The sequence below is a fragment of the Pseudoduganella lutea genome (assembly GCF_004209755.1).
GTDB lineage: Bacteria > Pseudomonadota > Gammaproteobacteria > Burkholderiales > Burkholderiaceae_D > Rugamonas > Rugamonas lutea.
The window spans coordinates 5336176-5393846 of record NZ_CP035913.1; the positions used below are offsets into that span (position 1 = coordinate 5336176).

Here is a 57671-nt window from a genome sequence, read left to right on the forward strand (position 1 = left end):
GCTGCCACCGATGCTGGTGTGGACGATCAGCCGCAATGTCTGGTTGGTGAACGTTTCCAGCGTCTTTGGTGCCGCATCGGCCGGTGCGGTACCCCATGTGCCGGCCCAATCCTGATTGGAGCCTGGTGCGCCATGGGCAAACGGCATGCCCGCCAGTGCCGCCAGCGCCAGGGTGGCGGCCAGCAGCTTGCGCCGTGCGGGCGCGAACGTCGTCTTCAAAATGGTCTCCTCGTTCGTTGTGGTCCCGCGGTGTCGGGGACAGGCGACACTGTAAGCAGCGCCGCCGCGGCGCGCAAGGGGCGCATGGCGTTGTTCAAAGCACACAGCATCGTCAACTTTTGCATGCAAATTTGCCATAACGGCTCAACTACGTGAGTGATTGGCCGCGCATCGCCTCAGCAAAATGATCTCGCCCTAAGATCGAACCGACTCCGGCAAACGGAGCGTGACATCAAAACGAGGAGACGGTATGAAGTCCATGAAGCACATGGGGCATCGTGCGCTGCCGGCCGCGCGATTGACAAGCCTGGCGCTCGCGATCGCCACGCTGGCAGCGCAGGCGGCCGCACAGGAACAGGTACAGAACCAAGCACCGCGGCCGGCGGTGCAGAACGAAGCACCACAGCCGGCGGTGCAGAACGTGGCACCGCAGCCGGCAGTGCAGACCCAGCCTGCGCCGCAGCCGGCACAGGACCCGAACGTGGTCGTCGTGACCGGGTTCCGGGCCAGCCTGAACAGCGCGCTGAACACCAAGAAGAATTCAGACGGCATCGTCGACGTGATCAAGGCCGAGGATATCGCCAAGTTCCCGGACGCGAACCTGGCCGAATCGCTGCAGCGCGTGCCCGGCGTGGCGCTGGCGCGCGGCGACGGCGGCGAGGGCAAGCAGATCACGGTGCGCGGCCTGAACGCGGGCTTTACGCGTGTGCGCATCAACGGCATCGAAGGCGTGGCCGCCACCGGCTCGTCGGACATCAACGGCAGCACGAACCGCGGCCGCGGCTTCGACTTTTCCGTGTTCGCCTCGGAGCTGTTCAACAGCCTGGAGGTGCGGAAAACGTCCGAGGCAGCCGTCGAGGAAGGCTCGCTGGGTGCCACCGTCGACCTGCGCACGGGCCGGCCGTTCGACTTCAAGGGCCGCACCGTCAGCGTGGGCGTGCAGGAGCACTACAACGACCTGTCGAAGAAAACACAGCCGCGCGTGACCGCCTTGCTGTCCGACCGCTGGGAAACGCCGTACGGCAAGGTCGGCGCGCTCGTCTCCGGCGCCTGGTCGAAGCGGCGCGCGCTGGAAGAGGGCTATGAGGCGGTCGACCTGCTGTCGGCCAATGCCGACGGCGGCTTCTGCTCGCCGGCCGGCGTTGCGCCGCAGAACCCCGCGACCAATGCGGTGAAGGGCATCGACGCGGCCAACTGCGGCTTCGGCGAGCCGCGCACGTCGAATCTCGCAGCGTGGAACGACGTGATGGGTCGCACGGACAACAACGGCGGCACGATCGCCAGCCCGGCGGCCGGTTCCGGGGCATTCCACCCGCGCATTCCGCGCTACCGCCGCTCGATGACGGACTACGAACGCACGGGCCTCACGGGCGCGCTGCAGTGGAAACCTTCGGCCGACACGGACGTCAACCTCGACCTCATGTACGGCAAGTTCGAGAACCGCCGCTACGACAACTATATTTCCGCGATCTCGTTCGGCCGCACGCTGCAGACGGCGAACGGCAAGCCGCAGACGTCGATCGTGGAATCGCACTTCGACGGGAACGGCAGCTGGGACTACGGCAAGTTCAACGGCGTGGACGTGCGCAGCGAAGGCCTGCTCGACGTGTACACGACCACGTTCAAGCAATACGTGTTCTCGGGCGGCCACCGCTTCAGCGACCGCTTCAAGGTCAACTTCCTGCACGGCACGTCGAATTCGGAACTCGATGAACCGATGCGCGCTACCGTGCAGTTCGACTCGCCAAACGTGGATGGCTTCTCGTACGACTTCCGCAACGACCGCAACGTGCCGGCGCTGAACTTCGGCATCGACGTGTCGAACCCGAACAACTTCACGTTCGGCCCGCAGGAGGCGGACGGCACGCTGCACGGCCAGTTCGTGGGCCGCTACCTGAACACCCGCAACAAGCTCAAGACCACGGAACTCAATGGTGCGTTCGAACTGAACGACAACCTGACACTGCGCGGCGGCTACTCGAACCGCAAGAACACGTGGAGCAACGTGGAAATCGGCTCGGGCGGCAACGGCCTGGCCTTGCCCGCCGGCGTGACAGTGGCCGATATCTCGCAACAGGTATCCGGCTTTGGCAAGGGCCTCGGCGCCAACGTGCCGTCGTCGTGGGCGGCGGTCGATCTCGACAAGCTGCGCGCCATCTACGACATCGAGTGCCATTGCGACGCGGTGCCCGGTTCGCAATACGCCTACCTGACGCAGGCCAACCGCGCCGTCGAGGAAAAGATCGATGCGCTGTACGGCATGGTCGACTTCAACTATGACCTGTTCGGCATCGGCTGGCGCGGCAACGTGGGTGTGCGCGGCGCGGAAACGAAGGCCACGTCGATGGCGCTCATCAACGTCAATGGCCGGCTGCAGCCGAACATCGTCACGAAAAAATACCGCGACTGGCTGCCGGCGTTCAACCTGACGGCCCAGCTGCCGCAGGACGTGTACCTGCGCTTCTCCGCCGGCAAGACGCTGTCGCGGCCGGAATACGTGGACCTGGCGCCGTCGGCCACCGTGTCGGGCCAGTCGGGCACCGTGGGCATCGGCAACGGCGACCTCGATCCGATCCGCGCGAAGACCTACGACCTGCAGGCCGAGTGGTATTACGCCAAGAACGCGATGGTGTCGCTGGGCGTGTTCCGCAAGGAGATCGACAGCTTCATCCAGACCGTGTCCGAGCGCGCCGTGTACAACACGCTGGGCCTGCCGAACGACCTGCTGGTCTTCAACGGCTGCTCGATCACGGGCGGCACGCCGGGCTGCCCCACGTCGCCGACCGATTCGGTGGTGGTGAGCCGCAAGGTCAACACGCCGGGCGGACCATTGAACGGCCTGGAGTTCAACCTGCAGGCGCCGTTCACCTTCCTGCCCGGCGTGTGGAAGAACTTCGGCATGCTGGCCAACTACACGCACGTGAAGTCGAAGATCACGTACATCACGCGGGTCGACAATCCACGGACCGAGGCCAACGAGCAGTTGAGCGTGCGGGCCAACTTCACGGGCCTGTCGCCGCGCGCGCACAACCTGACGTTCTTCTATGAGGACGAGAAGTTCTCGGCGCGGGTGTCGAAGGCGCACCGTTCGTCGTACCTGCTGGCCGTGCTGGGCGACGTGCAGGGCCACGATTTCACGATCGTCGACGGCTCCACCAATATCGACGCGAGCATCTCCTACCAGCTGACGCCGAACCTGCGCATCTCGCTCGAAGGCCAGAACCTGACCGACGAACCGCTGCGCTACGGCCGCGACACGCAGCGCAACGACACGCTGCTGTACGTGCACTCCGGCCGTTCGGCCGTGCTGGGCCTGAGCTACAAGTTCTGATTCCGCAGTAACACCGGACCCGCAGCCGCGGGTTCGGCGCATTCGCCAGTGTCTTGAATCGGTAATGAACATTCAAGGCACGAGACATCAACGCAAAAGAGGATGAGACATGCAAAGACCGCAACCGAAGTTGATAGCGCTTGCAGCACTGGCTGTGTGTGCGATGGCCGCCCACGCCAATGCCCAGCAGGCCACGGGTGACGCGGGGCAGCCGGGCGTGCAGGCGGCAGGATTGGCCCCGACATCGGCCGCAGCGCCGGCCGCAGCAGAGGCCACGCCGCAGGCGCCCGCGCAATCGAGCGGCCAGTCCGGCGGGCAGGGCGCCACGGGTTCCTCGGCCCAGCCGGCCAGCCAGGGGAGCGGCGCGGAAGCCAACACCGTCGTCGTCACCGGCTTCCGGGCGAGCCTGAACAGCGCGCTGAACACGAAGAAGAACGCCGACGGCATCATCGACGTCATCAAGGCCGAGGACATCTCGAAGTTCCCCGACGCGAACCTGGCCGAGTCGCTGCAGCGCGTGCCCGGCGTGGCACTGGAACGGGGCGACGGCGGCGAGGGCAAGCAGATCACCGTGCGCGGCCTGAACTCGGGCTTTACCCGCGTGCGCATCAACGGCATCGAAGGCGTGGCCGCCACCGGCGCCTCGGACATCAACGGCAGCACAAACCGCGGCCGCGGCTTCGACTTTTCCGTGTTCGCCTCGGAGCTGTTCAACAGCCTGTCCGTACGCAAGACCGCCGAGGCGGCCGTGGAAGAAGGCTCGCTGGGCGCCACCGTCGACCTGCGCACCGGCCGGCCCTTCGATTTCAAGGGCCGCACGATCAGCTTCGGCCTGCAGGAGTCCTACCGCGAGATGGGCAAGAAAACCCAGCCGCGCGTGACGGGCCTGATCTCCGACCGGTGGGAAACGCCGTATGGCCGCTTCGGTGCGCTCATTTCCGGCGCCTGGTCGAAGCGGCGCGCGCAGGAAGAAGGCTACGAGGCCGTCAGCATCGTGGCCGCCAACACCGACGGCGGCTTCTGCTCGCCGGTCGGCGTGAGCCCGCAGACACCGCCGAACGACCCCGTGAAAGGCGTGACGGCCACCTCGTGCGGCCCAGGCGCCGATCGCCTCACCGACGCCACGGCCTACAACGAGGTGTTCGGCCGCCGCGACGACTACGGTGGCCTGCTGGCCAATCCCGCCGCCGGCAACGGCGCGTTCCACCCGCGCATTCCCCGCTTCCGCCGTTCGATGACGGACTACGAACGCCTGGGTCTGACGGGCGCGCTGCAATGGAAACCGAACGCCGATACGGACGTCAACCTGGACCTCATGTACGGCAAGTTCGACAATATCCGCTACGATAACTACATCTCGGCGATCTCGTTCGGCCGGACGATGGCGCAGGCCAACGGCAAACCGCAGACGTCGATCGTGGATGCGGAGTTCAACGAGAACGGCCGCTGGATGTACGGCAAGTTCAACGACGTCGACATCCGCACCGAGGGCCTGGTCGACGTGTACAAGACCATCTTCAAGCAGCACGTGTTCACGGTGGGCCACCGCTTCAGCGATACGCTGCGGGGCAACTTCATGCACGGCGTGTCCGACTCGGAGCTGAACGAGCCGATGCGCGCCACCGTGCAGTTCGACGCGCCGAACGTGGACGGCTTCTCGTTCGACTTCCGCCAGAACCGCGATGTGCCGATCCTGAACTTCGGCATCGACGTGGCCAACCCCGACAATTTCACGTTCGGGCCGCAGGAAGCCAACGGCACGCTGCGCGGCCAGTTCGTGGGCCGCTACCTGAACACCACGAACCGCCTGCAGACCACGCAGGCCGATGTGGAGTGGGAAGTCAACGACCGCATCACGCTCAAGACCGGCGTCTCGGCGCGCAAGAACCGCTGGACCAACCTGGAGCTGGGCTCGGGCGGCAACGGCCTGACACTGCCGGCGGGCACCACGGTGGGTGACTACACCCAGCAGATCACGGGCTTCGGCAAGAACCTGGGCGGCACCGGCGTGCCGACGTCGTGGGCCACGGTGGACCTGGACAAGTTCCGCTCGGCCTGGGATATCGAGTGCCACTGCGCCGCGGTGCCGGGTTCCGAATACAACTACCTGACGCAATCGAACCGCTGGGTAGAGGAAAAGATCAACGCCGTCTTCGCCAGCGTGGACTTCAACTACGACGTGGGCCCGGTCACCTTCCGCGGCAACCTGGGCGTGCGCGGCGCCGAGACGAAGCTGAACTCAATGGCGCTCATCAACGTGAACGGCCAGCTGACGCCGAACTACGGCTACAAGAAATACCGCGACTGGCTGCCCGCGCTGAACCTGACGGCGATCCTGCCGAACGACATCTTCCTGCGCTTCTCGGCCGGCAAGGTGATGTCGCGGCCCGACTACGTGGGCCTGACGCCTTCGGTGTCCGTCAACACCACCGGCCAATCCGTCTCGATCGGCAATCCGAACCTGGATCCGATCCGCGCCAACACGTTCGACCTGCAGGGCGAGTGGTATTACGCAAAGAACGCGATGGTGGGCCTCGGCGTCTTCCGCAAGGACATGAAGTCGTTCATCCAGGGCGTGTCGCAGCTGGAGACCTACTCATCGCTGGGTATCCCGAACGACCTGCTGCAGACGCCGACCGGCTGCTCGATCACCGGCGGCACGCCGGCCTGCCCGACGACACCGGATACGCTCGTGACGGTCAGCCGCCAGGTCAACACCAGCGGCGGTCCGCTGAACGGCGCCGAGTTCTCGTGGCAGACGCCTTTCTCGTTCCTGCCTGGCGCCTGGTCGAACTTCGGCATGATGGCCAACGTGACGCGCGTGAAGTCCAAGATCAAGTACCTGACGCGCCTCGACAACCCGCGCACGGCGGGCAACGAGGAGCTGTTCATGATCACGAACTTCACCGGCCTGTCGCCGCGCGCAAACAACCTGACCATCTACTACGACGACGAGAAGTTCAGCGCCCGCGTCTCGCGTGCCAACCGTTCCAGCTACTACCGGGGCATCCGCGGCAACGTGGACGGCCACGACTACCTGGTCGCGGACGGCACCACCACGTATGACATGAGCACGTCGTACCAGGTCACGCCGAACCTGCGCATCTCGCTCGAGGCGCAGAACCTGTCGAACGAACCGACCCGCTACTACAACGACACCCAACGGCAGGACACGCTGCTGTTCGTGAAATCGGGCCGCACTGTCGTGCTGGGGGCGAGCTACAAGTTCTGATGATGTAAAGGGCCGGCGGCTTCTCGCAATACCGCCGGCCCGAGAGAACCGGTGTCTGACACCATTTCCGGATGAATCTCCCGGAAATGGTGTCAGACACCGGTGTTTCCACGCGCGCAGTTAGCGTTCAAAGCCTTCGCCACGCGGGCTGACGATCTCCGAAAGCTTCGCACCCAGCCCTGGCACGGACCCCGCCGCCAGCCCGAACGTGTTCTCCAGCAGGTGCACCAAGGCAGCGGGCGTCGCGAGTTCCTTCCGCGTCGCCGTGCCATCCACGGCGTAGAACGAATACCGCGCGTTGTGCAGCACATGCCGGCCGTTTGCGACCGTGCGCACGGCGATCAGGTCGCGCGTGAAATGCGAGGCGGGGTGGGTGGAGACATACCAGTTCGACATCTCGAAGTCCACCGGATACGCGGGCCGCGACTCGAACGCGTACAGCGGCGCCCAGCCGTCGCCGGCGTCCGTCTCCAGCAGGAAGCTGTCACCCGCGTCGCCTTCGGGCACGAGCCGGTACACGCCGTGCGGCGTGGATTGCGCCTCGCCCGGAACGAGCCGCAGCGGCGCGGTGGGCGTCGCCTTGCCGAAGCCCGTGTCGGACAGCCACCGTTCGCCTTCCACTTCCACCAGCAGCAGCATGTGCGTGCGTGGCGTGACGACGCCCGGTGCCGCGTTGACGCGCACGCGGGCCAGCAATGGCGTGGTGCGGTAGCCCAAAGTGTCGAGGGCGTGGCGGTACAGCAGGTTGTGCTCGAAGCAGTAGCCACCGCGGCGATGCGTGAACTTGTCCAGCAGGGCAGGGATGTCGAGGGGGACCGTCAGTCCGGCCAGCGGATTCAGGTTCTCGAACGGAATGGCCATGATGTGGCCGAGCTGGAGGCGCGCAAGCCCGGCGAGCGAGGGGCCGCCGGGGGCGGGCTGGCCGACCAGGTCGAAGTAGGCGTCGATGGAGGTATTGGGGGCGGCGCTCACTGGAGTCTCCCGAAAACGATCACGGGAGCAGTGTAACCCCGGCCCGCCCGGGCCGCACGAAGCCCTCACGCGAACAGCGGTTATGCATTGATGACAATTCAATACATCTCTGTCCGCAGCGTCATTGCATAATCCGGCCACCCGAATCTTGCGAAAGGAAATGACGTGCGAACCGTGATTCTATTGGCCCTCTGCGCCACCCTGGCCGCCTGCGCGGCGCGCTCCACCGTGAAGCTCTCCGACCCGCAAGCGACGAAACTGGCGCCGCACGTGGGCCAGGTTTGCATGCTGCGTTCACCCTTGCCGGCCGGCGTGAAACACAAGGTTGTCGGCAACATCAACAGTTCGAAGCAGACCTACGGCAGCGTCAACGAACTGCTGCCATTGATGGCGGCGGATGCGCGCGCGATCGGCGCGGATACCGTGATCAACCTGAATACGGGGCAGAAGATGGGCGCCTGGGCCTGGGCGCGGCCAGTGGGCACGGGCGTTGCCGTGAAACTGGAGGACAAGTCGTTCAATTGCGCCGGCGCCGGCGGCGAATTGCGCTGAGAGCGCTGCCTGCGCGTGTGGTGCCGGCGTCGCATTGACCAATTAGGTGTTGCTTTAAGGAATTTTCGGCGTTAGCATCGGGTCATGGCCATCTCCACAACCAGCGCGCTCGCATCCGGCGTCTACTCCCCCACGACGACAACGGTCGCCCGCACCAGCAATCCCATGCTGGCCGCCAGGGCGGCCAGCCTGTCGTCGACGGCCGGCATCGTTGCCACGCTGGGCGGATCGTCGACCGCGCAGGTCTATTCCCCGGCCGGCATGTTGAACACCCTGGTCAATGCCGGCACCGCGTCGGCAACGACCGGCGGCGGCGCGACAGGCACCGGCAACAGTGCCGGCGCCCTGGCCAACAGCGACAGTTGGGCATCGATCCTGAAGGCCAACCCGTCCGCCGCGGCGTTCGTCATCGGCGCTTCCTACACCAGCGGCATCATCGACACGTTCGCCTAGCGATCCACTAGCGCTGGCGATCAGGCCTGCATCGCGTAGCGCTCGAGCCAGTGCGCGTACGGCGCCGGCAGCACCCACGACGGGCGATCCAGCCCCAGGTCCTTCGCCGCGCGGTACGGATAGTGCGGATCGGCCAGCAGCGCACGGCCCACCATCACCAGGTCCATCTGGCCATCGGCGACGACGCGGTTGGCGATCGTGGGCGAATCGATGCCCCACGACGCGGCCACCGGCAAGCCCGCTTCGCGGCGCACGCGTTCGGCGATCGGCGCCAGGAACGCCGGGCCCCACGGGATGGCCGTCTTCGGGATCGTGAAGCCGACCGACACGTTCAGCAGATCCAGGCCGCCGGCCTTCATCTTCTGCGTCAGGGCGATCGATTCCAGCAACGTTTCCTCGTCGCGGCCATCGTATTCGATGACGCCGAAGCGGGCCGTCAGCGGCAGGTTTTCCGGCCACACCTCGCGCACCGCGGCCAGCGTTTCAAGCAGGAAGCGGCCGCGATTGTCGGCATTGCCGCCGTAGATGTCGTCGCGCTGGTTCGAGTGGGCCGAGAAGAAGCTTTGCGCCAGGTAGCCGTGGGCAAAGTGCAGCTCGAGCCATTCGAAGCCCGCTTCGCGGGCGCGGCGCGCGGCCTGCACGAAATCGGCTTTCACCCGTTCGATGTCGGCGAGCGTCATCGCCTGCGGCACTTTCGGCAGGTTGGCGCCGAAGGCGATCGCCGACGGGGCGATCGTCTGCCATCCGCGCGGGTCGCCGTCGACGATATGGTCATCGCCTTCCCAGGGGCGGTTGGCGCTGGCCTTGCGGCCCGCGTGGGCGATCTGGATGCCAGGCACGGCGCCGCCGGCCTTGATCGCTGCGGCGATGCGGGCCATGCCTTCGGCCTGGCCGTCTTCCCACAGGCCCGTGCAGCCCGGCGTGATGCGGCCTTCCGGCGACACGGCGGTGGCTTCGACGATCACCAGGCCGGCACCGCCGCGCGCGATGCTCGTGTAGTGGGCCAGGTGCCAGTCGTTGGTGTAGCCGTCGACGGCGCTGTACTGGCACATCGGCGGCACGGCGATGCGGTTGCGCAGCGTGACGTCTTTGAGAGCGAATTCGGTAAAGAGTGCGGACATGGGTTTTCAGGAAGATAGGGAGGCTGCACTGTAAGCGGCTGCCCGCATCATGTAAACTGATGGCTCCTTATGTATCCCATTAGAGTTGCTTATGCATCCGCCGCAATGGCTGCAATCGTTCACCGCGCTGGCCCACACCGGCAGTTTCACCCGGGCCGCGGAACGGCTGGGGCTCACGCAGGCCGCCGTGAGCCAGCACGTGCGCCAGCTGGAAGACCGGCTGGGGCCCCTGCTGATCCGCCGGCCGCGCGCCATCGAACTGACACCGGCGGGCACCGCGCTGCTGCAGTACTGCGCCGAGATCGAGGAAGCGGACCGCCGCCTGGCCGTGCGCATCGCCGACGAGGAGGCGTGCTGCGGCGACGTGGGCCTGGTCACGCCGGGCAGCCTGGGGCTGTTCCTGTATCCGCTGCTGCTCGACTTCCAGCTGGCGCATCCCGGCCTGGCGATCCGCCACCGCTTCGCGCCCGACCGGGAAACGCTGGCCCAGGTGCTGGACAAGCGCTATGACCTCGGCATCGTCGCGCTGAAGCCGGACGATGCCCGGCTGGCCGCCACGCCGTTCGCCGAGGAGGCGCTGGAACTGGTGGTGCCGGCCGCCAGCGAGGTGCGCGGCTGGCAGGACCTGCAGGCGCTGGGCTTCATCGATCACCCGGAAGGGCACGCGATGGCGACGCGCCTGCTGAGCCGCGCATTCCCGGGCAATCCGGGCATTGCCACCGTGCCGGCGCGGGGCTTTTCCAACCAGGTCGGCCTGCTGCTGGAACCCGTCGCGCGCGGGCTCGGATTCACCGTCATTCCGACGCATGCGCGACGGGTCTTCGCGCGGCCCGATGCGATCCGCGTCATCGACATGGCCACGCCCGTCGTCGATACACTGTGGCTGATCCATCGCGCCGAATGGCCGCTGCCGGCGCGCGCGCGGCGCGTGGCCGACTACCTGCACGAACACATTTCAAAGAGGACCATCCGATGACCGAATACCTGGACTTCGCCCGCGAACTGGCCGATGCTGCCGCCGCCGCGGCCATGCCGCACTTCCGCACCCGCATCGCAGTGGAAAACAAGGAGCAGGGCGCCTACGACCCCGTCACCATCGCCGACCGGGCTGCCGAGCGGGCGATGCGCGACATGATCCATGCGCGCTACCCGGAACACGGCATCGTCGGCGAGGAGGAGGGCATCCACCAGGGCAGCAGCCCGTATCACTGGGTGCTCGATCCCGTCGACGGCACGCGCTCGTTCATCTGCGGCCTGCCGCTGTGGGGCACCTTGATCGCGCTGAACGATGGCAGGCGGCCCGTGGCCGGCGCGATGTACCAGCCTTTCACGCGAGAGTTCTATGCCGGCACGCCGGACGGTTCGTGGCTGAACGGCGAGCGCCTGCGCACGCGCCCCTGCGCGGACCTGGCCCAGGCCCGCGTGATGACGACGGCGCCGGAACTGTTCCGCGTGCCGGCACAGCGCGCCGCCTGGGATGCGCTGGCCGCCGACGCCCAGCTGGTGCGCTTCGGCGCCGACTGCTACGCCTACTGCATGCTCGCCGCCGGCCATATCGACGCCGTCGTCGAGGCGGGGCTGAAACCTTTCGACATCCAGGCGCTGATCCCGATCATCGAGGGCGCCGGCGGCATCGTCACGTCGTGGGACGGCGGCGACGCCCAGCACGGCGGCACCATCCTCGCCTGCGGCGACCCCGCGCTGCACGCGCACCTGGTCGAGCGCCTGCGCAGTGTTGCTAATTGAAAACATTTCCTAGAATCGGGGTCAGACCCCGGTTTTTGGAAATTTTGTTAAACAACAAAATGCGTCAAGGGGCTTGCAAACGTTGTCAAGAAACGCAATGATGTGCGGTCATTTTCACAATTGCGGCAGGAGCATGCCGTGATCAAAATGCAAAGCTATCGTTCGTTGCGCCGAGACTACACAAAAACAGGGCGCATGCCAGGGAGCATGGGGAGACCAGGAATATGCTGAGAACGCATCGCATTGCGCTGCTTTTCAATGCAAACAAGATTTTCGACCGCGAAGTCATCACCGGCATTGCCGGCTACCTGGCCAGCACGCGCACCGCGTGGGACCTGTTCCTGGAAGAGGACTTCCGGCTGCGCCTGACCGGCATCGACGGCTGGCAGGGCGACGGCATCATTGCGGACTTCGACGATCCGCTGGTGGCCAGCGCGCTCGCGGCCACGCGCGTGCCCCTGGTCGCCGTCGGCGGCTCGTACGAGAACCCGGCGAACTACCCGGCCGGGGTGCCCTACGTGGCCACCGACAACTTCAAGCTGATCAAGCTGGCCTACGACCACCTGATCGAGGCGGGCCTGCGCAACATCGCCTGTTTCAGCCTGCCCGAGGCGCAGGAAAACCGCTGGGCGCAGGAGCGCGAGAAGGCTTACTGCAAGCTGCTGTTGCGCGACAAGCTGCAGCCCGAGGTCTACCGCGGCCACGCCACCAGCGCCCAGCACTGGAGCGAGGCCGTCGAGCAGCAGATCGCCTGGCTGCACAGCCTTCCCAAGCCGGTCGGCATCATCGCCGTGACCGATGCGCGGGCGCGCCAGCTGATGCAGGCGTGCGCGCTGGCCGGCATCGAAGTGCCCGAGCAGGTGGCTGTGATCGGCATCGACAACGATCCGCTGGCGCGCATGCTGACGCGCATTCCGATGAGTTCCGTGATCCAGGGTGCGCAGGAAATGGGCCGCACGGCGGCCCACCTGCTTGACCAGATGCTGCATGGCGTGCGCCTGCCCGACACGCGCATCCTCGTGCCGCCGGCCGGCATCAACGTGCTCGCGTCCAGCAAGCACGAGGCGGGCAAGCATCCGCACGTGATGCGGGCGCGCCATTTCATCCGCCAGTATGCATGCCAGGGCATCAAGACCGACCAGGTGGCCGAATACGTGGGCATCTCCCGTTCGTCGCTGGAAGCGCACTTCCGCGCGGAGCTGGGGCGCAGCGTGCATGACGAGATCCTGCGCCTGCGCCTGGAGGCGGCCACCGGCTTCCTGGCCCGCGGCACCTGCAACCTGGCCGACGTGGCGGTGCGCTGCGGCTTCACGTCGAGCCAGTACATGCACTCGGTGTTCAAGCGCGAACTGGGCTGCACCCCGCGCGCCTGGCAGGAACGCCAGCGCAGCGCCGAAGCGGCGAGCGACGTGCCAGGATGAACATCATGCCTCCCATCGCCGCCTCCGCCGCCACGGCCCAGCAGTTCACGCTGACCAATGCGTGGGGCATGCGCGTGACGATCAGCGAGCGCGGCGCCGCGCTCGTGTCGTGGCAGGCGCCAGACCGCTATGGTCGCATGGCCGACATCCTGCTCGGTTATCCCGAGAACGAATACCTGCGCCACCACCGGCATGCCTGGTTCGGCGCGATCATCGGCCGCTGGGCCAACCGCATCGCGCGCGGCCGCTTCAAGCTCGATGGCCGCGTGGTGCAGGCGGACGTCAACGACCGCGGCAACCTGCTGCATGGCGGCGACGCCGGCTTCCACACCGCCCACTGGGATGGCGAGATGGCCCATGGCGGACTGGCGCTGTCGTACGTGTCGCCGGACGGGCAGGGCGGCTTTCCCGGCACGCTGGCCGTGCAGGTGTTCTACCAGCTCGACGACGACGGCAGCCTGACGATCGAGTACCAGGCCACCTGCGACGCGCCCACGCCGGTGAATCTGACGTCGCACCCGTGCTTCAACCTGAACGGCGGCACCGCCGACGTCGGGGACCACATGCTGCGCATCGATGCCGATCACTACCTGGCCATCGATGAACTGGGCATTCCCGTCGGCCGCGTCGAAGTGGCCGGCACGCCGTTCGATTTCCGCCAGCCGGCCGCGATCGGGCCGCGCATGCGCTGGCCCGACCCGCAGATCCGCATTGCCGGCGGCTTCGATCACTGCTACTGCCTGCCGTCCGACCCGCGCGAGCCGGGCCGGCTGCGCAACGTGGCGCGCGTGTTCGACCCCGGTTCCGGGCGCCAGCTGGACGTGGCCACCACCGAGGCGGGCCTGCAGTTCTACAGCGGCAATGGCCTGACGGGTGTGCGCGGCCGCCATGGTGTGACATATTCGCGACACGACGGCTTTTGCCTGGAAGCGGGCGCCTATCCCGACCAGCTCAATGGCAAGGGCGCCGCGGCCGTGATCCTGCGGCCCGGCCAGGTCTATCGCCAGACCACCGTGTACAAGGTGTCGCTGCAAACGTGAAATATTGTTTGGCCGGCTGGTGAATTTCGTAATTGATGTGCGCAACCGTCCACGTCCAGAATGCTGGCAGAACCATAATGACGAGACGCCATGCGCCATACCCTTTCGCCGCTGTTGCTGGCTACCCTGCTGGCGGGCGCCTCCGCACATGCGGCGGCGGCCGGGGCGGCAACGCCTGACCAGCTCACGCTCTTCAAGAACCGCCCGGGCGCCGGCTTGCAGGTCACGATCGCGGATCCGGATAATGCCGTGCCGCTCGCCGGCAAGAGCACCGTCGTGCCGACATCGGGAAAACAGCCCGAAGCCGTCGTGCGTGGCGCGACCGGCAAGGTGGCGGGCCGCGATGCCCTCACGCTGGCCTGGCAAAAAACCTGGTATGCGAGCCTGCGCGTTGAACGTCCACATGGACACGCGCCCGTAGACCTGCGTCCCTATCTCGACAAGGGCATCGTTGCCTTCGACCTGAACGTCGTCGAGATGGCAAAGGGCGGCATCGACTTCAAGCTCGATTGCGGCAAGGATTGCGAGCGCAAGGTGCCGTATGTGCTGCCGGGCCGCGCCGCCGCGGGCCAGGGCTGGAAAAACGTGTCGTTCGCGGTGAGCTGCTTTGTCCGCGATGGCGATTTTTTTGAAACGGTCATGAAACCGTTTTCAGTGGAAGCGACGGGGCAGGGCGAAGTGGCCATCGCCAACGTGCGCATCCTGAAAACGGGCACGCCGAACACGTCGTGCCCCGACTACAAAACCCGCTCCGTCACGCCCGAACCCCTGAACGAATCGTGGGCCATCGACTGGTGGATGCCGCGGCACGAGGAGAAGGTCAAGGACAACGCCCAGCGCCGCGCCAGCGGCACGCTGCCGCAACTGGTCTTCATCGGCGATTCGATCAGCGAAGGCTGGGCCAAGGAAGGCAAGGAAGAATTCGCGCGCCGCTACGCCCGCTACCACCCGATCAACCTGGGCTTCGGCGGCGACCGCACGGAAAACATCCTGTGGCGCGTGCAGCATGGCGAAGTCGATGGCCTCGACCCGAAAGTGGTCGTGCTGATGGCCGGCACCAACAACACGGGCAGCCGGCAGGAAGACCCGGCGACGACGGCGGCCGGCCTGCGCCGCGTCATCGACGAGCTGCAGGGCCGCCTGCCGAACGCGAAGATCCTGCTGCTGGGCGTGTTCCCGCGCGATGCGGCGGACAGCGCATCGCGCCGCATCAACAGCGCCATCAACGCGCGCATCGCGACATTCGCCGACAACCGCCGCGTATTCTTCGCCGACATCGGCAGCGCATTCCTCGACGAACAGGGCACGCTGTCGAAGGACATCATGCCCGACCTGCTGCACCCGAACGCGCGCGGCTATGAAATCTGGGGCAAGGCCATGGACCCGGTCCTGCAGCCCCTGCTGACCGGCTACCGGTGGGATAGCGTGGCCATCGGCGGCGGCGGTTTCGTCCCGGCCGTGATTCCAACCACGGAGAAGGGCGTCGTGTATGCGCGCACCGACGTCGGCGGCGCATACCGGTGGACGAACGACCGCTGGATGCCGCTGCTGGACTGGGTGTCGGAAGACCAGACCGGCCTGCTGGGCGTGGATTCGCTGGCGGTCGATCCGCGCGATCCTTCGAAGGTCTACCTGCTGGCCGGCATCGCGTACCACAATGGCGGGCGCTCGGCGATCCTGCGCTCGCGCGACTACGGCAAGACGTTCGCGATCACCGACGTGACCGCGCAGTTCAAGACCCACGGCAATGGCGCGGGCCGCAACAACGGCGAGCGCCTGGCCGTCGATCCCGGCGCCGGCAACGTGCTGTACGTGGGCACGCGCGCCAATGGCCTGTTCTGGAGCAGCGATTTCGGCGCCACGTGGCAACGGCTGCCGGGCCTGGACGTGACGGGCACGCCGAACGGCGCCGGCATTGCCTTCGTTATCGCCGATCCCGCCAGCGTCAAGGATGGCGGCACGGCCCAGCGGCTGTTCGTCGGCGTGTCGCGCGCCGGCACGAATCTCTTCCGCAGCGACGACGGCGGCGCCACCTTCACCCCGATGGATGCCACGCCGGATGGGCTGATGCCGCAACGCGCCGCACTCGACGGCGCCGGCCACCTTTACGTAACGTTCGCCAATGGCGCCGGGCCGCACCCGCGCGGCGACGAAAAGATGGACCAGGGCGCCATCCGCAAGTATGGCATCGCACCGGGCTCCGGACAGGACGTCACGCCAAAGGGACCGCGCGCCGCGTATTCCGGCATCAGCGTGGACCGCAACGACCCGCGCCGTCTCATCGCATCGACCATCAGCCTGTACGCGCCGCAGAGCAGGGAGAAGGGTGCCGCGAAGGGCGACCGCTTCTACCTGTCCACCGATGGCGGCGCCACGTGGACCGACCTCGTTGCCCGTGGCTTCGCCATGGACGGTGCCGGCGTGCCATGGGTGAAGGGCCATGCAATCCACTGGGCCAGCACGATCGCCTTCGATCCGTTCGATCCGAAGGCCGCCTGGGTCACGTCCGGTAACGGCGTCTTCAGGACGTCGAACCTGGAGGCGGCACCCACCGTGTGGCGCTTCGACGTGAAGGGGCTGGAAGAAACGGTGCCGCTGGGCCTTGTCAGCCGCCCGGGCGCGCCGCTGGTGTCGACGATCGGCGATTACGACGGATTCGTCCACGCAGACCTGAAACAGTATGGCCGCATCCACGAACCGCAGATGGGCACCACGTTCGGCCTCGCCTACGCCGCGCAGCAGCCGCAGGTGCTGGCGCGCGTCGGCAAATCGGTCTACGTGACGCGCGATGGCGGCGCCACGTGGCGCAAGGCCCGTGCAATCAACGGCACCAAGGGCCAGCTGGCGCTGTCGGCCGATGGCAAGACCCTGCTGCATGCGCCGGAAAGATCGCGTGTGACTTTCGTTTCGACAGACGATGGCGATTCGTGGACGGCCGCCAAAGGCATTGAAGGCGCGCGCCCCGTGGCCGACCCGGTCAATGCGAACCGCTTCTACGCCTACCAGGACGGCGCCTTCCTCGCCAGCCACGATGGCGGCCGCACGTTCGCCGTGAAAGCGCAGCTGCCAAAGGGCGGTTCCGATGTCGTGCGCGCCGCGCCCGGCCGCGGCGGGGACGTGTGGGTGGCGCTGAGAAATGGCGGCCTGGCGCGTTCAACGGATGCCGGCGCCACGTTCGGGATGCTGGGCGGCGTCACGTACGCGGGCGCGGTCGGCTTCGGCAAGGCCGAGCGCGACGGTGCCTACCCGGCCGTGTATATCTGGGGCACGGTCGATGGCCAGCGCGGTATCTGGCGCTCGCTCGACGAGGGCCGCAACTGGGTGCGCATCAATGACGACGCGCACCAGTACGGTGGCCCCGGCGACGGCCGCTTCATCGTCGGCGACATGAATGTGTTCGGCCGCGTCTACATGAGTACCGCCGGCCGCGGCATCGTTTATGGAGAGATCGCCCCATGATGCGGTTCGTCATCACCACTGTATTGTTCACGGCCGCCGCCGCCCAGGCTGCGCCGGACCTGACGCTGCGCTACGACCGGCCCGCCACGGACAACGCCGACGGCTGGGAGCGCGAGGCGCTGCCGGTCGGGAATGGCCGCATCGGCGCCATGGTGTTCGGCCAGCCGGGCCGCGAGCACCTGCAATTCAATGACATCACGTTGTGGACGGGCGACGCAAGTTCGATGGGCGCGTTCCAGCCGTTCGGCGACCTGTATGTCGACCTGCCGGGCCACGCCAACGCCACGGATTATTCGCGCACGCTGGACCTGGCGCGCGGCCTGCACACCGTCACGTACGTGCACAACGGCGTGCGCTACAAGCGCGAGACGATCGCCAGCCACCCGGCGGACGTGATCGTGCTGCGCCTGTCCGCCGACAAGCCTGGCGCCCACACGGGCGTGGTGCGGCTGACCGACCAGCATGGCGCGCACGTCAATGCCTGGGGCAACCGCATCCACGCCACCGGCTCGCTGGCCGGCTTCGTGGTGCCGCGCGAGCGGGGCAACCAGTGGACGCCAGCCCAGCAGCCGCTGACCGGCAACCAGATGGATTACGCCGCCCAGGTGCAGGTGATCAACGAAGGCGGCAAGGTCACGATGGAAGGCGACACCGTGCGCTTCGAGAACGTCGACGCGCTGACGCTGGTGCTGGGCGCCGGCACCAGCTATGTGCGCGACGGCAGCGTGAACTTCCAGGGCGCACACCCGCTGGCGCGCGTCACCGCGCAAGTGGACCGCGCGGCCGCACGTCCATGGTCCGCTTTGCAGGTCGAACAGGAAAACGATTTCAAGAGTTTGTTCGGCCGCCTGGACCTCGACGTGGGCCGCGCCGGCGACGACCGCCGCGCGCTGACGACGGACCGCCGCCTGGCCGCGTACACGCAGCACGGCAACGACCCGGAACTGGAAGCGCAAGTGTTCCAGTATGGCCGTTACCTGCTGATCGGCAGCTCGCGCGGCCCGCTGCCGGCGAACCTGCAGGGCCTGTGGAACAACAGCCTCACGCCGCCGTGGAACGCCGACTACCACACGAACATCAACATCCAGATGAATTACTGGCCGGCGGAAACGGCCAACCTGTCCGAGCTGGCGCAGCCGCTGTTCGGCTTCGTCGAATCGATGGTGCCGTCGTACCGCCGCCTCGTGGCCGAAAGCGCCGCAAATCCATCGCGCGACGTGGAGGATGGGCAAGTCGTTGAAACCTTCCTGCGCAAGGACGGCAAGCCGGTGCGCGGCTGGACCGTGCGCACGGAAACCAACCCGTTCGGCCACATGCGGTGGAAGTGGAACAAGACGGCCAACGCCTGGTACGCGCAGCACTTCTGGGAACACTACGCGTTCACGCGCAACAAAGTTTTCCTGCAAGAGGTGGCCTACCCGCTGATGAAGGAAGTGAGCCAGTTCTGGCTCGACTACCTGAAGGCGCTGCCCGACGGCACGCTGGTGGCGCCGAACGGCTGGTCGCCCGAACACGGCCCGGTGGAAGATGGCGTGACCTACGACCAGCAGATCGTGTGGGACCTGTTCCAGAACACGGTGGAAGCGGCGACCGAACTGAAGACGGATGCGGCGTTTGCCCGCCAGGTGGCCGCCGCGCGCGACCGCCTGGCCGCGCCAAAGGTGGGCAGCTGGGGCCAGTTGCTGGAATGGCGGGAAGAAAAGAAGGACCCGATCCTCGACACCCGGAACGACAACCACCGCCACGTGTCGCACCTGTTCGGCGTGTTCCCCGGCAGGCAGATCACCCCGGCCCGCACGCCGGTGCTGGCCGAAGCGGCCCGCGTATCGCTGGCGGCGCGCGGCGACGCCGGCACCGGCTGGTCGATGGCCTGGAAGGCCGCGTTCTGGGCCCGCTTGGGCGACGGCGACAAAGCCCATACAATGCTGCGCGGCGTGATCGCCACCCCTGGCGCACGGGCGCAAGAGCACAAGCCGGGCACTGAGGAAAACACGGCCGGCGGCATGTATCCGAACCTGCTGGACGCGCACCCGCCGTTCCAGATCGACGGCAATTTCGGCACCACCGCGGCCATCTGCGAAATGCTGCTGCAGTCGCACGACGGCGTGCTGCACCTGCTGCCGGCATTGCCCGCGGCGTGGAAAAACGGTTCGGTCGCGGGCCTGCGCGCGCGCGGCGGATATGAAGTGGACATGACGTGGCGCGACGGGCAGGTGACGTCGGCGACCGTCAAGGCGAAACCGGGCAACGGGACCGGCACCGTGCGCGTGCGCACGGGTGCGAAGACCGTGATTTTGAAACTGAAACAAGGTGAGGCAAGGGCGCTCGACGCGCAACTGCGCTGACGACGCCCGCCACCGCCCTGTCGGTGGCCCGGACAATATTATTTTCAAGGAGATGCAGGTGAATCAATTCAAGCTCAACGCAATGGCGCTGGCAGCGGCGCAGATCGCGTTCATGGCCGGCGCGGCCCATGCGCAGACCGCCGATACCGGCACGGGCGCCAATACGGCGACGGTCGTCGTCACTGGCCAGCGCGCCTCGCTGGAAAACGCCCAGAAGATCAAGCAGAACTCGGACGAGATCGTCGATTCGATCGTGGCCGCCGATATCGGCAAGCTGCCCGACAAATCGGTCACCGAGGTACTGCAGCGCGTGGTCGGCGTGACGATCGACCGCACGATGTCGCGTTCCGACCCGGAACACTATTCCGTCGAAGGTTCCGGTGTGTCGATCCGAGGCCTGTCATGGGTGCGCTCGGAACTGAATGGCCGCGATTCGTTCTCGGCCAACGGTGGCCGTTCGCTGAACTTCGAGGACGTGCCGCCGGAACTGATGGCCGGCGTGGATATCTACAAGAACCCGTCCGCCGAGCAGATCGAAGGCGGCATCGGGGGCCTGGTCAACCTGCGCACGGCGCTGCCGTTCGACTTCAAGGGCCGCAAGGTCGCACTGTCGGCCTCCACTACCTACTCGGAACTGAAGGGTGGCAAATGGTCGCCTTCCGCATCGATCCTGTTGTCCGACCGCTGGAAGACGGGTCTGGGCGAGTTCGGCGTGCTGGTCGACTTCGCGCACTCCGAGAGCGGCACCCGCACCGACGGGTTCCAGGTCGAGCCGTACTACCCGCGCGACAATATCGTTGCAGGGCGCACCGTGTGGATTCCGAAGGGCGCGCAATGGCGCACGCTGAACTTCAACCGCGAACGCCAGGGCCTGTACGGCGCGCTGCAGTGGAAGAAGGATGCCAACCTGCGTTCGCACGTCACGTTCTTCAAGTCGAAGTACGACATGCAGTGGGACGAGAATGCGATCTTCGCCGCTTCGAATCCGTATAACTTCCAGGTCAGCCCGGACGCGACGTGGGGCGCCAATGGCCAGTTCCTGACCGGCACGTTCGCCTCGCCGGCCGACGGCGGCATCGACTATGGCGCCGACACGCGCGTGGCGAGCCGCAAATCCGACACCACCGACATTTCCTGGAACGTGGAATGGCGCGTGGGCGACAGCTGGACGTTTACGTCCGATCTGCAGCGCATCAAGGCCAAGAGCAACGGCTTCGATTCCACCGTGGCCACCGCGGTAAAAATGCCGACGCAGACCCTGGACCTGACCGGCGACCGGCCGAACCTGATCTTCAACGATGCCCAGCGCGCGCACCTGGCCAACGCGGGCAACTACTACTGGAACTTCACGCAGGAACACCTGGACCAGAGCGAGTCCGAGTCGAAGGCACTGAAGCTGGACGCCAAGTACACGTTCGAGAACCCGGTGCTGCGCGACCTGCGCTTCGGCGTGCGCTTCACGAAGCGCGACGCCACCACCGAGCTGTCGAACCCCGACTACCACTGGGCGGCTGTCACGGCGCCGTGGATGGGCACGTCGATCAGCAAGCTGGCCTACCTGTCGGACCCGCGCTTCGGCGGCAATACCTACCTGGGCACGTTCGACAACTTCTTCAACGGCAAGGCCAGCGTGCCGTCCGTCGTGTTCCCGAACGTGTCGGTGGCCACCGGCTTCCCGCAAAGCTACGCAGCGCTGCACGAGTACTACCAGATCCTGTGCCGCGAGGCGGCCGCGAATGCGGGCACGGCGCCGAACTGCTCGCCATGGACACCCGCTGCGTTCGGCGGCAATCCGTCGGGCATCAACGAGCAGTCGGAAAAGACCAAGGCCTTCTATACACAGCTGCGCTTCGGCTGGGATGACCTGAAGATGCCGATCGACGGCAACGTGGGCGTGCGCTACGTGAAGACGGAGATGGATGCGAACGGCTACACGGTGTTCAACAACACCAGCGCCGTGGTCAATCCGCCGCAGACGCTCACCGGCGTGCCGATTCCAAACATCCCCGCCTACTCGGCCGGCAGGGACTACCAGAACTCGTACAGCAACGTGCTGCCGAGCCTGAACCTGCGCCTGAAGGCACGAGACGACCTGCAATTCCGCTTCGCGCTGGCCCGTGCCATCTCGCGGCCGGACTTCTCGCAGCTGCAGGGCTACACGACCCTGTCGCAATCGACGGACACGACGACGACCATCTTCCCCGACCGTCCGTCCAACACGAACGTGAACAGCGTGTCGCAGACGGGCGAAGGCAAGGGCAACCCGATGCTCAAGCCGATCAAGTCCGACCAGCTGGACCTGACGGGCGAATGGTACTTCGGCAAATCGAGCTCGATCACGCTGGCCATGTTCCACAAGCGGCTGAAGGACATCATCGTCAACCAGACGTACCAGTACGCGCTGCCGGACGTGAATGGCCGCATGTACAACTTCAACGTCACCGCGCCGGTGAATGGCGCGTCTGGCCGGGCCACCGGTTTCGAGGTCGCCTACCAGCAGTACTTCGACAAGCTGCCGGGCGCCTGGGCCGGCATCGGCGTGCAGGCCAACTACACTTACGTGGACAGCAACACGAAGCTGTCGACCAGCACGTTCACCGCCTACTGCAGCGGTGGCAATAACGTGGCGAACGTCAACCTGAACCAGAACGGCTGCGACACCAACGGCCAGTCCTTCGGCGACCTGCCGCTGCAATACCTGTCGAAAAACGCCTACAACCTGGCGCTGCTGTACGACTACGGCAAGTGGTCGGCGCGCGCGGCATGGAGCTGGCGCTCGAAGAACCTGCAGGGCGTGAACGTGAACGGCACGCGCGGCGGCGACGGTACGGACACCAATCCGAACAGCGCCACCCCGGGCGCCACCAACATCGGCTGGGCACTGCCGACGTGGGCGGACGACTACGGCCAGCTCGATGCTTCCGTGTCCTACCAGTTCAACGAGCGCATGCAGATCGTCGTCGATGGTTCGAACCTGACCGACTCGAAGTACAAGCAGCTGATGCAGCAGGGGATCGGCATGATGGGCCGCGCATGGTTCGTCTCCGGCCCACGCTATTCCGCGAAACTGAACTACTCGTTCTGATAGGGAGTCGATGAAAACCGCCAAGCAGATTTTCTTGAAGAGCTTGCTGGCCGGTGCGTGCGCGATGGCGATGGCGGCTTCGGCCACCATTGCCGGCGAACTGCCGCGCGTCGTGTCGAAGGATGGCCGCCACGCGCTGATGGTCGATGGCGCGCCATACCTGATCCTGGGTGCGCAGGCGCACAACTCCAGCAACTACCCGAAGGCGTTGCCGCAGGTGTGGGCCGCGGTTGCCGACGCGCAGGCCAATACGCTGGAAATCCCGATCGCGTGGGAGCAGGTCGAACCTGTCGAGGGCAAGTTCGATTTCAGCTTCGTCGACACGCTCGTGAAGGAAGCGCGCGACAAGGACGTGCGCCTGGTGCTGCTGTGGTTCGGCACCTGGAAGAACACCGCGCCGGCCTACCTGCCGGAGTGGGTCAAGTTCGACAACAAGCGCTTCCCGCGCATGGTGGACGAGAAGGGCAAGAGCAGCTACAGCCATTCGCCCCATGCCGTTGAAACGCTGAAGGCCGACAAGCGCGCGTTCGTGGAGTTCATGAAGCACCTGAAGGCCATCGATGGCGACCGGCAGACCGTCATCATGGTGCAGGTGCAGAATGAAGTGGGCACCTACGGCCTGGTGCGCGACCACAGCCCGGCCGCGCAGAAGGCGTTCAACGCGCCGGTCCCGGCCGCCGTGCTGGCGAAGCAGAAGTCCCCTCGCAGTTCGTCAAACACCTTGGGTAAGCGCTCTGGCACATGGAAGGAAGTCTACGGCGATTACGCGGACCAGTACTTCCATACGTGGGCCGTGGCGAACTACATCGAGGAGATCGCCAAGGCCGGCCGCGCCGTCTACGACCTGCCGATGTTCGTCAACAACGCGCTGCGCGATCCGGTGGAACCGCTGGCGCCATGGAAGGGCAACTTCGCCAGCGGCGGCCCGACCTACGACGTGCTGGGCATCTACGAAGGCGCCGCGCCGCACATCGACGTGGCCGGCCCGGACATCTACCTGCACGAATCCGACAAGATCGCAAAAACGCTGGAGCAGTTCCACACGAAGGACAATCCGCTGTTCGTGCCGGAAATCGGCAACTCGGAAGACTTCGCACGGGTGGCCTACGCCGTGTTCGGCCAGGGCGGCATCGGCTTCGCGCCGTTCGGCATCGATTATTTCGCGTTCTCCAACTACCCGCTGGGCTCGAAGGCGACCGACAAGACGATGACCGAGCCGTTCGGCAAGGTGTACGGCGCGTTCCGGCCGATGATGCGCGAGTGGGCGAAGTGGGGCTTTGAAGGCCGCACCCGCGGCGTGTTCGAACATGACGACCGCAAGCCGCAGGATATCGCGCTGAACGGCTGGAAGGCGACGGTCAGCTTCCGCCAGCGACAGTTCGGCGACTCGATGGAAAAGAACGATCCGGTCGAAGGCACGGAAAAGCCGAACGGTGGCCTGGCCATCGCGCAGATCGCCGACAACGAGTTCATCGTCGTCGCGCAGAACGCGCGCATCAAGTTCGACCCGGCCGGCCGCAATGCCGGCAAGCCGTCGATGTATGCGCGCGTGGAGGAGGGGCAGTATGCGAATGGCAAGTGGGTGATGGAACGCGTGTGGAACGGCGACCAGACCGACTATGGCCTGAACTTCGGCGTCAAGCCTTTCGTACTCAAAATCAAACTGGGGACCTATCAATGATCAAATCGAATATCAAAGCAGTGAGCCTGGCATGCCTGATGGTGGCGGCGGGCGCGCCGGCATGGGCCGGCACGTTCCAGCAGACTTCCACCGGCGTGACGATCGCGCCGGACAATGGCGCAGCGAAAGAGATCCGCCTGCAGGTCATGGCCGACAATATCGTCCACGTCGTGAAAGTCGACCAGGCCGGCAAGGAGCTGACGCCATCGCTGATGACGATCGCCAAGCCGTGCGCCTGCACGTTCGATGTGAAGAAAAGCGGCGACAGCGTTTCCCTGAGCACGAAGAAGCTGGTGGCCACCGTGTCGCTGAAGGATGGCCGCGTGCAGTTCGCCGACAAGGGCGGCGCCGTCTTCCTGAAGCAGGATGCCGAGGACATGCAGCCGGTCTCCGTGGGCGGCAAGCCATACTTCGCCGTGAAGCAGGGCTTCAACTACGGCACGAAGGATGCGTTCTACGGCACCGGCCAGCACCAGAACAACCAGATGAACCTGAACGGCGAGGACGTCGATCTCCTGCAGCACAATATGGACATCGCCATCCCGCTGGTGGTCTCCGACAAGAACTACGGCATCCTGTGGGACAACAACGGCATCACCCGCTTCGGCGATGCCCGTCCCTATGGCCCGATCGGCCGCGACCTGAAGCTGACGGACGCCGCCGGCAAGGAAGGCGCGCTGACCGCCCGCTACTACATCGGCGGCAAGCTGGCGCTGGAGCGCCGCGAAGACAAGATCAATTACCAGTACCTGAAGGACGTCGCCGAGTTCTGGCCGAAGGAACTCAAGCCGCTGAAGGAACTGAAGGACGTCAAGGTCGTCTGGGAAGGCAAGCTCGCGAGCGACAAGCCGGGCGTGCACAAGATGAAGCTGTACTCGTCCGACTATGCCACGCTGACCGTGGATGGCAAGCAGGTGATGGATGTGTGGCGCCAGGGCTGGAACCCGTGGTACCACAACTTCGAGGTGAACTTCGGCGCCAACAAGCCCGTGGACTTCAAGCTGGAGTGGAAGCCGGAAGGCGGCATGATCTACGTGGCGCACAACAATCCGCTGCCGAAAGCCGAGCGCCACTCGCTGCAGTTCTCGTCCGAGATCGCCGAAGGCCTGAACTACTACGTGATCCGCGGCACCAGCATCGACAACGTGATCGGCGGCTACCGCGTGCTGACGGGTACCCAGCCGCTGATGCCGAAGTGGGCCTATGGCTTCTGGCAGTCGCGCCAGCGCTACGAGACGCAGGAACAGCTGCTCGATACCGTGAAGACCTACCGCCAGAACGGCTGGCCGCTCGACAACATCGTACAGGACTGGTTCTACTGGCCGGAAAACGGCTGGGGCTCGCACGACTGGGATCCGAAGCGCTTCCCCGACCCGAAGGGCATGGTGGACCAGGTGCACAAGATGAACGCGCGCATCATGCTGTCCGTGTGGGGCAAGTTCTATGAGAACACCGACAACTACCAGGAGCTGAAGGCCAAGGGCCATATGTGGACCAAGAACGTCGAGGATGGCGCGCTGGACTGGGTTGGCCCGGGCTACAAGAACAGCCATTACTCGCCGTACACGCAGGAAGCGCGCGACATCTACTATCGCCAGATGAAGACCAAGCTGGTGGACCTGGGCTTCGACGCCTGGTGGCTCGACAACACCGAGCCGGATGTGCTGTCGAACACGCGCCTGGAGGACTTCAAGAAGCTGATCGGCCCGACCGTCTACGGTCCCGGCGAGATCACGTTCAACTCCTACAGCCTGCTGCAGACGCAGGCCCTGTATGACGGCCTGAAACGCGACCAGCCAAATAAACGGCAGTTCATCCTGTCGCGCTCCGGCTTTGCCGGCGTGCAGCGCAACTACGTGGCCACGTGGAGCGGCGACACGGTGGGCCGCTGGAACAACCTGTATGACCAGATCTCGGCCGGCGTGAGCTCGTCGATGTCCGGCGTGCCGAACTGGACGCACGATATCGGCGGCTATGCGCAGGAAACCCGCTTCCAGAGCGGCGAGCTGGGTTCGGCGCAGGAGAACCGTGGCATCGGCGGCGTGGAAATCAAGCCGGAAGACCTGAAGGAATGGCGCGAGCTGAACCTGCGCTGGTGGCAGTTCGGCGCGTTCACGCCGCTGTTCCGCTCGCACGGCGAAGTGGTCAAGCGCGAAATCCAGAACATTGCGCCGGAAGGCTCGCCGATGCGCGATTCGATGGTGTGGTACCTGAAGCTGCGCTACCGCCTGATGCCTTACATCTATGCGACCGCTTCGAGCACGTACTTCAACGAAGGCTCGATCATGCGCGGTCTGGTGATGGACTTCCCGACCGACCCCGGTTCGAAGGACGTAAAGGACGAGTTCCTGTTCGGCCACGCCTTCCTGGTGGCGCCGGTCTCCGAGTATGGTGCCCGCGTGCGCAAGGTCTACCTGCCGAAGGGTGCCCAGTGGTATGACTACCATACCGGCGAGCGCCTGCAGGGTGGCCGCACGGTCACGGCCGCCGCGCCGGAAACGCGCATGCCGCTGTTCGTGAAAGCCGGTTCGATCGTGCCGATGGGCCCTGTCACGCAGTATGTGGACGAGAAGCCGGATGCGCCGGTCACGCTGAAGGTGTACACGGGCGCGAATGGCCAGTTCAGCTTCTACGAGGACGATGGCGTGAGCGAGGATTACCAGCGCGGCAAGTACTCGCGCATCCCGCTGTCGTGGGACGAGAAGAAGGGCACGCTGACGATCGGCCAGCGCGCCGGCGATGGCTACGAAGGCATGATCGCGAAGCGCACGTTCCGCGTGCATTTCGTCAAGCCGGGCGTTTCCAGCTCGGAGACGTTCGACGCTGCCGACAAGGAAGTGACGTATGAAGGCAAACCAGTGACGGTGAAACTGTAATGGCGGTGATGAACAAAGTACTGGCCGTCGCCCTGGCGGCGGCATTTGCAACGAATCTGGCAACTACTGCGCATGCTGCGCCGGATGCCGACAAGCGCGCCCAGGACACCGTGGCGCAGATGACGCAGGCGGAGAAGATGCTGCTCGTCTTCGGCTACTTCGGTGCCGAATTCGCCGGCGTCAAGCCGCCGAAGGATGCGATTCCGTACACGGCCGGCTATGTGCCGGGCGTGCCGCGGCTGAACATCCCGCCGCAGTGGCAGACCGACGCGGGCCTGGGCGTGGCGACGCAGCCGTCGCCCGCGCCGCGGGAACGGACGGCGCTGCCGTCCGGCATGGCCACGGCGTCCAGCTGGAACACGAAGCTGGCGTACGAAGCCGGTGCGATGATCGGCCGCGAGGCGCGGCTGTCCGGGCACAACGTGATCCTGGGCGGCGCCGTGAACCTGCAGCGCGATCCGCGCAACGGCCGCAATTTTGAATATGCGGGCGAGGATCCGCTGCTGGCCGGCATCATCACGGGCGAGCAGATCCGCGGCAACCAGTCGAACAATATCGTCGGCACGATCAAGCACTTCGCGTTCAACGACCAGGAAACCAACCGCAACACGATCGACGTGAAGATCGACGAGCAGGCCGGCCAGATGTCCGACCTGCTGGCGATGCGCATCGCGATCGAGCGCGGCGATCCGGGCTCGGTGATGTGCGCGTACAACCTGGTTAACGGCGTGTATGCGTGCGAAAGCGACTGGCTGCTCAACAAGGTGCTGAAGAAGGACTGGGGCTACAAGGGCTTTGTGATGTCCGACTGGGGTGCCACGCACTCGACCACGCAGGCCGCCAATGGTGGCCTCGACCAGCAGTCCGGCTGGCCGTTCGACAAGTCGATGTACTTCGGCCCCGCGCTGAAGGAAGCCGTCGACAATGGCCACGTGCCGAAGGAGCGGCTGGACGACATGGCGAAACGCATCCTGCGCGCCATGTATGCCAACAACCTGATGGATGCGCCGCAGCCGAAGGTCGAACCTGAAAAGATCGACTTCGCGGCCCACGCGAAGGTGACGCGGCAGGTGGCGGAAGAGGGCAGCGTGCTGCTCAAGAACGCCGGCAACGTGCTGCCTTTGACCGCTGATGTGAAGTCGATCGTCATCATCGGCGGTCATGCCGACAAGGCGGTGATCTCGGGCGGCGGCGCGGCGCAGGTGCACCCGCACGGTGGCAGCGCGGTGAAAGGCGAGGGGCCGAAGGGCTTCCCGGGGCCGATCATCTGGCTGCCGTCGTCGCCGATGAAGGCGCTGCAGGCGCGCACGAAGGCACGCGTCACCTACGTCGACGGCAAGGATGCCGCCGCCGCCGCGAAGGCCGCCGCCGGTGCCGACGTGGCGATCGTGTTCGCGACCCAGTGGGCGGCCGAAAGCCTCGACGCGCCATCGATGGCCCTGCCTGACAACCAGGATGCGCTGATTGCCGCCGTGGCCGGTGCCAACAAGCGCACCGTCGTCGTGCTGGAGACGGGCAACCCTGTCACAATGCCGTGGCTGGACAACGTGGGCGCCGTGCTGGCCGCATGGTTCCCCGGCTCCGCCGGCGGCGAAGCGATCGCGCGCCTGCTGACGGGCGAAGTCAATCCGTCCGGCCGCCTGGCCGCCACGTTCCCCGCCTCGGAAGCCCAGCTGCCGCGGCCGAAGATCGACGGCGACCCGACCAGCCGCGATGGCCGCTTCACCACCGACTACAACATCGAAGGCGCGGCCGTCGGCTACAAGTGGTTCGAGAAGACCGGCAAGAAGCCGCTGTTCGCGTTCGGCCACGGCCTGTCGTACACCACGTACGAATACCGCGACCTGAAGGCCCGCAACGATGGCGGCAAGGTGGTGCTGTCGTTCACCGTCGCCAACACCGGCAAGCGCGCCGGCCAGGCCGTGCCGCAGGTGTACGTGGGCCCGGCCCCCGCTTCCGCCAAGGCCGCCGGCTGGGAAGCCCCGCGCCGCCTGGCCGGCTGGGACAAGGTGGCACTGCAGCCGGGTGAAAGCAAAGCCGTCAGCGTGACGGTCGACCCGCGCATGCTGGCCGTGTGGGAACCGAAAACCCGCGACTGGCAGCGCCGCCCCGGCACGTACGAGTTCACCCTCGGCGGCGCCTCCGACGCCATCACCTCCCGCACCACGCTAGCCTTGCCGAAGTAAAATATTTCCGAATACCGGGGTCAGACCCCGGTTTCAGGAAATTAGTTGCCCAGAACCGGGGTCAGACCCCGATTCTGGGCAATTTTGTTAACGGCGGGGGGACTTCGACTGCCGGCGTATATAAAACTTTCCTCAAAACGGGGTCTGACCCCGGTTTTGGGAAATATTCTGGAGGGGACATGAAACTTGCTATAACGGCTTTGCTCGCGCTGGCATCGGCACCGGCGCTGGCGGCGCAGTTCGATGTGCTGGTGTTCTCGCGCACGGCGGGGTGGCATCACGAGTCGATCCACGAGGGCGTGGCGGCGCTGCGCGAGATGGGGCGCCTGCATGATTTCAACGTGTTCTGGACGGAGGATGCCAAGCGCGTCTTCAACGACAAGGAGCTGGCGAAGTACAAGGCTGTGGTGTTCCTGTCGACGACGGGCGATGTGCTGGACGAAGGGCAGCAACAGGCATTCGAGCGCTACATGCGCGCCGGTGGCGGCTATGTGGGCGTGCACGCGGCGGCGGATACGGAGCATGGCTGGCCGTGGTACCGCCGGCTCGTTGGCCACATGTTCGTCGCCCACCCGGCCGTGCAGTCGGCGGTGCTGAAGGTGGAGGATGCGAACTTTCCCGGCATGGAGCGCTTCGCGCCGCGCACGCTGGTGACGGAGGAGTGGTACGAGTACGGTGCTGCGGAATCGAAGGGGCTGCGCTACCTGCTGTCCGTCGACGAAACCACGTACCGGCCGGAGAGCGGCAAGGGCACGGGAATGGGCGCGTTCCACCCGATCAGCTGGTACCAGCAATACGACGGCGGCCGCGCCTTCTACACGGCGCTGGGCCACCTGCCGGCAACCTACGCCGATCCGGTTTTCAGGCACCACCTGTATGGCGGCATCTACTGGGCCGCCACGGGGCGGGGGTTCCAGGCGCGGTGACCTCCAGGGCCAGGCCTGCATGCCTGACCCGTTGCGCAGGCGCGGAGCAGTGCTCCGCGAAACCCCTGCTCAACCCCAGACCTGATACGCCATCCCATCCTGCATCACGCCGATCAGCTGGTCGTAGTTCTCCTGGCTTTCGCTGAACGATGCCAGCACGCCGGCGACCGAGTCCTTGCCGGTGTTCAGGATGTCCAGCCAGTACTGCATGCCCGAGGGATCGGGCACGCGGTTCAGCACGTGCTCGTAGAAGCCGGTGATGATCGCCGTGGTGCCGGGGTTGTTGCCGTAAATGGCGCGGAACTCGTTCGAGGTGACGAACGACGCGGCCACGTCGTGCAGGCTGGCGCCGGCATCCAGCCGCGCGATATAGTAGCCAAGACCCGCTTCGTCCGGCGCGCGGTCGAAGGCGGCCTGGTACAGCCGGTAGGCTTCGCCGGCGGTGCCGTCGGTGTCGAATGCCAGCGCCACGTCGACGAATTCCAGCCGTTCCACGTTGACGAGCGTGTCCGCGCCGTCCAGCCCCACGTCATCGGTGACGAACAGGCGGTGGCCGGCGACGGTCACGTCGTAGTCGTCCAGCCGGCCCTCGTACCAGCCCGTATCGGTGCCGCTGCCGCCGTCGAGCAGGTCGCTGCCGCCGGCACCCTCCAGCAAGTCCCAGCCGCCATTGCCGTACAGCGCATCGTTGGCGGACGTACCCGTGATGTCGTCGGCCTTTTCCGTGCCCTGGCCGATCGCCAGCGGAATCGTGTCGAGGTCTTCCAGCACCGCCACTTCGACGCCGCTGCGCGGCGGCGCCGCCTGGTTCCACGACGCATCCACGTAATAGGTGCCCGAGTAGGGCGCGATGAAGCTCAGGCCATCCTGGCCGGTGGCGCCCCAGCCGTCATCCTCGGCGATCGGGTAGCCATCCTCGTCGAAGAGCACCAGGTTGTCGGGATCGAACCAGCTTTCCGACGTGACCGTGTACAGCGCGCCGGCCACCGCCGTGAAGCTGAACACCGGATAGGCATGGGCGTCCGGCGCGGCGCTGGCGAACAGCGCCTGGTTGTCATAGCCGTCGCCGGCGTTGCGCGGTGCGAAGCCGAGGTGGTCTGCCCCGGCCATGTCGCCGGTGCTCAGTAGTGGAATGTACGGCAGTGTCTCGTAGGTGGCCATTGCAATCTCCCATGTGTTGGCAACAGCATAATCCGGACGCCGCTTTCGCGGGCGGCCGGATTACACTTTGTTGCAATGAGCGGGAGAACCGACACTCAGGCCATGCGATTACGCCAGGTCGAAATGCCCGTGGCCGTGTCCGTGGCGGCCGATCAGCTGCACGTCGATGTCGTCGGCCGCGCGCCACACGGGTTCCTCGGCGCGGGCCACCGACGTGAGCATGGCTTCCCCGCCCGGCAGCGCAAGGACACCGGCGGTGGCGGAAGGCGCGGTCATCGTCACCGCACCGCTGGACAGCGTCACCGTCGCGTCCGTGAAGCGCAGCAGTTCGATGTTCGTCAGCGTGTCGCTGCCTTCCGCACCCGACACGTTCCACGTGCCCGTGCCGGTGCGGACGACAGTGTAGCCGCTGCGCGCGCCGTTGTAGAACGCTGTATCGGTGCCTGCGCCGCCATTGAGCACATCGTTGCCGCCCGCGCCTTCCAGGATATCGTTGGCGCTGCCGCCGGCCAGCGAATTGGCCGTGCCCGTGCCGGCCAGCCAGCGCGCGCCGGTGGTCGAGTTGACACCGAGGTTGCCGGCCAGGCCATCGCCGCCGTACAGCCACTTCAGCGCGGCGATGTCGTTTTCGCTGAACGTCGAATGGATGCCGCCGCTGTGCGTGTACGACATCAGCGTGTGCGACGTGTTGTTCGTCGTCGACGGCAGCTTGATCGTGCCTTCGAACGGGTGTTTCAGGCCGAGCATGTGGCCCAGTTCGTGCAGCAGCGTTTCATAGCCCTGCGTACCCGGCGTGAGGTTGGCGTTCATGCCGGCCCACTCGGCGTTGTCGAGATAGACATACGAGGCAGCGGTGAACTTCGTGACCACATTGCTGCTGTTGTACGAATAACCGATGCGGTTGCTGTCCAGCCCCGTGGTGCCGGAACCGGCCAGGTTCGCGTTTGCGAAGTGCACCTGCGCCAAGTTGGCGTCCGCCGTTTCCACGAAATTGATGCCGGTAAGCTTGGCGACGTATGCCATGGCGCCGCGCGTGGCGGCCACCTGCGATGCCGAAAACGCCAGCGGAGCGCTCAGCAGCGAAGGATTGCCCGACTCCAGGTTGCTGGCGACGGAGAACGAGTAGTACAGGGTATTGGTGCCGGGAGTGACATAGTTCCAGTTCGGCAGGTTGCCGAGCAGTGCGTCGATGTGGTTCTGGCCGGAGAGGGTGGTGCTGGTAGCTTGTGCAACGGTTGCCATGGATTCGAGGAGCCCTGTGAAACGAATGGAAGGGCTCCAGTATTGGCAGCGCGCACGGCCGGGTCAACCGTGCGCGCGGTGAGTGTGCACTCCTGTCCAGAAGGTCTATTCAGCCTTTCATGCCTGATCGACCACGAGCCGGTCGCCGACATAAACGCGGTAGCGGCGGATGCGCCCCGTTACCCCGTCCGGTCCCTGGCGCGGCGTGTAGCGCAGGCCGGCCACGTCGAACGGCGCGCCCAGGTCGAGCACAAGCCGGTGCGGCGGCTGCGCCACGGTCTTGCTGTAGGCCGAATGCCAGAAGTCCGTGTTCTGGCCATTGATCGCGTTCAGCGCCGTGCCGTCCTCCTTCGATGCTTCTTCGCTGCTGGCATAGGCGATCGCCCACAGCGTCTGGTTCAGCGTCTTGCCGTCCTTGCCCAGCAAGGCCAGTTCGGCGATCGCGGCAAAGGGCTTGCCGTCGAACGCGTCGAGCGCCTCGATGCACAGCTGGCGGCCACGCGCGGCCTGCGCGAACGGCACGTCCTGCGTGGCGCCGCCGGGCTGGAAGCGGCCCTCGTGGACGGGTTTTACGCCCTGCAGCGCCAGGCGCGCCGTGCTGGGCGGGCGCGCCAGGTCGCGCTCCGGGCGCAGCCGGTCGAGCACGGGTTTTGCCACGCCGGCAATGCGGTTGTCCTGCGGGCCGGTCAGGTCGAGCACCACGATGTCGTTGCGGCCCGCCTTGATCCACGGGCCGGGCAGGTACATCGTCTGCGTGGGGCCGATGCTCCAGTAGCGGCCCAGGCAGCGGCCATTGATCCACACGATGCCCTGGCCCCACGTCGTCATGTCCAGGAAGGTGTCGGCGGCGGCGGCGGCGTCGAAGCTGCCGCGCCAGAATGCCGGGCCCTTCGTCTTGCCGGGCTTGAATTCCAGCGGCGGCAGCACGCCGTCCGCATCGAAGTCGATGGCGCGGATCTCCCAGTTTTCCAGCGCCACCGGCTCCTTGCCCTTTACCCGCAGGGTGACGGGGCCGTGCAGGCCCTTGCGGTCGTGGATTTCCACGCCGAAGTTGACCCGCGCGATCGTGTACAGCAGGATTTCCAGCGTGGTGGTCGTTGTGCGCGCCGGCAGGTCGACGCGGAAGCGGCGGTAGCGCGTGTCCATCGTGCCCACCTGCCTGCCGTCGATATACACCCACGCCAGGTCGCGCACCTTGGCCGCCTCCAGCGTCGCCGCCGGGCCGGCCGGCAGGGTGACGCGGTAGGCGATCACGCCGCGGCTGATGTCGTACTGCTCGATCGGTTTCGGCGTGACGTCGCGGATCACGCGCGACGGCAGGTTCGCGAAGACGGGCGCGGTCTCGGCCAGCGTGAAGGCGGGAATCGTCATGACCGGCATGTGCGCGGGCGGGCGCGGCAGCGTTTCGTCCGGCGCCAGGTGCTTGCCGATGCCGGCACGGTAGGCGTCGAACTTCTCGCCCACCCAGCCGGCCTCGCTGATCGGCGCGTCGTAGTCGTAGCTCGTGGTGTCGGGCCGGAACGGCCGGTCGCAGCCGCCCCACAGCCCGAACGACGTGCCGCCGTGCGCCATGTAGAGACTGAACGAGCCGTTGGCCGCCAGCATCGCCTCGATATCGGCCACCGCCTTGGCCGGGCTGCCGGTGCGGTGCGGCGCTCCCCACGTGTCGAACCAGCCCGAGTAGTATTCGCCGCACATCAGCGGGCCTTTCTGCACCTTGGCCAGTTCGGCGAAGCCGCGCTGCGGATCGCTGCCGAAGTTCGCCACCGAGAACAGTTCGGCGATGTGCGTCTTGGCCACCGCGTTGGTGGGGTTGCACTGGAACAGCGGCACATCGAAGCCGCCGTCCAGCAGCGCCTTGCGCATGACGCGCATGTATTCCAGGTCTTCGCCGAAGAAGCCGTATTCGTTCTCGACCTGCACCATCAGGATCGGGCCGCCTTGCGTGACCTGCTGCGGGCCCAGCACGCGGCCCACTTCGCGCATCCAGCGCCGCACCGGCTGCACGAAATTCTCGTCGCGGGTGCGCAAGAATGCATCGCCGGGGCTCTTCAGCAGCCACCATGGCAGGCCGCCCATTTCCCATTCGGCGCAGGCGTAGGGTCCGGGGCGCAGGATCACCCACAGGCCCTCGGCCTGGGCCAGCCGGCAGAATTCGGCGGCGTCGCGCTGGCCGCTCCAGTCATAGCGGCCTTCGCGCCACTCGTGGTAGTTCCAGAACAGGTAGGCGCACACGGCGTTCAGGCCCATCGCCTTGATCGCCTTCAGCCGGTGGATCCAGTATTCGCGCGGCACGCGGGCGAAGTGGACTTCGCCGCAGCGGATCTGCAGCGGCTTCCCGTCCAGCAGGAAGTCATTGTCGCCGATGGCGAAGCGGTGGGCGGAGGACGACGGCGTGGCGGCGAGCGCGGGCAGCATGGTGCTGCCGACGGCGGCCGCGGTGCCGAGCAGTACGCGCCGGCGGGAGGGCTGGTTGGTCATGAGTCTCTGGTTGTTGTTGGATGAAGGGTGCGCAGGCGCGCCAGGCAAACGAGGCACAGCGCCGAGAACACGGCGCCGCAGCCCAGGGTGAGGCGGTAATCATGGCCGGACAGGTCCAGCAGCGGCCCCTGCACGATGCCGACGAGGATCGCAATGGCAACGACGACGAAATCCTTGGTCGCGTTGAACTGCAGGAAGCGCTCGCGCGGGAACAGCGCCATCGGCATCGACGCGGCGGCCGTCCACCATGCGCCGGAAACGATCACATGGCACAGGTAGACGGCCTGGAAACTGGCCGCGTCGTCGACCACCAGCGTGCCCGTCGCGGCCACGGCGCAGTAGGCCGCCATGACGACGGCGCACATGGGCATCGCGCCGCATCGGTCGACCAGCCAGCCGATGGCGAACGCCGAGCCGATCGACACGGCATAGCCGATCGCCGTGAGCATGCCCAGCGTGGCCTTCGGTACCGCGATGGCGTGCGCGAAGAACTGGTAGAACGTGTTGAACGGGTTGAACGTGATGGCGGCGCAGACGAACATGGCGATCGCCCACAGGTTCGGGCGGGCCAGGAACCCGTCCGGCAGGCCACGGCGCAGGGTGCCCGATGCCGACGCCGCGGGCGGCGCGGTCGCTGCCGGCGGCAATGGCGCCGCGGGCTCGCGCAGGCCCACGCACATCGCCGCGATGCAGCCGCCGAACAGCCCGCCGGTGGCGACGAGGATCCCGGTCAAATGATGATCGGTCAGCGCGAAGATCCAGCGGTGGAACACGATGCCGGCACCCAGCCCGACGATGCGGAACAGCGCATAGAAGCGCCCCAGCCAGCCGAACGGCACCACGTCGTTGACGAGCCCCGTGAACAGGGACAGGGCGCACAGCGCCGCGCAGTCGAAGAATGTCCAGAACACGCCGAACGCGGCGAGCCGGCAAACCTGCGCGCCCGGGGACAGGTCGCCGAGCAGGGCATCGGCCGTCGCGCCCAGCGCCGGCGAATACGCCAGGCCCACGAGCGCGGCGCAGCCCGCCGGTGCCGCCACCAGCAGGTAAGGGCGGCGCCGGCCCCAGCGGCCCCGGTGCCGGTCCGAATGCCAGCCCACCAGCGGCACGACGAACATCGCCAGCAGCGCAGGGACCGTGGACAGCAGCAGCGACGTGGCCGTGTCCGATGCGCCGGCCACGCGCAGCAGTTCCAGGCCGGAGGGCAGCGCCGCGCGGTCGCGCATGGCGAGACCCAGGTCGCCCAGCAGCAGCCAGCCCAGCATGCCGGCCAGCGCGGCCAGGCCCGCGCCGGCTTTCACCACGGGTGTCGTGCCCGCCGCACCGCCATCACGCTCCCCGGCCGTGGCAGCCGGAGAGGGCAGGGCGGAGACGGCGGGACCGATCATTTTCCGGCGACGGGCCCGGTCGACTGGCGGATCACCAGTTCCATCGCGAAGGCTACCTTCGCGGGCGGTACGGTACCGCCCTGGGCCAGCGTGACCACGTCGCCCACCGCGCGCGCGGCCAGTTCCTTGAGCGGCTGGCGCATCGTCGTCAGCGGCGGGAACACGTGGCTGGACAGGGGGATGTCGTCGAAGCCGATCACGGAAATATCGGCCGGCACCTTCAGGCCGCGGCTGTGGATCGCGTCGATCGCGCCATACGCCATCTCGTCGTTCGCGGCAAAGATCGCCGTCGGCGGCCGCTTCAGGGCCAGCAGCTGCTGTGCGGCGGCATTGCCGGCGGCCTGGTTGAACGCGCCGCCGACGACGAGCGCCGGATCGACGCGAATGCCGGCCGTGCGCAGCGCATCCTTGTAGCCTTTCTCGCGTTCGGCGCTCTGGCCGGTGGCCGTCGTGCCGGCCAGGAAAGCGATGCGGCGGTGGCCCAGCCCGAGCAGGTGCTCGACGGCCATCCGCGCGGCGTTGCGGTTGTCCAGCGCCACGATCGGCAGGTCCACCGGGCGCGCATCGTAGTTCACGAGCACACAGGGCATGCGGTGCTGCGCCAGCACGTCCAGGTAGCCGTCCGCGCCGCTCGGCATCACCAGCAGCAGGCCGTCGCACAGCTTGCTCAGCATGTCCACGGTGCCGGCACGCGCAGGGCTGTCGAAGCTTTCGGCGTTGAACAGCAGGATGTCGTAGCCGCGTGCCCGCGCTTCCGCGCTGATTTCACGCGTGATTTCGTGCAGCACGAGCGAGCCATAGTTGTTGACGAACACGCCGATCAGGTTGCTCTTGTCGCCGCGCATGCGCCGCGCCAGCATGTCCGGCGTGTAGTTCAGCTGCGCGGCCGCTTCCATGATGCGGGCGCGCGCCGACTCGGACACGTAGCCCACGCCACGGATCGCCCGCGATGCGGTGATCGGCGACACGCCGGCGATCTTGGCGACTTCACTGAGCTTGCTGGACTTGCGCATGGCTGGACGGGATATCCGTGCTGTTCGGGAGGCCCGACTGTACCAGAGCAGGCCCGGTTCGGGCGGGAATGTGGTCACGTTACCACACCGACCAAATTCCTTGTGCAAACTTTATTCAATCAAGTCAACGGCTTATGCGCAAACGGGTAAAGCGCTCAATTTGATGAGCGATTTCTCGCAAACGGCCTGTGGTAACGTGACCATAACTCGTGGCATCGAGATAACCATATCAAATCGGAGACGGAGATGAACAAGAAGCTTCTCGCCACCCTGCTGCCGCTGGCACTGGCCGCGGCCTACGGCACCCATGCCAGTGCACAGGAGGCAAGCGCTGGCGATGCAGGTACGCCGCAGGCGTCGGCACAACCGCAGGCCGCCGCGCCGGCGCCTGGCACATCGGGACAGTCGACCACGGCCGGCACGGCCGGTGCCGGTTCTGCTGCCAACCCGGCCGCAAGCTCGCCTGCCAGCCAGGAACCGGTCAGCACCGTCGTCGTGACGGGCTTCCGTTCCAGCCTGCAGAAGGCGCTGAACCTGAAACAGCAGGCGATCGGCGTGCGCGATTCGATCGTGGCGGAAGACATCGGCAAGTTCCCCGAAGCGAACGTGGCCGAATCGCTGCAGCGCGTGCCGGGCGTGATCCTGAACCGCGACGAAAGCTCGGGCGAAGGCCAGCGCATCTCGATCCGCGGGCTGCCCACCGAATACTCCGTCACCACGCTGAACGGCGCTCCGGTCAACACCACGTCGACAAGCACGATCGGCAGCGCCGCGCGCGGCTTCAACTACGACGTGTTCGCCTCCGAACTGTTCGGCCGCATCGACTTCTACAAGTCGCCGCTGGCCGAGCTGACCGAGGGTGGCCTGGGCGGCATCGTCGACCTGCAGACGCCGCGCCCGTTCGACAATCCGAAGCGCCAGGTGCGCTATGGGCTCACGGCCGGCTACAACACGATGTCCGAGCGTTTCAACCCGGCCGGCTTCGCGCTGTATTCGAACACCTGGGGCAACTGGGGCTTCCTGGTCGGCGGTTCGCATTCGGGCAGCAAGAACAACCGCTCCGGCTTCGAAGCCACGGGCGGCTACAACAGCTCGGCCAACGGCAGCCGCACCCCCGTGCGCGGCAACTTCGCCGTGGCGCTCGACTACGATTCGCCGCTGGCCAACCTGGGCGGCTACACGCGCGACCAGATCGACAACGCGCTGCTGCCGCGCATCTACCGCTTCTACGGCTCGCAGAACGACCGCAAACGCGACGGCCTGGTCTCGTCGCTGCAATACAAGGACGGCGGCTTGAACGTCAGCTTCGATACGCTGTACTCGAAGCTGAAGAACGAGCGCGACGAGATGTATTTCGGCATCCTGGTGCGCAACAGCCGCACCACGAATCGCAATGCGCCGGCCGGCCAGAACGGCAACAACGGCTTCATTCCACTCAATGTCAGCATCGATCCGGAATCGAACCTGCTGGAAGGCACGTTCGGCAACACGTCGTACAGCAGCGGCGTCACCTACGCCAACGACGAAACGGAATTCGGCTACGGCGCTCTGAACCTGTCGTACAAGGCCAGCGACAAGCTGACGTTTACCGCCCAGGCCAGCGCCAACAACAGCAGCGCGCTGTCGTACCAGAGCACGCTGTCCGGCCAGATCTTCGGCATCACGTCCACGATCGGCTACGGCGACGACCACGTGTACCCGTCGATGTCGTCGCCGACCAGCTACACGGACCCGAACAACTTCCAGGGCTTCCAGATCGGCACCGGCTGGACCAAGGAATTCGACAAGGGCCGCCAGGCCCGCGCTTCGGCCGAGTACGCGTACGAGCTGCCGGGCGGCTGGACCGGCAAGATGAAGAGCGGCTTCTCGTTCGTGGAGACCACGAAGGGCATCGACAAGCGCAACGGCACTTCGCTGGCCACCGCGCGCCTGAACCAGCTGGGCAACGCGGGCCTGCGCGCCGGCATGACGTCGAACCTGCCGATCTCGAACCTTGACATGGGCGGCGGCTGGCCGAGCGCCTGGGGCACGTTCGACCGCGGCTACACGTTCGGCACGTTCAACCCGCTGGAATACAACCCGAACTCCGCGTTCACCCCGGCGCAGAGCTTCACGGCGCAGGAAAAGGTCAGCACGGCGTTCGTGCAGTCCGACTTCCGCGGCGAAGTGTTCGGCCGCGAGCTGCGCTTCAACGCCGGCGTGCGCTACTCGGAAACGAAGACGTACATCGACAACTTCAAGCAGGCCGGCGCGAACAACGCCTATATCCCGAACGAGGAAGAGGGCAAGTACAGCAACGTGCTGCCGGCCGTCAGCGCCGCGTTCGACGTGACGGACACCTTGATGTGGCGCGCATCGTGGGGCAAGACGATCTCGCGCGCATCGCTGGGCATCATCGCCGCGCAGACCGTGGTCCCGAACCCGTTCGACAACACGGCCACCGCCGGCAACCCGAACCTGAAGCCGCAGCAGTCGAAGAACTTCGATACGAGCCTGGAGTGGTACTTCAAGCCGGGCAGCCTGCTGTCCGCCGGCTACTTCCGCAAGGTGCTGACGGATGCCACCGTGTCGTCCACGCAGAACGTGACCTTCGGTTCGCTGGGCCTGCCGGATACGGCGCTGGGCGCGATCTTCTACGATGCCAACGGCCGCGTCGACCCGAACCTGCCGATGACCTTGCGCACGTACTCGAACGCCGGCAAGCAGGTACTGAAGGGCTTCGAGCTGGCTTACCAGCAGGCGTTCGACTTCCTGCCCGATCCGTTCAAGGGCTTTGGCGCGCTGGCCAGCTTCACGCACATCGATCCGTTCAACAGCCAGCGCTGGATCACGAATGCGGGCCGCGAGATCGAGGTCAACTCGGTGCCGAAGTTCGCCTACAGCACCACCGGCTACTATGAGAAGGGTCCGCTGGCGGTGCGCCTGTCGTGGAACTACAAGGGCCGTTCGCTGCATGGCGACAATCCGCGCAACAACGGCGATGACCTGATCCGCTGGCGCGCCGCCCGCGGCTACCTGGACGGCAACATCAGCTACAAGATCAGCGACAAGCTGGAACTGCGGCTCGATGCGCTGAACCTGTCCAACACGCTGGCGTACGACTACTTCGAGGATGCTACCGGCATGTACGGCAGCGGCAAGAAGACCCGGATGGACTACGCCAAGTACGACGGCCGCACGATCAAGATCGGCATCCGCGGTTCGCTCTGATGCGGGGAACGTACCGAGGTACTGTGCTGGCGGCGATGCTTGGTGCCGTGCTGCTGGCCGGCTGCGCAGGCGGCGGCCAGCCCGGCGGCGGCCAGTCCGGTGCGAACGTCACGGTCGTCGACGTGGCGCCGGGCTGGGCGGACAATTCCGTCAACGCCGTGATCTTCCGGCGCCATGCGCTCGTCAGCGACCGCGAATGGCAGTTCATCGCGTTCTACGATGCCGAAGGGCGCGTGGTGCTGGGCCGGCGCAAGCTGGATGCCACGCGCTGGGAACTGTCGCGCACGCAGTACAAGGGCAATGTGCGCGATGCCCACAACAGCATCAGCATCGGGCTCGACGCCACGGGCGTGCTGCACGTGGCGTTCGATCACCATAACGGACCGCTGCGCTATGCCCGCGGCACGGCGCCGCACGGGCTGGCACTGGGCGCGGAAGAGCCGATGACGGGCCGCGATGAGCGTTCCGTCACGTATCCCGAATTCCACCCGGTGGGGACTGGCGGCATGCTGTTCCTGTACCGCGATGGCGGCTCCGGCCGGGGCAACCTCGTCGTGAACCGCTACGACCCGGCAACGAAGCGGTGGAAGCGGCTGCACGACAACCTGGTTTCCGGCGAGGGGCAACGCAACGCCTACTGGCAGGCGGCGGTCGACGGCCGGGGCACGGTGCACGTGTCGTGGACGTGGCGCGAGTCGCCGGACGTGGCCAGCAACCATGACATCGCCTATGCGCGCTCGCGCGACGGCGGCGCCACGTGGGAAGACAGCACGGGCCGCAGGCTGGCGCTGCCGATCACGCAGGCCACCGCCGAGGTGGCGGCGCGCGTGCCGCAGAAAAGCGAATTGATCAACCAGACGTCGATGACCGCCGATGGCGCGGGGCGGCCCTACATCGCCACGTACTGGCGCAAGGCCGGCGAAACGGTGCCGCAGTACCGCATCGTCCACCTGGGCGAAGGCGGCTGGCGCACGGTGGACCTGCCGTTCCGGCACACGCCGTTCTCGCTGTCCGGCATGGGCACGAAGGCGATTCCCGTGTCGCGGCCGCAGCTCGTCGTCGACGAACGAGGTGCGCATGCGCTGCTGCTGTTCCGCGACGAGGAACGGGGCAGCAAGGTGTCCGCGGCACTGGTCGATATCGCGCGCGGTAGCTGGACGGTGCGCGACCTGACCGATGCGCCGGTGGGCGCGTGGGAACCGAACCTGGACCCGGAGCGCTGGCGGCGCATGGGTGAATTGAACCTGTTCGTACAGGACGTGCGGCAGGCGGATGGGGAAGGACTGGCACGCGGTGTGCCGTCGATGGTGCGCGTGCTGGCGTTCAAACCGAAGGAGTGGAATCGATGAAGCAACAGCTCGGGAATCAGTTTCAACGAACGTATGCGATGAAGGGCATGTTGCTGGCGGCGGCCTTCTTGCTTGCCGGCTGCGCGAGCCAGCAACATTTGCAAGGGAATCCGCAGCAGGGCAGGGCGGAGGTCGTGGCTGCGATGGACAAGGTGAACGGTTACTGGCAGAAGACGACGCCGGCGCAGGAATGGCCGTTCTGGAACGTGGCCGCCTACCACACGGGCAACCTGGAAGCGTACAAGATCACGAAGAACGCGACCTACCTGCGCTACACGCAGGACTGGGCGGAGCACAACAAGTGGCTCGGCGCCAAGTCCACCGACAAGTCGAAGTGGAAGTACACGTATGGCGAGACCGACGAGCACGTGCTGTTCGGCGACTGGCAGACGTGCTTCCAGGTCTATGCGGACCTGTACAAGCTGCAGCCCGACCCGGTGAAGATCGCCCGCGCCCGCGAGGTGATGGAATACCAGATGAGCACCCCGAACGACGATTACTGGTGGTGGTCGGACGGCCTGTACATGGCCATGCCCGTGATGACGCGCATGTACTCGATCACGGGGAACAAGCAGTACCTGGCAAAGATGCACGAGTACTTTACTCACTCGCGCAAGATCATGTACGACGACGACGCGAAGCTGTTCTACCGCGACGCGCGCTACGTCTACCCGAAGCACAAGAGCGTCAATGGCGTGAAGGACTTCTGGTCACGCGGCGTGGGCTGGGTGTTCGCGGCGCTGCCGCGCGTGCTGGACGACCTGCCGAAGGACGACCCGCACCGCGCCGAGTACGAGCAGATGTTCCGCGACATGGCGGCATCGCTGAAGAAGGCCCAGCAGGCCGACGGCTATTGGACGCGCAGCCTGCTCGATCCCGCCCATGCGCCGGGCCCGGAAACGAGCGGCACGGCGTTCTTCACGTATGGCTACCTGTGGGGCATCAACAATGGCCTGCTGGACAAGGCCGAGTACCTGCCGGTTGCCCGGAAGGGTTGGACCTATCTGACCACCGTAGCGGTACAGGAAGACGGCCGCCTGGGCTACGTGCAGCCGATCGGCGACCGGGCCATTCCGGGCCAGGTGGTGGACAAGAATTCGACCGCGCACTTCGGCGTGGGGGCGTTCCTGCTGGCCGGGGCCGAGATGGTGCGGCTGATTGACGGGGCAACCGAGAAAGGAGCCAACTGATGGAACGTCGTAACTTCATGCGCGGCCTGGCGGCCGCACCCGCAGTGTACACATCATCGGCACTGCTGGCCGGCAGTGGCGAAGCGCTGGCCGCGGGCCAGCCAGGCTCGGTGTCGTCGTCGCCCCCGGATGCGCGCGCCTTCCAGCTCGGGCTGATGCTGAAAATGGCCGAGCCGGTGCTGGCGAACATGGCGAAGGGGCAGCTGAAAAAGACCTTCCAGCTCGAGGTCAGCCCCACGTGGGATGGCCGCGACAAGGGCGTCACGTACCTCGAATGCTTCGGGCGGCTGATCGCCGGTGTGGCGCCGTGGCTGGAACTGCCCGATGACGCCACGGCCGAAGGCAAGTCCCGCAAGCGCCTGCGCGAGCTGGCGGTGCAGAGCTACGTGCACTCGGTCGATCCCAAGAGCCCGGACTACCTGCTGTGGAAGGGGCCGGGGCAGACGCTCGTCGATTCGGCCTATTTCACCAATGCGCTGATGCGGGCGCCGAAGGCGCTGTGGGAACCGCTGGATGCGACGACGAAGCGCCGCGTCGTCGCCGAGATCAAGAGCCTGCGCCGCATCGAGCCGCCGTACATCAACTGGCTGCTGTTCGCCGCGATGAACGAGGCCTTCCTGCTGTCAATCGGCGAAGAGCACGACCCGATGCGGATGAACGTGGCGATCCGCAAGATCAACGAGTGGTATATCGGCGATGGCTGGATCAAGGATGGCGAGGCGTTCCACTTCGATTACTACTCGTCGTACGTGATGTACCCGATGCTGGTGGAGATCCTCGAAGTGCTGGCGAAGCACAAGGGCCCGTTCTGGAACGGCAAGCCGGATGAACTGCTGGCGCAGGCTTACCAGCGCATGCAGCGCTATGGCGAGCACCTGGAGCGGTTCATCTCGCCGCAGGGCACGTGGCCGCCCGTCGGCCGCTCGCTGACGTACCGCACGGCCGTGTTCCAGCCGCTGGCGTTGCTCGCGTGGCGCAAGAAGCTGCCGAAGTCGCTGCCGGAAGGCCAGGTGCGCGCCGCGCTCGATGCCGCCCACCGCGCGATCTGGACGACGCCATCGAACTTCACGCCGGATGGCTATCTCACCATCGGCTTCATGGGCCACCAGCCGGAACTGGGCGACTGGTATTCGAACAACGGCAGCATGTACATTGCCTCCGCCGGCTTCCTGTCGCTCGGCCTGCCCTCCACGGACAGCTACTGGACCGCACCGGCACAGGACTGGACGCAGAAGAGGGCGTATTCGGGGGCAAAGTTTGCCAAGGATTACCCCGTCAACTACTGAGTTGAACGCACAGCAAAACTGGGGACGTACCCCTGTTTCCAGGAAAGATTCTTGGAAAATAGGGTACGTCCCCATTTTTGAGGAAAGATTGCCTGGAAACTGGGCGGGCCGGCGATCCGGTAAGTCCCCAGTTTCTGCCGTGACCGCTACCAGTAAAGAAACAGGGAAGAGTCACGGCCCGAGGTTCAATCAAGCGCCCCGATCAGCATCGATATCGATTCCCTTATCCAGCAAATGCCAGGTGAGAAGTTCTTCCGGCAGGTCGAGGAGCCAGTCGCGCTGGGGATGCGGGAACGATTGGCCCTCGCGAATCCAGGCCTGCCGCCAATAGACGTTGACGATCTGCTGCATGGGATGTCCGGGATCGATCCATGGTTGCCAGATGCCCGTGACGGGGCAGGGCAGATCGCTGCCACTGGAGCGAAGCAGGACTGGATGTTCGACGTCTCGTGCCAGTCCACGCGCAGCGCGCGGCCGGACATCGCTTTCGTCTGCATCGACAGTGAGCCAGTGCTCCCACACCAGCCATGAGCTGACCGGCTTGCCAGTAGGCTCGTACACATGAGGGACATTGAAGCGCTCCCCTCGCGCATACAGGGCTGGCGACATGGCTGCCACGGTTTCTTGAATGGCAACCGGGGCATCGGGTGCTTGCGCTTGCCAGTAGCCGGCGAACGGCGCTGTTTTCTCCTGGGTATTTTCGCCACTGCGGCGCAGGTGGAATACGGGGTCGAGGTTCTTGCAAGCGGCCTTTTGCGATGGCGTGACCGTTTTCCCGGGGAGCGGTGAAAGGCAGGTGCCCTTTGCCGCTTCGATCAGCGTGTTGGTGTCGCCGTTCCACGTGGGCAGGTTCGCCGGGGGCAGGGGAAGGACCTGGTCGAGGTTGGGGTAGCGGATGTGGGGATTGAAATCCAGGTAATCCGCCAGGACGCGGTAGCGTTCACCACGGGCTTTATCGACAAACGGTACGATCATTTCCGACAGATCGAAGGGATGATCAAAATCGATGTACAGATGGTTTGCACACATGCTGCATCCCAGCTTGACTCCCAGATGCAGCGTTTGAAGCGCACGCAATCGTGTTTCTCTCGGGTCCGCGGCAATTATTTCGGCATGTGAGCCTTGTGGATGCAGATAGCGGAAATGTAGTGGATATGCCGCATCGCCGAACCCTTGTGCCAGAGCGCATTCGAACATCTTTGTCGCAATAGACATGTTTGCCCAGAATCCATCCTTTGGGCTATCCCAGACCGCGTTCATTTTGTTGGCCAGGAATACCATCGACTGAGGGTTCCCTAATTGTGCGGCTCGCAGCCAAAACGCATGTGCAGTCGTCGCATCCCCCGGCACGCCTGTGCCATTGCTGTAGTAGGTACCCATCCTGTCGTATGCGGCGGGAATGCCCAACCTCATCGCTTCTTCCACGAGTCTTAGAGCATCTGCCGTACCACGTGCGGGATCGCGTCCTTCGAGGTACAGGCTCGCGAGATTCAACATGGCTTTCCAGTGGCGCCGCTCGGCGGCCTGCCGGGTCAGTTCCACTATCTTCTTGTAGTCACGGTCGTCGACATAGATTTCGGGATCTTCGAGGGCGCGCGCTTCCAGGAACCAAGCTTCCGCTTCCGCGTCGATAGGCGGAATGTGTGCCGCTTCGTGTGTGCAGGCGAACGCAGGCATGTGAGGGTCGAACAACGGTAATTTCTCGTCGCGCGGCAATGCGTTGTTGCTTAGACTGTTCATTTGATATCCGAATAATAGGGTGAAAAGGGCTACCAAAATGGCGATCAGCTTCCTGACCAAGTGATGGCGGAACAGCATGGCTTACCCCAGCCGAATCGTTGAACTGCGTTCATCAGCAAGAGGCAGCAGGAAGCCGGTCAGCTTTCTGCCATTTTTTTTCTTTAGCTCGTTCTCGCGCATAAGTTCTCGGCAATCTCTGAAAGCCTTCTCAATCTCGGGTTGGCTCCCGTCCCCTCCATCGAACATCCCACCACTCAACTGCGACCAGATCCTCCGACGCAGATCTGTCGTCAATTTTGGATCGATCGTGGCAAGGTTCAACTCGCTGTCCGCCGTCATGCTGCGCTGATTCAGGTTGGCACTGCCCAATGTGCAGAACACATCATCCACAAGCAGCAGTTTTGAATGGATATAGATTTCGCGATAACGCCACTGCTTGCCATCCGAGCCGCAAGCGTTCAGCATCGCCGTACAGACCTTGATGCCGAATTCCCTCTCCAGCCTTTTGGGGTCGGGCTTGTCGATGCCATTGGCGTGCGCTACCACCTCTGGCAGCACATAGTGATGTGGCTGGGGCCGTCCGAACGTGCCATCGAGAGGATGTGCCGGTTCAGGCTTGATCGCCGCCACGCGCCTGTTTTCATTGTCGATCAACACCTGCTGTCCCTTCATCGCCCTTTGCTCCCCAAGATGTGCCAGCGCATCGTACGTGCGGGGAATCATTTCCGCGCGTTCCGGTACGGGGATAACGACGAACACATGGAGCACAGGCATTTGGGCGAGAGGTTTGCCCGCTGCGGTCCTGGCCTTGTTCCACAGCTTCATTACATGACGGCGTTTCTCCACCAGCCGTTTCGTCCATTCCTCATACTGGAAGTACTGGTTTTCAACGTAGAGATAACGGAAAGCCAGGCTGGCATTGTCGGCAGCCTTGAAATACAGCTCGCGTATCGACATGTCGCTTTCCGCCGGTTGCGTACGAACGATCTGGACGGTGCTATCGCCGGGGCAGGGTTTGTGCAGCAAGGCCGACGGAACCCCGGCGTTCTCCGGCGCGGCGTTGAAGTCCACGGCTGATCCGGCACCGTGTGCTTTAGATTTCGCCCTGTTCCACGCGCAAATGAAGTTGTTGTACAAGGAAACGAGGGCGCCGCCACGGTCGATGCGGCAGGCGTAGTCGCGAAATGGCTTCAATGTCCTGAAACCTCGTTCGCTTTCGCTTGCCTTCGCTGCGTCAGCGGGACTTACTTCTTCACGACGAGGATTCTCCAACCGATGCGATATGGTGTCCCAATACTCGCTCACGGAATTCAGGCCCATGACGTAACCCACCGCTTTCGCGCCGTCTGCGTGGTTGAAGTCGATCAGCAGGGGTTTCTGATGATGCGTGCCAAAGTACTCCATGCAGGCGTTCTCGGCGATTGCCGGCCGAGTGGCTTCCGTCGCCAGCTGCTCCTCAATGCTGTCTGGATCGCCGGTGTGCAAACGCAGTTCAATGTTTCCCAATGAATCACCGCGTGCGGCTTGATACCAGCTGAAGCAATATTCCGCGCGTGCCAGCAGGGGAATGGTCTCTTCATTGATGTCGAATAGGGCGCGCTGGTTCTTGAGCGGATCGGATTTGCCCTCTTTCGCCTGCGCATGCAGGCTGCGCAGGATGGAACTGCTATTGGCGGCGCTGAGTTTGGCGGCGTTGGGTTTCAATCCGCCATCCTGCCGCCATACATGCCGGTCATGCGTCATGCCGGGCATGTTCCGGGCCATGCCCGCCTTGGCGGCTCTCCAATCGAACCACACCAGCAAGCGTACACGCACGCCGCGGCGGCCAGCTGCGATGAGCAAGTCGCCGTATGTATCACCGCGCGGCCAGGTTTCATTGCGCTTGCGTTCCAGTTCCATCCCTGGATCGAAACCCCAGCAGCAGATGTCGATGCTGCATTGCGCATTGCGGATTTCGTTGGCGATGTCACGGAAACCCTCTTCTCCGCAGATGAACATCGTCAGCTTGTTGTTATGCGTGATGGGATGCGTGGTCTTTCCCTTCAGGTTCCGGTTTTCCAGCAGCCATTGCACAGTGCAACGGGCCGAACCGGTTGTCGCGTCCACGTAGGTTGTTTCAACGCGATTGATTGCATTGTCCACGGCAGCTCCTCGTTTCCAGCATAAAAATGCGTATGGGAAATGTACAGAGCAGCCGGCAGGAGAGTGTTGCTGAGCGTCAAGAGTTGACGTGCGAGGTTCGTCTGGATTTCTAACGTAGCCAATTGCCTCTTGCAGGCAGGCGCTTTCCGCTGGCCCTCAGCGTCAGGGCAATGGCCCATGTTAAACTCCGCCGACGATCAACTCGTTTCTCCGCAGTTTTCGATATGTCCTCCACTACCACGTTCAACATCACCCCTCGACCACCCCGGCCTCCGCCGCCGACCGTGAACAGAAACTGAAGGCCATCCAGTTCGGCCGCGTGTTCACCGATCACATGGCCGTCGTCAAGTACAGCAATGGCACCTGGCACGATCCGGAAGTGAAGCCTTACGGCCCGCTGTCGCTCGATCCGTCCGCTTCCGTGCTGCACTATGGCCAGGCGATCTTCGAGGGCTTCAAGGCTTATCGCCAGCCGGACAATTCGATCAGCCTGTTCCGCCCGGAGCAGAACGCCGAGCGCTTCAACCGCAGCGCGCACCGCCTGGCGATGCCGGCGATCCCGAAGGAGCTGTTCATCGGCGCGGCCGATGCGCTGGTCAAGCTCGACCAGTCATGGGTGCCGGGCGGTTCGGGCGAGAGCCTGTACCTGCGGCCGTTCATGATCGCCACCGATCCGTTCCTGGGCGTGCGGCCATCCAATGAATACCTGTTCCTGCTGATCGCATCGCCGGCCGGCGAGTACTTCCCGCAGGGCCTGAAGCCCGTGAGCGTGTGGGCCAGCAAGGAATACGTGCGCGCCGCGCCGGGCGGCACCGGTGAAGCCAAGTGCGCCGGCAACTACGCGGCCAGCCTGCTGGCGCAGGCCGAGGCAACGCAGCATGGCTGCGACCAGGTGATCTGGCTCGACGCAATCGAGCGCGAATACATCGAGGAAATGGGCGGCATGAACCTGTTCTTCGTGTACCGGAAAGAAGGCAAGCCGGTCATCGTGACGCCGCAATTGACCGGCACCCTCCTGCCGGGCATCACGCGTTCGACCCTGCTGCAACTGGCCGCCGACGAAGGCTACGAGGCCGAAGAGCGCCGGCTGTCGCTGACGGAAGTGCGCAATGCGATCGAATCGGGCGAGATTTCCGAAGTGTTCGCCTGCGGCACGGCCGCCGTCATCACGCCGGTGGGCCTGATCAAGGGCCGCGGCTTCGAGGTCACGATCAACAACAATGAAAACGGCCCGGTGGCGCTGGCCCTGCGCGATGCGCTGCTGGGCATCCAGCGCGGCACGGCGGCCGATACGCACGGCTGGCTGCACAAGGTCGCGCTGGGCTGAACTTCCCGGCGGGGCGCCGCCAACGCGTCGGCGCCCGTTATGGTACAAAGCAGGACCAGTAACCCAGAAGGAGCAAGCATGGCCGGATTCAGTATCAACCTCGAAGAAAAAACCCTGTCGAACGACAACTTCCGCGAAGTGCTGTTCACCACGCCGCAAAGCCAGCTGGTCGTGATGACCCTGCAGGCCGGCGAGGAGATCGGCGCCGAGCAGCATGATGACACGGACCAGTTCATCCGCGTGGAAGCGGGGCAGGGCAAGGCGATCCTCGATGGCGAGGAACATGCGCTGGAAGATGGCGTGGGCGTCGTGATCCCCGCCGGCACCCATCACAACGTGATCAACACGGGCAGCGAGCCTCTGAAGCTGTACACGCTGTACACGCCGCCGGAGCATCCGGACGGCACAATTCACAAGAACAAGGCCGAGGCGGATGCCTACGAGGCCGAGCACGGCCACCACTGACCGCCGTCAGGCGGCGCCCGGCGCCGTGGCAGCACAGGAAAGCGATACCGTCGAGGTATCGCTTTTTTTTTGCCAGTGCACCGCGTGCAGTGCGCCCGCAACGCCTGCGCCGCAGCCCGTCATTATTTTTAAGTAGTAACCAAAATGTCCAAATTGCAATTGATATGCGCTACCAAATGGTTGCGCATATCGCACTGGCCTGACCAATACGCAAGACCCCTGTCATAGGGGAACTTGCGCAGGAAATCAGCGCTGTTGCGCAAATGGTAGCGCTTAACAAACGATGTTAAAACATGTTGACATTGTGTCGTGCGACTCCTAAACTCGACTCCGCTGTGCTACCAAAAGGCAACAGATGGCACGGCAGTGCTGATAAAAACAGGAGACAGACCATGAATCATCGAACGACCGCCGGCCGGCGCGTCGCGCTCGGCTTGACCGTAATGGCAAGCCTGATCGCCCAGGCCTATGCCCAGGACGCCACCACCGCTACCGCTACCAATCCCGCCGACGCAGTGACGACCCCCGCGGCGGCCGACCCTGCGATGCAGACCGTGAAAGTCACGGGTTATCGCAACAGCCTGTTGTCCTCCGCGCGCGACAAGAAGGAATCCGTGGGCTTCCAGGATTCGATCAACGCCGAAGACCTGGGGAAATTCCCCGACAAGAACATCGCCGAATCGCTGAGCCGCGTGCCTGGCGTGCAGGTCGCGCGCGACGTGACGGGCGAGGGCATGACGATCCAGATCCGTGGCCTGGGCTCCTCGTTCACGAAGATCCTGCTGAACAACTCGCCGATCGCCGTGGCCTCGTCTGGCCCGATCGATGGCGCCAACACGAATCGCGAAGTCGACCTCGACCTGCTGCCGACCGACCTGTTCAGCAAGCTTACGGTGAGCAAGAGCCCGACCGCGGGCCAGATCGAAGGCGGCGCCGCCGGCGTCGTCAACCTGCGCAGCGCGCGACCATTCGACAAGGAAGGCCGCCAGCTGTCGATGGGCCTGACCGGCACGAAGCAGCATGTCGCCGACAAGGCGGGCTTCCGCGGCAACGTGATCGCGTCGAACACGTGGGATGGCAAGTTCGGCCTGCTGGGCGGCATCTCGTTCTCGCGCCAGGAAAACCGCACCCGCGGCTTCGAGACCGTGGGCTGGACCAATCCGAACCTGACGGCCGCGCAAAGCAATTCGCCGGGGCGCAACGCGACCGGCGGCGGCAACTGGACCATTCCGGCCGTGGTGCCGGCCAACGCCGGTAACGGCCTGGTGCCGGGCACGGCGATCGACCAGCAGTTCCTGCTGGCGAACAATCCGGGCCTGTCGATCGACCAGATCGACAACGCGATCGTGCCGCGCCTGGGCCGCACGATGGAATACTACGGCAACCGCGACAAGATTTCCGTCGTGCTGGCCGGCGAATACCGCCCGACCGAAAGCCTGCACTTCTACCTGGACACCATGTACAGCAAGAAGGACGACGACATGCAGCGCAACGCCTACACGTGGGCGGTGCGGAACAATGGGTCGATCCCGCTGAACATGACGGTGGACCGCAGCGACTGCGCGGCCGGCTGCGTGGCCACATCGGGCACGTTCGCCAACGCGCTGAACTTCATCGAGTTCGGCCCGCGCCGCGACAAGGTCGACCTGCTGGGCATCAATCCGGGCGTGGAATGGAAGATCACGCCGAAGCTGACGTTCGACGCCGCCGCCAACTGGAACCGCAGCCGCTTCACGCACGAAGCGCCGACGATCATGCCGATCACGGCGCCGAACAGCGGCAACACGATCACGTATGAAAACAATGGCGGCGTGCCGTCGATCGTGTCGAACCTGGACCTGAACGATCCGAAGAACTACCAGTGGGTGGGCGGGCGCGTCAACATCCAGAACGAACTGCGCGAGACGGAAACCAAGGGCTTCCACACGAACATGGCGTGGGGCGACAAGAAGCTGACGATCCGCACCGGCTTCGCGTGGGACGACATCAACCGCACCATCCGCGCGCAGGACAACTCCGCCGCGTGGCAGGCCGCCGTTTGCGGCAACAACCCGAGTGTGTTCCTGCAAGGACCGAACGGTGCGCCGCCGTGCAATGGCGCCAGCACCCCGGGCGCCTCGGCCGCGGCCCTGTACCCGGGCTATGGCACCGGCTATACGGCCGGCCAGAACGCCGCATTGACCTACGGCGGTTCGCTGATCCCGAACGCCGCGCTGCAGAACTACCTGATGCCTGGCCCTTACGGCCGCCTGGCGCTGGACTGGGACCGCTTCCGCAACGATTCGAACTACGACTACTTCAACAGCACGGCGCCGGATTCCGGCGCGTCGTCGACCGGCGCCAGCGCCGGCTACATCCGCGAGAAGTCGAAGGCGATCTACGTGGAAGCGAACGGCGAACTGCAGCCGGCAGGTTTCAACCTGCGCTGGAACGCGGGCGTGCGCTACGTGCGCACCGAGCAGCAGGTGGGCTCGCTGAACTCGACGGCCGATCCGCGCAACGCGAACCTCACGCTGAACGGCAGCAAGTATCCGAACATCAGCCAGTGGGTGTACCAGAACACGGAGTACAGCAACACGCTGCCTTCCGGTACCGTCGCGCTGGACCTGACGAAGGACGTGGTATTGCGCGCCGCCGCCTCGCGCAGCATGACGCGCGTGAACCCGAACGACCTGCGCCCCGGCATCAACTTCTCCGGCGTGTCGGCGGACGTGGGCACGATCGGCAACCCGGGCCTGAACCCTTACCTGTCGGATAACATCGACCTGGGCGTGGACTGGTACACGGGCCGCGAGGGCTACCTGTCGGTGACCGCGTTCCAGAAGCGCCTGAACGGTTTCACTGTGAACGAGAACATCACGATGCCGTTCTCGAACCTGGCGCAGTACGGGATCAACTACAACACGCTGATCCCGGCGCAGCAGCTGGCGATCGATTCGCGCGGCGGTCCGCAGAACGCGACCGTGGTGATGACTCGGCCGCGCAACGCGGACGGCATCCTGCGCATCCGCGGCCTGGAAATCGGCTGGGTGCAGCCGCTGGACAAGATCCTGCCGTGGCGCGGTTTCGGCTTCAGCGAAACGCTCACGCTGATCAACCAGAAGGCCAGCGGCGAAGGCTCGCAGGGCTTCATCGCGCTGGGCGTGCCGAAGAAGACCAACAACTTCGGCGTCTACTACGAGAACCACGGCTACATGCTGCGCCTGTCGCACACGTACTCGCAGGGTAGCCAGGTGGCCAACGCGAACCAGAGCGGCATCACGGCCGCGGCGCTGTACGGCCGCGACTACAAGCAGGCGGACTTCTCGTCGAGCTTCGAGCTGGACCAGATCTTCGACCGCGAAGGCCTGCCGATGCTGACCTTCGACATCGTCAACCTGAACAAGGCCAAGCGCAGCGGCTACTTCCAGTTCGCCAACGCCACGATGTCGCAATATGATCCGGGCCGCACGTTCGCCCTCGGTCTGCGCATGAAGTTCTGATGCGCGCGGTGGCGCCTCGCCCGAGGCGCCGCCATGTCCGTCCTGGCGCTCGCCCCATGCGGGGTGGGCGCCAGCATCCCCGCTGTTCCCGCCCGCCGCATCCTTTCCGAATTTCGCGCCCCGCACTGCGAATACTGCAGCGCCATACCGCCGGGACGCACTCCCGCACGCCGGCCATCCCCGATCCCGCGCCCTCCCATGCGTGAACCTCCCGATGGCATGTCGACGCCCGGCTGTAGTAAGCTGCGGCCGGCGAAGAGCCGCACCGGCAAGCGGTGCCGGCTCGACATTTTATGGACGCGCGATTGAAGCGCTGGATACTCAAGGATGTCCATGGCACCACAAGAATCGATATTGTGCATTCCAGGGGATTGGACGGATCGCCACGCCCTGCTCGAACGGATCATTCGCGATAGCGATGGTTACCTATGCCTTGGCCCGCTATTGATGCACATGGAGACCAAGGACAAGTTCGAGCTGCAGTTCGAGGAATTCGATACGCGTATGACCAGCGCATTTGCCAGCGCTGGGCGGCATTGGGAAGGCACTGACGACATGGACCGGATCGCCACGCACGCATCGGTCGTGTACCTGATCGGCGAGGGCGGCTCGCGAGCGAGTGCAGAGCGGCTGATGCTTGCGGGTGAGGGCTTGCTCAAGGCCGGCGGATTGGGCGTCAAAGTGGAAAGCAGCGGCGTCGCTCACAGCCCCCGCGCCTGGCGCGGCCTTGTCGCCGCCCGGCATCTGTTCGGTGTGCACGACGCCTTTGTCCTGTATGTGCGCGGCGCGCACGTCTACTCGTGCGGAATGCATCACTTCGGGCTCCCTGAGGCAATGGTCGACGAAGCCGATGTCGACGACGCCGCGGAACTGCTCCGGACCTTTACCCGGTATCTGCTCGACGAGAACCCGACGATCCGTGCCGGCCAGACCTTTGCGACAGCCGCCGATGCGCCGGTCTTTCGCATCGTCGAAGGCGTGCCGATCGATTATGATGCCGACTCGCTGTTCCGCAATCCCCATGGCATGTGGCGGCTCGAACTGATACGGCCCGATGTCCGCCCACGAAAGGCCGCCGCCTGGTGGCGTGGAATGCTGAACTGATCGATAGGCGCCTGCTCCGGGTCGGAACGCAGGTGCGATGCGGACATGCGATGCGGACATGCGATGGAATATGCAACTAACCGAATGTTGTGCGTAAGCTGGCCATGAACGCGCGGCCGTGGTGCGCGCCTTGCGCCGGTTCCACAAGTGTCGGGGTTCTCCCGGGCTTGCAAGGCAGGCCAGGCTATCCGGGCAAAATCGGCGTGGCATGCCGCATACCTGGACACCCGGACACCCGGACACCAGCCGCCATGCCCGCTCAGAGACCGACCGACACCGCCGCACTGACGACCCGCCCGCTGCCGTTCGACACCTCGACGGAATACCGCCCCGGCTCCCGCACCGAGACCACTGGGCCCATCGTGCCTTCCTTGCCGCCGCTGGTACCGGAAACGATCGGCTTCCCGTCCCGCAACCACCGGTACGCAGGCTCCGGCACGCCAGCCGCCCGCACGGTCAGCGTGACGCTGCCGGCTTCGGCCCCGGAAGCGGGGACCGCCCGTGGCTGCGCCAGGATGAGCGGCGCCAGCGCGGGCTTCCACCCGCCCAGCACCCAGGCCGGATCGCGGTATTGCGCGATCACGGCCGCATCGCGCGTGGCATCGAGCTGCCGGGAGCGTGGATGCCGGGCGCTGACGTCGACGGGCCTGCCGTCGACACCGCGGGAATTGAATTCCCAGAACTTCGCGTGCGTGGCGCCATCGCCGATATCGGCCCACCCGGCGGGGCTGATGCCATCCAGCGTGGCATCGATCAGCACGGCTTCGGCATACGGGTAGTTCCTGCCCTTGTTGTCGGGCAGCCGGGCGATCTCCGTCGGCCCGTCGACCGCCGTGAACCGGCAGCCCACGAACACGTTGCCGTGGTTCGCCGCGGTGTTCCGGATCCACATGAAGGCTCCCTTCGAGGCGATGTCGCATCCCTCGAAGAACGCCGGCCCGCGGCCGAGGATCGTATCGCCTTCGCCCACGAGCGTGAAGTGGCGATAGTAGGCGCTGCCATTGGTCTGCAGCGCATCGCCGGACCCGCGCACCGTCACGTGCGTGACGATATTGCGCGCGCCGTTCAGCAGCAGGCCCTCGGCCTGGCCCCTTGCCGTCGTTTCAATGGTCAGGTTGACGAGGGCGATGTCCTGCACGTTGTCCGCCATGAAGGCGGCGCGGCGCGACGGGAACGTGCCGGGCAGCTCGTTGGTGGCCACGTTCAGCGGATGGGGGTTGAACACCTCGTTGTTGGCGTAGTGGATGCGTACCTTGTCGCGATCCTCGCCCACGATGGTGAGATCGCGCTTGTTGCGGAAGTAGACGATTTCCTCGTAGTCGCCATTCTTCACCAGGATCGTGGTCCGTGTGCCTGGCCGGGCCGGCCGATCCGGCACGTGATCGAGCGCCCCCTGCACGGTCGAGAAATCGCCATCGCCGCGTGCGCTGACGGTGACGAGCGTCGCATCCTTCGCCGGGCCGTGGGGCTTTGTCGTGAAACGCCAGTCCTTGCCCGTGATGCCCTGGAACCCGTCACCGGCGAGCACGCCCGGATCGACCTGCACGTAATACTTCTTGCCATAGGCGAGCAGGTTGTGGTGCGGCGTGATCGCGGCCGTATTGCCCCGCACGATCACGGGATGGAAATGAAAGCCTTCCGTGAAGCCGCCGATGATCGTTCGCTGGAAGTCACCGGGCGGGTTGACCGGCGCCGGGTCCACGCCGGGTGTCGGCGTGCCCGGCTTCGTGTCCGCATTGGTGGGGCGCGGCCCGTCATAGGGATAGGCATGCGCGAGGTAGGGCGCTCGCGGGGCCGTGCGCCGCGTGGTCGGGCCAGGCGCGATCGACAGGTCCAGCGTGTCGACCAGCCGGTCGTCGGCGGCGTCGTAGATGCGCACCTGGCCGCGCATACCCAGGACGGGCGGCGTGTCGAACACGAGGCGCAGCTGCGTGTCCGGATTGACGCCGGCAGCGCCGGCGCGGGGCAGCAGCTCGACGGCGAGGGCGCTTGGCGCCAGGGCAGCGCAGGCAAGGGCGATAGAGAGCGACAGGATCGTGGCGGCGGGTTGCATGGGTCTCCTCGGTGTTTCCCCATTGTAGAGCGGGGTGTTCGCGAGTTGCGCTCAACGTTCCGATCATCCGTCGTATACTGGCTTTCCGACAATTCAAGCCAGCGCATCCATGATCATCAGCCCGGACACCGGCTTCTGGAACGAGGCCATCCAACAACCGACGGAGCGGCGCCACGGCCCCGCGCCGGACCACCTGGTGGCGGCGCTGCGCGCGTCGCATGCCGGCCTTTCGACCGTCGACGCGCCCGGCTTCGATGCCGACGTGGCGCAGGCCCTGGGCGACCTGCCGCCCGCCGTGCTCGCGCGGCTGCACACCTGCTGGCTGGGTGCCTATGTCGTGGAGGGACTGGAGCGCGAAGCGCTGACCGATCTCGTGGTGACAGCAAAGGGCGA

General features: G+C 65.4%; 35 protein-coding genes (2 of these 35 only partly in view). 24 read left to right on the forward strand and 11 right to left on the reverse strand.

The features are described from left to right. On the reverse strand, positions 1-219 hold the beginning of the coding sequence (locus EWM63_RS22830; RefSeq protein ID WP_229487444.1) for an SGNH/GDSL hydrolase family protein. Its footprint begins 1062 nt before the window's first position; only the first 219 of its 1281 coding nucleotides appear in the window; it begins with the start codon at positions 217-219; its stop codon lies beyond the left edge, outside the window. Positions 220-469: 250 nt separating this feature from the next. On the opposite strand from EWM63_RS22830, the gene EWM63_RS22835 reads away from it, so the two are divergent. Further along, on the forward strand, positions 470-3550 hold the full coding sequence (locus EWM63_RS22835) for a TonB-dependent receptor (protein ID WP_130188586.1): 3081 nt from the start codon (positions 470-472) through the stop codon (positions 3548-3550). Between the two features lie 109 nt (positions 3551-3659). After that, positions 3660-6782 carry a TonB-dependent receptor gene (locus EWM63_RS22840; RefSeq protein WP_130188587.1) on the forward strand — a complete coding sequence of 1041 codons (3123 nt, stop codon included), beginning with the start codon at positions 3660-3662 and terminating at the stop codon, positions 6780-6782. Between the two features lie 120 nt (positions 6783-6902). On the opposite strand, the gene EWM63_RS22845 is transcribed toward EWM63_RS22840, so the two are convergent. Further along, complete coding sequence (locus EWM63_RS22845; protein ID WP_130188588.1) at positions 6903-7754, reverse strand: arylamine N-acetyltransferase family protein; 852 nt, start codon at positions 7752-7754, stop codon at positions 6903-6905. Between the two features lie 165 nt (positions 7755-7919). Here EWM63_RS22845 and EWM63_RS22850 point away from each other — a divergent pair, with 165 nt between their 5' ends. Next, complete coding sequence (locus EWM63_RS22850; protein WP_130188589.1) at positions 7920-8306, forward strand: hypothetical protein; 387 nt, start codon at positions 7920-7922, stop codon at positions 8304-8306. Between the two features lie 84 nt (positions 8307-8390). Then, positions 8391-8759, forward strand: a complete 369-nt coding sequence (locus EWM63_RS22855; protein WP_130188590.1) for a hypothetical protein — start codon at positions 8391-8393, stop codon at positions 8757-8759. 20 nt (positions 8760-8779) lie between these two features. On the opposite strand, the gene EWM63_RS22860 is transcribed toward EWM63_RS22855, so the two are convergent. After that, positions 8780-9880 (reverse strand): NADH:flavin oxidoreductase/NADH oxidase, encoded by a 1101-nt coding sequence (locus tag EWM63_RS22860; RefSeq protein WP_130188591.1) that lies wholly within the window; start codon positions 9878-9880, stop codon positions 8780-8782. 91 nt (positions 9881-9971) lie between these two features. Between EWM63_RS22860 and EWM63_RS22865 the strand changes: the two genes are divergently transcribed. The 11 genes from EWM63_RS22865 to EWM63_RS22915 all read left to right on the forward strand — a co-directional run bounded on the left by EWM63_RS22865 (position 9972) and on the right by EWM63_RS22915 (position 30645). Continuing rightward, positions 9972-10856, forward strand: a complete 885-nt coding sequence (locus tag EWM63_RS22865) for a LysR family transcriptional regulator (protein WP_130188592.1) — start codon at positions 9972-9974, stop codon at positions 10854-10856. Further along, positions 10853-11626, forward strand: coding sequence for a histidinol-phosphatase (hisN, locus tag EWM63_RS22870; RefSeq protein ID WP_130188593.1), 774 nt, complete (start codon positions 10853-10855; stop codon positions 11624-11626). The genes EWM63_RS22865 and hisN overlap by 4 nt, the downstream gene beginning before the upstream one ends. A 224-nt stretch (positions 11627-11850) precedes the next feature. Next, positions 11851-13047, forward strand: a complete 1197-nt coding sequence (locus EWM63_RS22875) for a XylR family transcriptional regulator (RefSeq protein WP_130188594.1) — start codon at positions 11851-11853, stop codon at positions 13045-13047. Positions 13048-13052: 5 nt separating this feature from the next. Next, positions 13053-14087 (forward strand): aldose epimerase family protein, encoded by a 1035-nt coding sequence (locus tag EWM63_RS22880; RefSeq protein ID WP_229487446.1) that lies wholly within the window; start codon positions 13053-13055, stop codon positions 14085-14087. A gap of 90 nt (positions 14088-14177) precedes the next feature. Beyond that, a complete protein-coding gene (locus EWM63_RS22885; protein WP_130188596.1) occupies positions 14178-17546 on the forward strand; it encodes a GDSL-type esterase/lipase family protein in 3369 nt (1122 codons plus the stop codon). Then, positions 17543-19891, forward strand: a complete 2349-nt coding sequence (locus tag EWM63_RS22890) for a glycoside hydrolase family 95 protein (protein ID WP_229487448.1) — start codon at positions 17543-17545, stop codon at positions 19889-19891. Before EWM63_RS22885 ends, EWM63_RS22890 begins: the two co-directional genes overlap by 4 nt. Before the next feature lie 52 nt (positions 19892-19943). Then, the gene (locus EWM63_RS22895; protein WP_130188597.1) at positions 19944-22976 is read left to right on the forward strand and encodes a TonB-dependent receptor; all 3033 of its coding nucleotides are present in this window, start codon (positions 19944-19946) and stop codon (positions 22974-22976) included. A gap of 34 nt (positions 22977-23010) precedes the next feature. Then, positions 23011-24657: a GH35 family beta-galactosidase gene (locus EWM63_RS22900; protein WP_229487450.1), complete on the forward strand. Its 1647-nt coding sequence runs from the start codon at positions 23011-23013 to the stop codon at positions 24655-24657. Beyond that, the gene (locus tag EWM63_RS22905) at positions 24654-27533 is read left to right on the forward strand and encodes a glycoside hydrolase family 31 protein (protein WP_130188599.1); all 2880 of its coding nucleotides are present in this window, start codon (positions 24654-24656) and stop codon (positions 27531-27533) included. The genes EWM63_RS22900 and EWM63_RS22905 overlap by 4 nt, the downstream gene beginning before the upstream one ends. Positions 27534-27541: 8 nt before the next feature. Beyond that, entirely contained in the window at positions 27542-29719 is a 2178-nt protein-coding gene (locus EWM63_RS22910) for a beta-glucosidase family protein (RefSeq protein ID WP_130190553.1), read from the forward strand. Positions 29720-29898: 179 nt separating this feature from the next. Further along, positions 29899-30645, forward strand: a complete 747-nt coding sequence (locus EWM63_RS22915; RefSeq protein ID WP_130188600.1) for a ThuA domain-containing protein — start codon at positions 29899-29901, stop codon at positions 30643-30645. Between the two features lie 69 nt (positions 30646-30714). On the opposite strand, the gene EWM63_RS22920 is transcribed toward EWM63_RS22915, so the two are convergent. The 5 genes from EWM63_RS22920 to EWM63_RS22940 form a co-directional block, all read right to left on the reverse strand. After that, positions 30715-31806, reverse strand: a complete 1092-nt coding sequence (locus EWM63_RS22920; RefSeq protein WP_130188601.1) for a DUF4214 domain-containing protein — start codon at positions 31804-31806, stop codon at positions 30715-30717. Between the two features lie 108 nt (positions 31807-31914). Then, the gene (locus EWM63_RS32115; RefSeq protein WP_130188602.1) at positions 31915-33048 is read right to left on the reverse strand and encodes a reprolysin-like metallopeptidase; all 1134 of its coding nucleotides are present in this window, start codon (positions 33046-33048) and stop codon (positions 31915-31917) included. A 117-nt stretch (positions 33049-33165) separates the two neighbouring features. Then, on the reverse strand, positions 33166-35529 hold the full coding sequence (locus EWM63_RS22930; RefSeq protein ID WP_130188603.1) for a beta-galactosidase: 2364 nt from the start codon (positions 35527-35529) through the stop codon (positions 33166-33168). Then, a complete protein-coding gene (locus EWM63_RS22935; RefSeq protein WP_130188604.1) occupies positions 35526-36917 on the reverse strand; it encodes an MFS transporter in 1392 nt (463 codons plus the stop codon). Before EWM63_RS22935 ends, EWM63_RS22930 begins: the two co-directional genes overlap by 4 nt. Next, the gene (locus EWM63_RS22940; protein ID WP_130188605.1) at positions 36914-37930 is read right to left on the reverse strand and encodes a LacI family DNA-binding transcriptional regulator; all 1017 of its coding nucleotides are present in this window, start codon (positions 37928-37930) and stop codon (positions 36914-36916) included. The genes EWM63_RS22935 and EWM63_RS22940 overlap by 4 nt, the downstream gene beginning before the upstream one ends. Positions 37931-38176: 246 nt before the next feature. On the opposite strand from EWM63_RS22940, the gene EWM63_RS22945 reads away from it, so the two are divergent. Genes EWM63_RS22945 through EWM63_RS22960 form a run of 4 tightly spaced genes read left to right on the forward strand, consistent with a single transcriptional unit; the run spans position 38177 to position 44965 of the window. Then, the gene (locus EWM63_RS22945; RefSeq protein ID WP_130188606.1) at positions 38177-41140 is read left to right on the forward strand and encodes a TonB-dependent receptor; all 2964 of its coding nucleotides are present in this window, start codon (positions 38177-38179) and stop codon (positions 41138-41140) included. Beyond that, positions 41140-42489 (forward strand): BNR repeat-containing protein, encoded by a 1350-nt coding sequence (locus EWM63_RS22950; RefSeq protein ID WP_229487452.1) that lies wholly within the window; start codon positions 41140-41142, stop codon positions 42487-42489. The genes EWM63_RS22945 and EWM63_RS22950 overlap by 1 nt, the downstream gene beginning before the upstream one ends. Next, positions 42486-43679, forward strand: a complete 1194-nt coding sequence (locus EWM63_RS22955) for a glycoside hydrolase family 88/105 protein (RefSeq protein ID WP_229487454.1) — start codon at positions 42486-42488, stop codon at positions 43677-43679. The genes EWM63_RS22950 and EWM63_RS22955 overlap by 4 nt, the downstream gene beginning before the upstream one ends. Continuing rightward, positions 43679-44965 (forward strand): DUF2264 domain-containing protein, encoded by a 1287-nt coding sequence (locus EWM63_RS22960; RefSeq protein WP_130188607.1) that lies wholly within the window; start codon positions 43679-43681, stop codon positions 44963-44965. Before EWM63_RS22955 ends, EWM63_RS22960 begins: the two co-directional genes overlap by 1 nt. A 189-nt stretch (positions 44966-45154) precedes the next feature. Here the strand turns inward: EWM63_RS22960 and EWM63_RS22965 are convergent, their stop codons facing one another. Next, positions 45155-46783 carry an SEL1-like repeat protein gene (locus EWM63_RS22965; RefSeq protein ID WP_130188608.1) on the reverse strand — a complete coding sequence of 543 codons (1629 nt, stop codon included), beginning with the start codon at positions 46781-46783 and terminating at the stop codon, positions 45155-45157. 3 nt (positions 46784-46786) lie between these two features. Continuing rightward, positions 46787-48847 (reverse strand): phospholipase D-like domain-containing protein, encoded by a 2061-nt coding sequence (locus EWM63_RS22970; RefSeq protein ID WP_130188609.1) that lies wholly within the window; start codon positions 48845-48847, stop codon positions 46787-46789. A 196-nt stretch (positions 48848-49043) separates the two neighbouring features. Between EWM63_RS22970 and EWM63_RS22975 the strand changes: the two genes are divergently transcribed. The 4 genes from EWM63_RS22975 (at position 49044) to EWM63_RS22990 (ending at position 55225) form a co-directional block, all read left to right on the forward strand. Continuing rightward, entirely contained in the window at positions 49044-50174 is a 1131-nt protein-coding gene (locus EWM63_RS22975; RefSeq protein WP_130188610.1) for a branched-chain amino acid aminotransferase, read from the forward strand. A gap of 78 nt (positions 50175-50252) precedes the next feature. Next, a complete protein-coding gene (locus tag EWM63_RS22980) occupies positions 50253-50639 on the forward strand; it encodes a cupin domain-containing protein (RefSeq protein ID WP_130188611.1) in 387 nt (128 codons plus the stop codon). Positions 50640-51031: 392 nt separating this feature from the next. Then, a complete protein-coding gene (locus EWM63_RS22985; RefSeq protein WP_130188612.1) occupies positions 51032-54121 on the forward strand; it encodes a TonB-dependent receptor in 3090 nt (1029 codons plus the stop codon). 333 nt (positions 54122-54454) lie between these two features. Next, positions 54455-55225 carry a DUF4261 domain-containing protein gene (locus tag EWM63_RS22990; protein WP_165390895.1) on the forward strand — a complete coding sequence of 257 codons (771 nt, stop codon included), beginning with the start codon at positions 54455-54457 and terminating at the stop codon, positions 55223-55225. 259 nt (positions 55226-55484) lie between these two features. Here EWM63_RS22990 and EWM63_RS22995 read toward each other — a convergent pair whose 3' ends face one another. After that, positions 55485-57278 carry a pectinesterase family protein gene (locus EWM63_RS22995; protein ID WP_130188614.1) on the reverse strand — a complete coding sequence of 598 codons (1794 nt, stop codon included), beginning with the start codon at positions 57276-57278 and terminating at the stop codon, positions 55485-55487. A gap of 109 nt (positions 57279-57387) precedes the next feature. Here EWM63_RS22995 and EWM63_RS32505 point away from each other — a divergent pair, with 109 nt between their 5' ends. Beyond that, on the forward strand, positions 57388-57671 hold the beginning of the coding sequence (locus tag EWM63_RS32505) for a hypothetical protein (RefSeq protein WP_229487456.1). Its footprint extends 1822 nt past the window's final position; the window shows 284 of its 2106 coding nt (coding positions 1-284); the start codon lies at positions 57388-57390; its stop codon lies beyond the right edge, outside the window.

Excerpts from the sequence above, each read along its gene's own strand:
- EWM63_RS22885 (WP_130188596.1), top strand. The coding sequence starts at position 14,178 with ATGCGCCATACCCTTTCGCCGCTGTTGCTGGCTACCCTGCTGGCGGGC.
- EWM63_RS22880 (WP_229487446.1), top strand. The coding sequence starts at position 13,053 with ATGCCTCCCATCGCCGCCTCCGCCGCCACGGCCCAGCAGTTCACGCTG.
- EWM63_RS22990 (WP_165390895.1), top strand. The coding sequence starts at position 54,455 with ATGGCACCACAAGAATCGATATTGTGCATTCCAGGGGATTGGACGGAT.
- EWM63_RS22910 (WP_130190553.1), top strand. The coding sequence starts at position 27,542 with ATGAACAAAGTACTGGCCGTCGCCCTGGCGGCGGCATTTGCAACGAAT.
- EWM63_RS22860 (WP_130188591.1), bottom strand. The coding sequence starts at position 9,880 with ATGTCCGCACTCTTTACCGAATTCGCTCTCAAAGACGTCACGCTGCGC.
- EWM63_RS22855 (WP_130188590.1), top strand. The coding sequence starts at position 8,391 with ATGGCCATCTCCACAACCAGCGCGCTCGCATCCGGCGTCTACTCCCCC.
- EWM63_RS22840 (WP_130188587.1), top strand. The coding sequence starts at position 3,660 with ATGCAAAGACCGCAACCGAAGTTGATAGCGCTTGCAGCACTGGCTGTG.
- EWM63_RS22985 (WP_130188612.1), top strand. The coding sequence starts at position 51,032 with ATGAATCATCGAACGACCGCCGGCCGGCGCGTCGCGCTCGGCTTGACC.
- EWM63_RS32115 (WP_130188602.1), bottom strand. The coding sequence starts at position 33,048 with ATGGCAACCGTTGCACAAGCTACCAGCACCACCCTCTCCGGCCAGAAC.
- EWM63_RS22875 (WP_130188594.1), top strand. The coding sequence starts at position 11,851 with ATGCTGAGAACGCATCGCATTGCGCTGCTTTTCAATGCAAACAAGATT.
- EWM63_RS22960 (WP_130188607.1), top strand. The coding sequence starts at position 43,679 with ATGGAACGTCGTAACTTCATGCGCGGCCTGGCGGCCGCACCCGCAGTG.
- EWM63_RS22980 (WP_130188611.1), top strand. The coding sequence starts at position 50,253 with ATGGCCGGATTCAGTATCAACCTCGAAGAAAAAACCCTGTCGAACGAC.
- EWM63_RS22835 (WP_130188586.1), top strand. The coding sequence starts at position 470 with ATGAAGTCCATGAAGCACATGGGGCATCGTGCGCTGCCGGCCGCGCGA.
- EWM63_RS22995 (WP_130188614.1), bottom strand. The coding sequence starts at position 57,278 with ATGCAACCCGCCGCCACGATCCTGTCGCTCTCTATCGCCCTTGCCTGC.
- EWM63_RS22945 (WP_130188606.1), top strand. The coding sequence starts at position 38,177 with ATGAACAAGAAGCTTCTCGCCACCCTGCTGCCGCTGGCACTGGCCGCG.
- EWM63_RS22950 (WP_229487452.1), top strand. The coding sequence starts at position 41,140 with ATGCGGGGAACGTACCGAGGTACTGTGCTGGCGGCGATGCTTGGTGCC.
- hisN (WP_130188593.1), top strand. The coding sequence starts at position 10,853 with ATGACCGAATACCTGGACTTCGCCCGCGAACTGGCCGATGCTGCCGCC.
- EWM63_RS22890 (WP_229487448.1), top strand. The coding sequence starts at position 17,543 with ATGATGCGGTTCGTCATCACCACTGTATTGTTCACGGCCGCCGCCGCC.
- EWM63_RS22965 (WP_130188608.1), bottom strand. The coding sequence starts at position 46,783 with ATGCTGTTCCGCCATCACTTGGTCAGGAAGCTGATCGCCATTTTGGTA.
- EWM63_RS22940 (WP_130188605.1), bottom strand. The coding sequence starts at position 37,930 with ATGCGCAAGTCCAGCAAGCTCAGTGAAGTCGCCAAGATCGCCGGCGTG.
- EWM63_RS22930 (WP_130188603.1), bottom strand. The coding sequence starts at position 35,529 with ATGACCAACCAGCCCTCCCGCCGGCGCGTACTGCTCGGCACCGCGGCC.
- EWM63_RS22920 (WP_130188601.1), bottom strand. The coding sequence starts at position 31,806 with ATGGCCACCTACGAGACACTGCCGTACATTCCACTACTGAGCACCGGC.
- EWM63_RS22905 (WP_130188599.1), top strand. The coding sequence starts at position 24,654 with ATGATCAAATCGAATATCAAAGCAGTGAGCCTGGCATGCCTGATGGTG.
- EWM63_RS22895 (WP_130188597.1), top strand. The coding sequence starts at position 19,944 with ATGCAGGTGAATCAATTCAAGCTCAACGCAATGGCGCTGGCAGCGGCG.
- EWM63_RS22915 (WP_130188600.1), top strand. The coding sequence starts at position 29,899 with ATGAAACTTGCTATAACGGCTTTGCTCGCGCTGGCATCGGCACCGGCG.
- EWM63_RS22935 (WP_130188604.1), bottom strand. The coding sequence starts at position 36,917 with ATGATCGGTCCCGCCGTCTCCGCCCTGCCCTCTCCGGCTGCCACGGCC.
- EWM63_RS22865 (WP_130188592.1), top strand. The coding sequence starts at position 9,972 with ATGCATCCGCCGCAATGGCTGCAATCGTTCACCGCGCTGGCCCACACC.
- EWM63_RS22955 (WP_229487454.1), top strand. The coding sequence starts at position 42,486 with ATGAAGCAACAGCTCGGGAATCAGTTTCAACGAACGTATGCGATGAAG.